Source organism: Aeromonas eucrenophila, assembly GCF_000819865.1.
Taxonomy (GTDB): Bacteria; Pseudomonadota; Gammaproteobacteria; order Enterobacterales; family Aeromonadaceae; genus Aeromonas; species Aeromonas eucrenophila.
On the sequence record NZ_CDDF01000008.1, the window covers coordinates 1 to 55,622 of the forward strand.

Sequence of the window (55,622 nt, forward strand, 5' to 3'; positions counted from 1 at the left end):
TGTGCGAAGGTGGCGGAATTGGTAGACGCGCTAGCTTCAGGTGTTAGTGTCCCACGGATGTGAGGGTTCGAGTCCCTCTCTTCGCACCATCTTTTATGCAAAAGGCCCATAACGCGAGTTATGGGCCTTTTGTTGGGCCTTTTGTTTTTGTCGGCGTCATGGCTATGCTCTTGATAACGCTAGGCCACCGTAGGGACGACCCATGATCCTGGATACCGACATCCACAATTTCTATGAACATCTGGTGCTCAAGGAGATAGAGAAGCAGGGACTGGGGCAGACACTGACCTCTCACCAGCTCGCCGATCTCTGCTGCCTGACCCTGAACCAGCTCCCTTCCCACTACATCCGCCACAACGTCGACATGATCTATTTCACCAGCGATGCCCAGCGCACCGAGATGGAACAGAAGGTGATCGAGTCACTGCGCCTGGCCCACGACAAGATCCAGGCCGTTCCCTCTCGCTGACGACGAGCCGCTCACGACAGCCAGGTCTGCTGCCAGAGCAAGGCCACCACTCCCGTCATGCCGGCCACGGGCAGCAGGATCAACGCCGGCCTCAGCCTGGGTTCCAGCATGACCCAGGCTGCCAGCAAGAAGCTCAGGCTCCAGACGCCATAAGCTTTCTCCTGACCCCAAACCAACACCGCCAGCAGTCCCGCCAGCAACAGGCACCGCACTATCCAGATCATGATGAACATCCCTATCGCACATTTTGATAATAATTATCATTTGTATTTTAGATCTGTGCAATCGAACTTTTCTATGAGTCTTCCCCCTTCGAGGGGCATCGGCCAAACACTCAAAAATAAGTTATGAGATCAACTAATCTGTGAGTTTTTCAATCAAATCTGCCTTTTTACCAAATATGTTGGAATTTCCCCCCCTCGGTTTATGGTAGATTGCGGCTCTTTTTGGGTGAGCCCCTCGGGATATGTGTATCCACAGGACGAGAGGGACTGACCTTGGCGAGCAAGAGTTTAGGAAGTATCTATGCAAAACCAACACAACCACATCCGACTACCGGGCATGTCGCAGGTGCTTGCCTGCCTGGCCATTTTCCTGGCCTTGGCCTTCTCCTTCACCAGCGTGCTCGACCTGCCCATCCAGCTGGCACTGTTCATCGCCTGGTTCGTCATCATGGGGCTCGGCATCCGGCTCGGCCATGACTACAAGTCCCTGGAGCAGGCCGCCGTCGATGGCGTCACCAAGGGGATGGGGGCCATCCTGATACTGATCTCCGTCGGCGCCCTGGTCGGCACCTGGATAGCGGGGGGCATAGTTCCCAGCATCATCTACTTCGGCCTCAAGGTGATACACCCCTCCATCTTCCTGCTGGCGACCCTGGTCATCTGCTCCCTCACCTCGCTGGCGACAGGCACCTCCTGGGGCTCCGCCGCCACCGCCGGCATCGCCATGATGGGCATAGGCCACAGCCTGGGGGTACCCGCGCCCCTGGTAGCGGGGGCCGTGCTCTCCGGCGTCTACTTCGGTGACAAGCTCTCCCCGCTCTCCGATTCCGTGGTGCTGGCCTCCACCATGTCCAACGTCGACGTGGTGGAGCACATCAAGGGCATGCTACCCATCAGCCTGTTCTCCTACGTCATCACCGCTGTTCTGTTCACCCTGGCCGGCATGCAATATTCCGGCAATGTCAGCCTGGAGCAGGTCAATCTGGTGATGGAGGCCCTCGACAAGCAGTTCAACATCACCCCCCTGGCCATAGTCCCCGTGGTGCTGGTGCTGGGCCTGCTGGCCAATCGCAAGCCCGCCTTCCCGGTGATCAGCTTCGGCGCCCTGCTGGGCCTCGTCTGGGCCGTCGCCTTCCAGGGCATGGATCCGGTCAAGGCGATGCACTCTGCCTACAGCCCCTTCCCCATCGTCTCCGGGGTCGACTTCATCGACAATATCCTGGGGCGCGGCGGCATGGAGTCCATGCTGGGGTCGGTGGCCGTCATCATCTTCGGCCTGGGGTTTGGCGGTTTGCTGGAGAAGGTCGGCATCCTGGCCGTCATCGCCAGCGCCTTCGAGAAGCGCATCAACAGCGTCGGCAGCCTGACCAGCCACACCATAGGCACCGCCTTCCTGGCCAACGTGTTCGGGTCGGCCATGTATGTGTCGCTGATCCTGACCCCCAAGATCATGGCCAAGAACTACGACCGGCTGGGGCTGGCACGCAAGAACCTCTCCCGCAATGCCGAATTCGGCGGCACCCTCACCTGCGGCATGGTGCCCTGGAGCGACAACGGCCTCTTCATGGCCGGGGTGCTGGGGGTCGCGACCCTGGATTACCTGCCCTACATGTGGCTCAGCTTCATCTGCATCATAGTGACCATCACCCTCGCCTACCTGGGCAAGGCGGTCAACCGGCTCCCCGTCATCGAGGCGGCCAGCTCCCGCTAAGTATTCAAAAACAATGACAAAGGCGCCTGCGGGCGCCTTTCGTTTGGGCCCTGTTCACGGTTAAGCTGATTGCTCACCCAGTGGCAGGATGCCCAGATGAATTTTACCTTTCGCCAGATCCGCTATTTCGTCGCCGTGGCCGACAGCTTCTCGGTCAGCCGCGCCGCCGCCGAGCTGCACATCTCCCAGTCGGCGGTCACCAGCGCCATCCGCGAGCTGGAGACCGAGCTCGGCGCCGCCCTGTTCGAACGCAATCCGCGCGGCGTCAGCCTCACCGCCCAGGGCCACCAGTTTCTGCTGCACGCCCGTCGCATCCTCGGCGCCATGACGGAGGCCGGGCAGTCCCTCAAGGCGGTGGCGCAGCAGGATCAGGGCCAGCTCACCCTGGGGGTGACCACCCTGGTCGCCGGTTACTACCTGTCGGAGGCGATCGGGCGTTTTCGTCGCGCCTTCCCGGCGGTGCGCATCGAGGTGAAGGAGGACGAACAGCCCTATCTCGAACACCAGATCGTCAACGGCGAGGTGGACGTGGGGATCCTGATGACCAACCGCACCATTCGCCAGGAGGCGTTCGATACCGAGCTGCTGACCCGCTCGCCGCTGCGACTCTGGCTCGCCGCCAACCACCCCCTCTGCGCCGAATCCACCCTCTCCCTCAAGGCGCTCGGCGACGAGCCCATGATCTCCCTCACCGCCGATCAACTGGATCAGATCATCGGCTCCGGCCTGCGCCGTTACGGGATCTCGCCCCGCACAGTGCTGCGCACCGCCTCGGTGGAGGCGGTGCGCAGCCTAGTGGCCAGCCAGCTCGGCGTCGCCCTGCTGCCGGACTTTGCCTATCGCCCCTGGTCCCTGGAGCAGGAGCGGGTCGAGGCGCGCCCCATCAAGGAGCCCATCCCCGCCATCGACATCGGCCTGGTGTGGCGCCGGGGTTCCCGACTGGATTGGACCGCCCGCGAGTTCATCGACATAGTGCGGGATCAGAGTCGGCTGCGGGCCCGTCAGCAGGCCAACCGCTAACGATCCGATGAGCCTGGCGAGCTTGTCCCACGAAAATACAGATTCATATGCACTCGATATCGATTTAACAGATACCAAAGCCATTAAAAATTGAAATTTTCATTACTACCCGCGTCTTCTACGCTCATGGCTGGTTAACAGGATGTTAATTGCCATCGCGACATCGCCATGGCACAAGATCATGCAAGGAGCGCAAGATGAAACTGACCCCCCTGACCCTGGCCCTGATCCCCGCCCTGCTGGCAGGCCAGACCCAGGCCGCCCCGACCGAACTCGGCAAGGGTGAAGGCCAGCTCAACATAGTGGCCTGGGCCGGCTATGTGGAGCGTGGCGAGACCGACAAGAACTACGACTGGGTGACCGGCTTCGAGAAGGAGACCGGCTGCAAGGTCAGCGTCAAGACGGCGGCCACCTCGGACGAGATGGTGGCCCTGATGAACGAGGGGGGCTTCGATCTGGTGACCGCCTCCGGTGACGCCAGCCTGCGCCTCATCGCGGGGGGCAAGGTACAGCCACTCAACCTGGCGCTGATCCCGAGCTATGGCAAGATAGATCCCCGCCTGCAGAATGCCCCCTGGCACACCGTGGATAACAAGCACTACGGCGTACCCTATCAGTGGGGCGGCAACATCCTTATGTACAACACCAAGGTATTCCCCAAGGCCCCCGACTCCTGGAGCGTGGTGTTCGAGGAGCAGAAGCTGCCTGATGGCAAGTCCAACAAGGGACGGGTGCAGGCGTTCGACGGTCCCATCCACATCGCCGATGCCGCCCTCTACCTGATGACCCACCAGCCGGCGCTGGGCATCAAGGATCCTTACGAGCTGAACGAGGATCAGTACAAGGCCTCCCTCGACCTGCTGCGCAAGCAGCGCCAGCTGGTGGGCCGTTACTGGCACGACGCCTTCGTCCAGATCGATGACTTCAAGAACGAGGGGGTGGTCGCCTCCGGCTCCTGGCCTTTCCAGGCCAACACCCTGATCGCCGACAAACAGCCCATCGCCACCACAGTGCCCAAGGAAGGGGTCACCGGCTGGGCCGACACCAGCATGGTGCACAGCGAGGCCAAGAACCTGACCTGTGCCTACAAGTGGCTGGAGCACTCCCTCAACAACAAACTGCAGGGGGACCTTGCCTCCTGGTTTGGCTCAGTGCCCGTGGTGCCCGCCGCCTGTGAGGGCAACGCCCTGTTGGGACCCGAGGGCTGCAAAACCAACGGCATCGACAACTTCGATCGGGTTCACTTCTGGCGCACGCCGGTTTCCCAGTGCAAGAGCCAGGGCACCTGCGTGCCCTACTATCGCTGGGTGTCGGATTACATCGCCATCCTGGGTGGACGCTGATCCCCTTCAGGAAAACCGCGCCTGACACAGCTCTCTTGCGGGCCGGGTGGAGACCCGGCCCTGTTCGATGACAAGGACGTACCATGACAGCAGTACAATTTGACCGGGTCAGCCGCCACTATGGCGAGGTGAAGGCGGTCGACGACATCTCCTTCCAGATCCCTGCCGGCGAGTTCTTTACCCTCTTGGGACCAAGCGGCTCCGGCAAGACCACCTGCCTGCGGATGATCGCCGGCTTCGAATACCCGAGCGCCGGGGAGATCCGCCTGTTCGGTGAGCCCTGCTCCCGAGTGCCGCCCTACGATCGCAACCTCAACACCGTATTCCAGGACTACGCGCTCTTCCCCAACATGGATGTGCGCGACAACATCGGCTACGGCCTGATGCTCAAGGGCGTGCCCAAGGGGGAGCGCTACCGCAAGGTGGACGAGATGCTGGAGCTGGTGCGCCTGCCCGGCGTCGGCAACCGCAAGCCGGGACAGCTCTCCGGCGGCCAGCGCCAGCGCATCGCCATCGCCCGGGCGCTGATCAACCAGCCGCGCATCCTGCTGCTGGACGAGCCGCTGGGAGCGCTGGATCTCAAGCTGCGCGAGCAGATGCAGCTCGAGCTGAAAGCATTGCAGCGCCAACTCGGCATCACCTTCATCTTCGTCACCCACGATCAGCAGGAGGCGCTCTCCATGAGCGACCGCATCTGCATCTTCAATCAGGGCGGGATAGAGCAGATAGCCGCACCGGATACCATCTACGACGCCCCCGCCACCCCCTTCGTCGCGCGCTTCGTCGGCACCGTCAACCTGTTCGAGGGGGAGCAGGCCAGGCGCCTGTGCGGTGACGACAGCCAGATCATGGTGCGCCCGGAGCGGATCCGGCTCGGCGAGGCCGGCAGTCCAGGCTGGTCGGGAGAAATTTGCGAGGTGGAATACCTTGGCGCCTTCGTGCGCTATCGGGTCGATATCGGGGAGCGGCTCGAGATCATCGTCAACCATCCCAACGAGGGGCAGGCCCGTCTGGCCCGTGGCAGCCGAGTCAGCCTCAGCTGGCCCGAGCAGGCCATCCACCGCCTGAACGCCAGCGAACTGGCGGTGCAACCATGAGCCTCCCCCACAGTGCGAGCCTTGCCATGAGCCACACCTACGTTAGCCCGAGATCCAGTCCGCTGCGACGCCTCTCCACCCTGCTCTATGGCCGACCCGGCCTGCTGCTGGGAATACTGCTCGGCCCACCGCTGATCTGGCTCGGCGTCATCTACGTGGGTTCCCTGCTGATGCTGCTCTCCAACGCCTTCTTCGGGCTGGACGAGTTCAGCGGCCAGGTGCGCCACGAGCTGGGACTGCAGAACTTCGTCGCCCTGCTGCGGGCGGAGAACCTCGACGTCATCGGCCGCACCGTCAGCATGTCGCTGCTGGTGACCCTGGCCTGTGCCCTGCTCGGCTTCCCCATCGCCTACTACATGGCGCGCTACACCAGCGGCAAGACCCGGGCCCTGTTCTACGTGGGCATCATGCTGCCGCTCTGGTCCAGCTACCTGGTGCGGGTCTACGCCTGGAAACTGATCTTGGCCAAGGAGGGGGTCATCAGCTGGCTGGCGGACAGCTTGGGGCTGGACTGGCTGCTGGATGGCATCCTCTCCCTGCCGGTGATAGGCGGCCCTTCCCTGTCGTTCTCGCGGCTCGGCACCTTCATCGTGTTCGTCTACGTCTGGCTGCCCTTCATGATCCTGCCGATCCAGGCGGCGGTAGAGCGGATCCCGCGCTCCCTTATCGAGGCCAGCAGCGATCTCGGTGCCACTCCGGCCCAGACCTTCCGCACTCTGATCCTGCCGCTGGCACTGCCGGGGGTAGTAGCGGGCTCCATCTTCACCTTTTCTCTGACCCTTGGGGACTACATCATCCCCGGCATCATAGGCAACTCGACCATGTACATAGGCCAGGTGGTCTACATGCAGCAGGGCACGGCGGGCAACCTGCCATTCGCCGCCGCCTTCTCGCTGGTGCCGATCCTGATCATCGCCGTCTACCTCACCATCGCCAAGCGCTTAGGAGCCTTCGATGCGCTCTAATCCCTCTATCAATCAGGACCATGGCCAGCGACCATCCGGCCTGCTCAAGTACGCCGCCATCGGCGGACTGCTGTTCCTGCATATCCCGATCCTGTTTATATTCCTCTACGCCTTCACCAGCGAGAGCAAGAGCTACCAGTTTCCGCCCCCCGGTCTGACTCTGAAGTGGTTCGAAGTGACGCTAAACAGACCCGATGTGTGGCGCGCCATCCAGCTGTCGCTGGAGGTGGCGGGGCTGGCTACCCTGGCCGCCATGGTGCTCGGCACCCTGGCCGCAGGCGCCATTGCCCGTAGCCGCTTCTTCGGCCAGGAGGTGGTGTCTCTGTTGCTAGTGCTACCCATCGCCCTGCCCGGCATCGTCACCGGCATAGCGCTGCGATCCGCCTACGGCCTGCTGGAGATCCCGTTCAGCTTCTGGACCATCGTCATCGGTCACGCCACCTTCTGCGTGGTGGTGGTCTACAACAACGCCCTGGCGCGCTTTCGCCGCACCAATCAGTCGCTCATCGAGGCCTCCATGGATCTCGGTGCCGACGGCTTCCAGACCCTGCGCTACGTGATCCTGCCCAACCTCGCCACCGCCCTGCTGGCGGGAGGCATGCTGGCCTTCGCCCTGAGCTTCGACGAGGTGATAGTCACCACCTTCACCGCGGGCCAGCAGACCACGCTGCCCATCTGGATGTATCAGGAGCTGATCCGCCCCCGGGACAGACCCGTCACCAACGTGGTGGCCCTCATCATAGTGGCCTTCACCACTATCCCCATTCTGCTTGCCTACTACCTCACCCGCGACAGCCAGGATGTCGCTGGCAGTGGCAAATAACGACTCAACGCCCGTGCAAGGATGCAACATGAAGCTATCTACCCAACTCTTGATCGACGGCCAATTTGTTACCGGAGACGGCCCGGCCGAGCCCATCCTCAACCCGGCCACCGGCGAGCTGCTCACCTCTGTGCCAGAGGCTTCCTTCGAGCAGGTTAACCGGGCGGTGAACGGCGCCCAGCGCGCCTTCACCCAGTGGAGTCGCACCACCCCGGCCCAACGCAGCAATCTGTTGTTGCGCCTCGCCGATGTCATAGAGCGCCATGCCGAGGAGTTCGCGGCCCTCGAATCCCTCAACTGCGGCAAGCCCTATCTGGCGGTGCTGAACGACGAGTTGCCAGCCGTAGTGGACTGCTTCCGCTTCTTCGCCGGTGCGGCCCGCTGCCTGCAAGGGCCGCTGGCGGGGGAGTATATAGAGGGGCATACCAGCATGATCCGCCGGGACCCCATCGGCGTGGTGGGCAGCATAGCGCCCTGGAACTACCCACTGATGATGGCGGCCTGGAAGATGGCGCCTGTGCTCGCCGCCGGCAATACTGTGGTACTCAAGCCCTCCGAGCAGACCCCGCTCACCGCCCTGCGCCTGGCGGAGCTCGCCAGCGAACTCTTCCCCCGCGGCGTCATCAACATCGTCTGCGGCCGTGGCGAGAGCGTGGGGGCACCGCTGGTGGAGCATCCGCTGGTGCGCATGGTGTCCCTGACCGGCGATATCGCCACCGGCCAGAAGATACTGCAGAGCGCCGCCCGCACCATGAAGCGCACTCACCTTGAGCTGGGGGGCAAGGCGCCGGTCATCATCTTCGACGACGCGGATCTGGAGGCCGTGGTGGCGGGCATTCGCACCTTCGGTTTCTACAACGCCGGTCAGGACTGCACCGCCGCCTGCCGCATCTATGCCCAGGGCAAGATCTACGACAAGTTTGTCGCCGCCATGACGGAGGCCGTGGCCTCCATCAAGGTCGGTAGCCAGCGCGAGGAAGGAGTGGAGATGGGACCGCTCATCTCGGACAGACAGCGCAACAGAGTCGCCAGCTTCGTGGAGCGGGCCCAGAGCAGCGGTCACGTGGAGGTGACGGCGGGGGGCAAGATCCGCCCAGGTAACGGCTTCTTCTTCGAGCCGACCCTGATCGTCGGTGCTCGCCAGGAGGATGAAATAGTGCGGCGCGAGGTGTTCGGCCCCGTGGTGTCGGTGACCCGTTTCAATGATGCAGAGCAGGTGGTGCAGTGGGCCAACGACTCGGACTACGGCCTCGCGTCCTCGGTCTGGACCAAGGATCTCGGCCTCGCCAGCAAGGTGGCCAGCCACCTGCAATACGGCTGCACCTGGATCAACACCCACTTCATGCTCTGCTCGGAGATGCCCCACGGCGGCATGAAAATGTCCGGCTACGGCAAGGATCTCTCCCTCTACGCGCTGGAGGACTACACTGTGCCGCGCCACATCATGGTCAAGCTCTGAAAACAACAAGGCTGGCCCTCGGGCCAGCCTTGTTGCATCGGCGATTTACTCTAATTTCCTCTGAATGCCTTCATCCCGCCCCCTCACACCAGACGCCTTTGTTTATGACCATCGCCATAACCAGTGGTGATCCAGGATCAGCAACCCAAACAGCAGCATCAGGTGATAGATGGAGAAGCGAAAGGTACGCATCGCCTGAGCGGGCCGGTCAGAAACCTTCAACAACCAGCCATGCCAGCAGAACCAGAGATTCAGCACCAGGCTGCCGACCAGATAGATGAGACCAGACATGCCGATCAGGTAGGGCAGCAGGCAGATCAGGGTCAGCATCAGCAGATAGAACAGGATGGCTGTCTTGGTAAACTCGATGCCGTGGGTGACGGGCAGCATGGGGATCTTGGCGCCGGCATACTCATCGCGTCTGTGGATCGCCAACGACCAGAAATGCGGGGGCGTCCAGGCGAAGATGATCATCACCAGCAGCCAGGGCTCGGCCGAGAGCTGCCCCGTGATAGAGGTCCAACCAAGCAGCGGTGGCATGGCCCCCGCCAGCCCGCCGATGACGATGTTTTGGGGGGTGGCCCGCTTCAGCAACAGGGTATAGACGACCGCATAGCCAAACAGGCTGGCCAAGGTCAACCAGGCGGTCAGGGGATTCACGCCCCAGTAGAGCAGGGCAAACCCCGACAACGCCAGCCAGAGTGCGAAACACATCGCCGCTCTGGTGGTGATCCGTCCCCTGGCGACCGGTCGCCAGCGCGTTCTGCGCATCAGGGTATCAATATCGCGATCCAGAATATGGTTCATGGCCGCCGCAGCGGCGGCCAGCAAGCCTATGCCCACCAGCCCCAGCACCATGTTATCCAGTGAGGCGATCGTCGGCTCGGCCAGCAACATGCCAACCCAGGCCGTCAGCAACAGCAAAGCCACCACCCTGGGCTTGGTCAGCTGGTAATAATCCCGCAGCAGGAGGGGGTCAAACAGCTGTGACAGCGGCTTGTCGTTCATGACCGGCTCCTGATCGCATTGGGCGATAGCAAGGGAAGGATGGAGAGGTGAGAGATGGCTCGACGCGACAGCACGCAGAGCACCAGCAGATGCGCCGCAACCAGGTTATGGGCGAGGGCGTTGACCAGTGGCAGGGCGAGATGGATGTTCGCCAACCCCAGCACTATCTGGACAAGCAACAAGGCCAGCAACAGGATCCCCAACGACCGTAAAACGGGGCGCAAGGCTGCGCCATGACGGATCAGCCCAAACGCAAAGGTTCCCACCAGCAAGGTGGTCGCCAAAGCCCCCAGGCGATGGGCTATCTGGATCGTCTGGCGCGCCTCCTTGCTGAGCACCCCGAACTCGTAACTGGCATGACCGAGCGGCAGATGAAAGGCCTCCCCCCATTCCAGTTGATCCCGCCAACCGGCCTGACAAACCGGCAACTCGACGCAGGCCATGGCGGCATAGTTGGATGAGGTCCAGCCACCCAGCGCTATCTGGAGCAGCAGAGCACCGCAGGCCAGATTGCCCAGCCAGGGCAGCCTCTGACCACAGACGACGGGCCTATTGGCAGCATCGTTCATCAACTCGACTCGGTAGAGCCACAGCAGGGTCAGCAGCAGGAATCCTCCCAGCAGGTGCATGGTGACTACAAGAGGATGCAGTGCCAGCGTCACAGTCCACATGCCGAGCGCCGCCTGTCCCACCACCAGCATGAGCAGCCCCCCCGAGAGGCGACGCAGTCGCCCGCCCTGGCGCCAACCTAGTACAAACAAAACCACAATCACGGAGCCCAGGGCACCGGCAAAGTAGCGGTGCACCATCTCGCTGCGCGCCTTGTGGGGCTCCAGCGGACTATCCGGATAGCGCAGGGCCGCCTGTTCGGCGTGGGCCGCTTGGGGGATCACCAGGGAGCCATAGCAACCGGGCCAGTCGGGACACCCCAGCCCCGCATCGGTCAAGCGGGTATAGGCGCCGAGCAGGATAACCACCACAGCGAGGGCGATGGCGGCCGAGGCCAGCCTCTTTTGTATGTTCATTCGGCGCCTCGCTGATACTTGAGCAGTTGTTGCAGATCGGAGAGCACTGCCTTGCCAAACAGGGGCCACTTCGCCGTGCTGGTCGGCACCTCGTAGCGCAGTATGGCCAGCCCTTGCGGATCGACCAGCATCAGATCTCCCGCTTGCACCTCAGGACTCAGATCGGATGGCGGCGTATCGGCCAGTTGCACCAGCTCCAGTTTGTTCAGGTTGCGGCCAAGCGCGCTCTGGATCCGCTGCATCAGTACAGGTACTTGCTGGCACTGCACCTCACAGTCGCTGGCCTCCAGATAGACCAGCCGCCATCTGGCCTGACTCACCGGGAGTGGTTGCAACAGATAGGTGTCCCGGCTAAGCCACTGCCCCTTGTTGCGAATGCCTGGTTCGTACCAGCCCTGTCGCAGGGTCAGCGCCGCCAGGATCACCGGCAGCAGGATCACCAGCGCGAAGGCGACAGGCACCTTCCATTTAGCCCATCTGTTCATGAAGAAGACCTCCTTGTCAGCACCAGTCCGCCCACCAGCACCACCAGCGCCAACCCGAGCCACTGCAGCGCATAGGCCCTGTGTTTCTCGGGCGGCATGACGTTCTGTTGGTAGTGGTAGATAAAGGGGGAATGCTGTTGATAAAAGACGGCATCGGCGAGCGGCAGTCCGATGACCTGACGGATGGCATCAGCTCTGACGGACTGCAACCGGTTCGGATAGGGGCCAGCCTCGATGTTTTGGCCCAGCAAGATGCCTCCGGGCCTGATCCGCAACAAGCCATCGAGCATCAAGGTCTGTGGGATCACGGGTTGCGGCAGTTGCTCCCGGCTAGCAGATGCGGGCAGCCAACCCAGATTGACCAGCAGCAAGGGATGCTGCGGCAAGGCAGCATCACCGCTGGCTCGGACCGGAATGATCACGTCATAGCCGATTTCCCCCGCCACTATCTGGTTGTCCAGCAACCAGACATAAGGGGATACCCATTGAACCTGCCCTCGCAGTGACTTGCCGTCGAGTGCCTCAGGTGAGCGCCAATCGAGCTGCGCCAGCGTCAGGGGAGCCACCTGCCGGGCCACCGCCATCTGCTCTAGCCAGGCTTCCTTCTCTGCCGCCCGTTGCCACTGCCAGAGCGCCAGCTTGCACAAAGCTGCCGTCACAACCAGAGTCAATATCGGTACTATCCAGCGTCTGTAGCGGAAGGGTCGTTGCTTGTGCCATGTCGCCATTTCACGCATATAACGGGGGCCCTAACATGTTGATCAAGATAGTGCTGGTGCTCATGCTGCTGCTCATTATCGGGCAGCTGTTTCATGCACTCTGGTTGATGATGACCACTGGACAAACCCAGAAGATGTCTGCCCCTCTGGGGCGCCGCGTGTTCTTCTCCCTGCTGGTGATCGCCATCCTGCTGATCTCCCTCGCGATGGGCTGGCTGGAGCCCAATCCACGCCCCTATTAAGGACGGGAGCCCGTTTAAAGAAGACCTCAGAGCAGGTAGACAAAGACAAAGAGACAGAGCCAGACCACGTCGACGAAGTGCCAATACCAGGCGGCCGCCTGGAAGGCGAAGTGGCGATCGGCAGTAAAATGATTTTTCAACACGATACGCAGCCATATGATGCCGAGGAACAGGGTGCCCAATGTGACGTGCAGACCATGGAATCCGGTCAGGATGAAGAAGGTGTTGCCATAAATGCCCGAGTCAAACCGCAGACCCAGCTCCCGGTAGGCATGCATGTATTCGTAGCCTTGCAACCACAAGAAGGCCAGCCCGAGCAATACGGTGGCAAGCAGCATCCACTTGAGGCGAGCACGCTGACTGTTTTCCAGTCCCGTATGAGCAAACAGCAGTGTCACCGAGGAGCTGAGCAGGATCAGAGTATTGATAAGCGGGATCCCATGCCACGGCATCGCCTGGGTTGTTGTGCCTCCTGGGGTCTTCAGCATGGGCCAGTGGGCCGAGAAATCCGGCCACAACAGTTGCGCCGTCATCGCCTTGTTGCCGGCGCCATCCAGCCAAGGCATGGCCAGTTGCCGCGCATAGAAAAGCACCCCGAAAAACGCCAGGAAGAACATGACCTCGGAGAAGATGAACCAGGCCATTCCCTGCCGGAAGGATCTGTCCATCTGGGCGCTGTATAGCCCCGTCATGGACTCGTGGATGATGTGGCGGAACCAGCCAAACAGCATGAAGACCAGCAAGGCGACGCCGGCCATCATCAGATAACGGCCGACCCCCTCTTGCTTGCTGGCGACCTCATTGACCAAGTGACCCGCCCCGAAAGCCAGCAGAAACAACGCTACGGCCCCCATGATCGGCCAGCGACTCTGTTCAGGGACGTAATAACTCTGGTTCACCTTGGCCATGATTATTTCCTCTGCGCAAGAGCCGGCGTCGGCTTGGACTGAGTGACGTCATAGAGTGAATAGGAGAGCGTGATGGTGTTGATGTCATCAGGCAGATCGGGGTCGATATAAAACTTGAGTGGCATCAACTTGCTCTCCCCCGCCTTTAACTCCTGGCGGTTAAAGCAGAAACATTCCACCTTCTTCAGATAGGTGGCGGCGGGGCCGGGAGAGACAGAAGGAACGGCCTGGCCAATCATGCTGTGATCGGTTGGATTGAACACCCGATAGTTGACCTGCTTCATTTCACCCGGCCGCACCGACAGGCGCTGTGTCTCCTGGGTGAATTGCCACGGCATCTGGGTATCGGCATGTGCCAGAAACTCGATCTGGATGGTGCGTTTATCGTCCACCACCGCACGCTCAGCCGTCGCCGGTTGCTCGGCCGTCTTGCCATTGAGGCCGGTGATCCTGCAAAAGACGTCGTACAAGGGCACCAGCGCGAAGGCGAACCCGAACATGGCGAGGATGATCAATGCCAGCTTGCGCAGCAGAGGGCCGTGATTGACTTGAGTCATATGACCTCCTCACTTCACCTGCGGCGGGGTCTTGAAGCTGTGATAAGGAGGCGGAGAGGGAAGAGTCCACTCCAGCCCTTCTGACCCCTCCCACACCTGGGCACTCGCCTGCTTGCCTCCCCTGATACACCGGATCACACCCCAGACGAACAGCAGTTGCGACAAGCCGAAGGCAAAGCCGCCGATGCTGATGAACATATTGAAATCGGCAAATTGCAGAGCGTAATCCGGGATACGACGAGGCATGCCCGCCAAGCCGACGAGGTGCATGGGGAAGAACAGCATGTTCACCGAGATGAGTGAGCACCAGAAATGCCACTGCCCCAACCGCTCGTCATACATGTGCCCCGTCCATTTCGGCAACCAGTAATAAGCGGCCGCCAGGATGGAGAATACGGCGCCGGTGACCAGCACATAATGGAAATGGGCTACCACAAAATAGGTGTCATGATATTGAAAGTCGGCCGGCGTCATGGCGAGCATCAACCCTGAAAAACCGCCGATGGTAAACAGGGTAATAAAAGCGATGGCGAATAACATGGGGGTTTCGAAAGTCAGAGAACCCCGCCACATGGTGGCAATCCAGTTAAAGACTTTCACCCCGGTCGGCACCGCGATCAGCATGGTGGTGTACATAAAAAACAATTCGGCTACCACCGGCAACCCTGTGGTGAACATGTGGTGAGCCCAGACCATGAAAGACAATAAGGCGATGCTGCTGGTGGCATAAACCATGGAGCGATAGCCAAACAGTTTCTTGCGGGAGAAGGTCGGAATGATGCTGGAGACGATGCCAAAGGCAGGCAATATCATGATGTACACTTCCGGGTGACCAAAGAACCAGAAAATATGCTGGAACATCACAGGATCGCCACCGCCCGCCGCATCGAAGAAACTGGTACCGAAATATTTATCCGTCAACACCATGGTCACCGCCGCCGCCAACACCGGCATGACAGCAATGAGCAAGAAGGCGGTGATAAGCCAGGTCCAGACAAATAACGGCATCTTCATCCAGTCCATGCCCGGTGCCCGTAAATTGAAGATGGTGACGATGACGTTGATGGCCCCCATGATGGAGGAAATGCCCATGATATGGATGGAGAATACGAACAGCGCCGTGCTGTTGCCGCTGTATTTGGTCGACAGGGGCGCATAGAAGGTCCAGCCCGAGCTCGGGCCACCGCCATCCATGAACAGGCTCGACAACAGGATCAGGAAGGCAAATGGCAGTATCCAGAAGCTCCAGTTGTTCATTCTGGGCAATGCCATGTCAGGGGCCCCAATCATCATCGGGATCAACCAGTTAGCCAGGCCGGTGAAGGCGGGCATCACGGCACCAAAGACCATGATGAGGCCGTGTACCGTGGTCATCTGGTTGAAGAACAGGGGCTCAACCAGTTGCAACCCGGGCTGGAATAGCTCGGCCCGGATCACCATGGCCATGGTGCCGCCGGTGAAAAACATGGTCAGTGCGAACAGCAGGTAGAGGGTGCCGATATCTTTGTGATTCGTGGTGTACAACCAGCGTCTCAGGCCCGTTGCGGGTCGGTGGGAGTGGTCTGCGTGCAAGGTATCCGTGATTCCATCACTCATGCCGACTCCTATTTTTCCTGATTCATAAGGGACTGCACTTCTGCAGCCTGAATGACATCACCGGTGTTGTTGCCCCAGGCGTTGCGCTCATAGGTCACCACGGCGGCGAGTTCCTGCGCCGTGAGCTGCTTGCCAAAGGGCTGCATCGCCGTCCCACTCTTGCCGTGCATCACCAGATTCAGGTGCTGGCTCTTGTTCTCGGCAAGGGTGGTGATTTTGCTGCCTTTGAGGGCCGGGAAAATACCGGGCAACCCGGTGCCGGCCGGCTGATGGCAGGCGGCGCAATGACCAAGGAAGACCTTCTCCCCCATTTCCATCGCCTGAGGCAGCGTCATGACGACGCTGGCCAGATCTTGCTGCTGCGTCTTGGCCGCGGCCTGGGTCTCGGCGGTCTTGGCAATCCAGCCATCAAACTCTTCGGCCGTTTTTGCCACCACCACTATGGGCATGAACCCATGATCCTTGCCGCATAGCTCGGCACATTGACCCCGATAGGTGCCGGGTTTGTCTATCTTGGTCCAGGCTTCGTTGATATAGCCGGGGTTTGCATCCTTCTTCACCGCAAAGGCGGGAACCCACCAGGCATGGATGACATCGTCGGATGTCATCAGGAAGCGAATTTTCTTGCCGACGGGTAATACCAGGGGTTGATCGACTTCCCGCAAATAATGCTCACCCTTGGGTGCCTCGCCCGATATTTGTTTTTTATCTGTCGCTAGCAAGGAATAAAACTCGACGGGATGTTCCAGATATTTGTAATGCCATTTCCATTGCGACCCCGTAATTAGCACTGTCAGGTCGGCTTTCGAAGTATCTTCCATCTTCAACAGGGTCGAAGTGGCCGGTACCGCCATCGCCACCAATATCAGCACGGGAATGGCCGTCCATAACAATTCGATGCGGAGACTTTCGTGGAATTGGGCCGCCTTGGCGCCACGGGATTTGCGATGACGGATGATCGACCAGAGCATGGCACCGAACACCAGCAATCCGATCAGACAGCAGATATAGAAGATCGTCATGTGCAGGTCATAGACCCGCTGACTGATGGCGGTCGCCCCGCGCGTCATATTGAATGTTATTTCGCTGGCAGCAGCGCTACTGCTAGCGAGCCACATTAGCCACAGGCCATGGTTAATTGCATTTTTTCCCACATTGCACTCCCTGTGCACGTTAGAAAAGATGGTTGGCATTAACCACTGACAATGCTAACCATCTGAAAATAATGCATTTATTAAAATCGCACTCACATTCAAGTATTAGTCCATATTCTGAAAAACCCAACATCAGCCTGGCTGACAAGGATTCACTGGCACGGTTTTCTGCACTATTGAGGCAAGCGTGAGCGGCTCGACCTGACCACAGGTACTGCCATATGGCACAGTTCTGAACCACTCACTGACAACCCCCGTCAGGAAGCCGCACCCAGATATTCACAGACGAATAAGGGGCCATTCAGGCCCCTTATTGCTTGATACTACCATCTACAACCACATGCCGGCGGCATCATCACCTGGCTTGATCAGCCTTCCCAAGCCTCTTTGTCCAGCAAGCGAGCCAGCAAGTCTCGCAATGCCTTGATCAGCGCAGGCTTGCCCGCCAGCCGCAGCACTTTCGCCAATTCGCTCCAGGGAGCGTACTGCCAGATGGTGGCGATCAACAGCCGACGCTCGTCAGAGGTCAGTTCATCCAGGTCGGTCACCCGAGTAGCCAGCCAGCGTTGCAGGCTGTACTGGCACAACTCGAACGGCTTGTGATGATGGGCAAAACAATGAAGCTCCTGCCGCTCGTATCCATCCAGCGCTGGCGCCTTGAACGCAGACTCCTCTCTCAGGCATTGCCAGACCAGATCCGTGTCCAGCTCTTTGAGTTCTCCCGCCAGCAGGGTCGGCAACTGACGCACGAAGCATTGTCGCCATTGGGCCAGTTCCGGCTCCAATTCCATTTTCAGCGGTTTTAATAACAGGGCCGCATGGCTGCCGCTAGCCGCATCCCGTTGCAAACCGACGCGCAGCACCGTCAACCCTGCCTTGTGCCAGAAAGGCAGCAGATCGGCGCTTGCAGAGAAGGCGGATCCCAGATAGTCGACACCTTGAGCACGATAATGCGTCTCAAGCTTGCCCAGTAACAGGGAGCCCAATCCATGACGATGTAACGCCGGATGAATGGCGATACGCATCACCCTGGCATAGCTGCGCTCCCCTGCCATGGTGAATCCGGCGTGGGCAAGTAGCGACTGGGGCAGCAGATGGCCGCGAGGGCGTCGTCGCCCGGCCCAGATATCCTGCGCCAGCGCCGGCGCTATGTTGCCCTCGCGCACCACCAACGCCACCCCGAGCAGGCTCTTATCCTGCTCCAGCAGGTGAATATCGAGATCAGGACTCTCCAGCAGGTACCTGAGATCGCTTGGGCTGGTCTGATAGTGGGCCAGCACCAGCAGGCCAAACACCTGATTGAGCTGTGTGTCATCCTCTGCCAGCTCATCTTGTCCAATCTGTCGCCAGCTTGGTGCCGTTAGACATTGCGGTGGCTGAACCTCGGCATCGAGCCCTAGCAGTCGAAACACCAAGGGCTCCAGCGGATCATGACGACTCCAGCGGATGGGTTCGGCCAAGCGCAACTCCTGCCAGCCCGGTGTCTGCCTGTCCAGCACCCGTTTGAAGCGAAGATGGAAGCCCCGTCCCGTCCCCTCATAACCGTGTTCGGTCGTCGCAAAGACGATGCGGCTGTATCGGGCCAGCATGGCCTCCAGTAACGGGGTCGGGATGGCGGCGGCTTCATCTACCAGCAACAGATCCGGTTGCGCACTGCCCTGCACCAACCTGTCTGGCGACAGGTATGACAGTCCGGCCAGCCTTTCCGGGTTATCCGCCAACGCGGCAGCCGCATGGGCAAAAAGCGTGGCGACGGTGGCCTGAGAGGGTGCCGTCACCACTATTTGCAAGGCGGGATCCTGCTGCAACAAGTCGGCAGCGGCCAGACCGAGCAACGCGCTCTTGCCACGGCCACGATCCGCGCTGAGCACCAGAGGGCGCCGGCGATGACCATGCAACACCTTGTGGATGGCTGGCAGGGCATGAGACTGATCGCGGCTCAGTGGTAGACCCGTCCCCAGAGGCTGCCAGGGCTCCTCGATCGGTGAGGGCAAGCCGGTGGATGAGGGCAAAGAGAGCGCAGGATCCCCCTCCAGCAAGCGTACCAATCGGGCAATAAAGCCGTGGCCCGCCCGATCAACGTCCTCCGGCTGGGCAACCAGTCGCAGTCTGTCCGGATCCAGATAAGTGGGCCATTGCGCTCGCGGCGGAGTCAGCAGCAGCAGTAGACCACCGGCGCGCAGGGTACCGGCCAGTGCGCCGAAGGCATCGGGATGAAAGCCACTGAAGGCGTTGAACACGAGCGTGTCGCACTCCTGGCCGAGGCGCTGCAGAGCCTTGGCGGCGGGCAGAGGCGCGTACTGAGCGGGGCCATTGCCCAGCCAGAAGACAGCCTCTCCAAGCAAGGGCTCGGCACGGGCAATACAATCGGCCTCATCACCGTCCAGCCAGATCAGACGCCGCTCACCGTTATGGGCAAGATACAGGCGCAGCGCACTCTGCTCGACAGTGGTCATGAGGCGCTATGATCGCCGGCTCTGGTACGGGGTTCGAACATCCCCTCCCCCATCTGATCGATGAAGGTGTGAGCCTTCTGCACCATGAAACGCTCGGCGTCCGCTGGATTCACGAACAGGTCTGAGCGGATGAAGCGATGAGTCAGCAAGACACCGTCCACCTCTTTGGTGATGTGGCCTGCCAGCCTGTATTGCCCTCCCTCTGCCATAGGTTCCGGGTAGATGAGGTAGCCTGCATATTCGGTGGGTGTCACCTCGACGACTGGGGATGGTTGCCCCTTGAACAGGGCACTGAGCAGTTTCTTGAGCATGATGATTTCCTCTCTGATAGCCGCATTGTCCCCAAGGGGTGAATAGCTGGCAAGCAAGGGATCTTATTACCAATCGTTATTTGCACTGCAAACCATTCTCATTTAGATTTCATCTCATTCCAGTATGAGGTCAGTATTATGTACGTGTGTTTGTGCCGCGGCATCACAGATACCCAGATCCGCAAAGCGGTACAGGCAGGCAAGACAGAGTTCAGGCAGCTGAAGCAGTCACTGGAAGTCGGTGCCCAATGTGGCAAATGTGTGCGCATGACCATGGAGATCATCGCCACCGAACTCGACAAGATTGAATCGGATCAGGCTCCACTTTATTACGAAGTGGCCTGATACCCCTCTTCTCCGCATTCTGATCCGTCAGCCGGATCTCCATGTGTTCAGGCGAGTGAAATCGTCTGCCCTCTTATTGTCATCTTTCTGGACTAAGCTCTAGGGATCGATGCCTCAGGCTCACATAGCCGCGGCACGAACATAAGGAGTAATGTCGATGAAAGGAGATCCCAAAATCATTGCCCACCTCAACAAGGTGCTGGCCAATGAGTTGGTTGCCATCAACCAATACTTCCTGCACGCCCGCATCTACGATGACTGGGGCCTCAAGGGGCTCGGGCACAAGGAATATCATGAGTCCATCGATGAGATGAAACATGCCGATGAACTGGTCAAGCGGGTGCTGTTTCTGGAAGGACTGCCCAACTTGCAGGATCTGGGCAAGTTACGCATCGGTGAGACGGTAGAGGAGATGCTGCGCTGCGATCTTTCGTTGGAAATGGATGCCATTCCCGACCTGAAAGTGGCCATCACCTATGCCGAATCCGTCCATGATTACGTCAGCCGCGACCTGTTCCAGGAGATCTTGGAGGACGAGGAAGAACACGTGGACTGGCTGGAGACCCAGCTCGATCTCATCGAACGCATCGGTTTGGAAAACTATCAGCAATCCCAGCTGCATTCGGCATCATCCTGAATAGTTATGCCGTGAGCCTCCTCCTTCCCAACCCGCTCCGGCGGGTTTTTTCATCTTTGAACGCATAGCTTTTCATCAGGCTTATCCATATGAAATTCAACGCTATTTTTGTTAAGTGAGTCGCAAAAGGCGGTTGTCTGACGGTGCACTATTGGAGCCCCTTAATGGGACTCATAATAACAAGGCATTAAAGGACTAAACCATGCACTTCTCACTCGACAAGGTGGCGCTGGGTTGCGCCATCGCCCTCTCCCTCACCGCCTGCAACGATAACAGCTCCAAGGCACCGGCGGATCCCGTCGCCACCAAGGCGACCCTGATGCACACCATGGACGAAGCCCTGCGCGAGAGCCAGGCGCTGGATCCCTACGGCTTCGCCATCGATGAACAGAGCATCGCCAAGCGCAAGGCGCTCGACGGCTCCCTGCTCAAGCGGCTGGATGCCCTGGACGCGAGCGTGCTGAGCGAACGGGATCGGCTGTTCTACGACATGATCCGCTGGGATCTGCGGATCAATCTGGAAGGTTACGGCCTGCCCCAATCTCAGATCCCCATCCATCACTTCCGCAACCGGGTGGTGGATCTGGCCGATGAGGTCGGGGCCACGCCTGCCAGCGGCAGGGCGGCACGCACCGTCGACGGTGGCTTCGACTACTTCGCCCAGAGCTCGGCCGAGCGGGTGGCACCGGGGGATGCCAGCTGGCGACGGGATCTCGACCGCACGGCCGCAGCCCCGGCGCAGGCCGCCAAGGCTCGGGCAGCCACGGCACCGCTGGCCTGGTATCAGGAGCACCTGAGCTGGCTCAAGGCCTATGACGCCTATCTGGCCGAGGTGAAGCATCAGTTCGAACTCGGCAGCGCCCGGGGCAATACCCTGCCGGATGAGCTGGTGGATCGGCTGCTGGCCCAGCTCAATAGCAAGCTGGATGGTGAGGCGATTGCGGGCTCCTACCTCGGCTGGCAGCAGTTGCCCGGCGAGGCTGACGAGGCGCTGCGCACCGACTACAAGGCCGTGCTGGACAGCATCAATGGCCGCTATCTGGCGCTGCGAGACTATCTGGATTACCAGCATGGCGGTGCCTACGGGGTGCGTCTGGGCAGCGGCGAGTGTGATGACGGCTTCTGCGGCATGACGGATGGTCGCGACTGGTATCGCTGGCTGCTGAAGAAGCACACCACCACCGAGATGACACCGGAAGAGGTGCACGAGCTGGGGCTGACCGAGGTGACCCGGATCTTCGGCGCCATGGTCAAGGTGTGCCACACCGTCGGCAAGTGCGACAGCGAGGACGTGGCCCAGAGCAAGCAAAGCGGCCAGATCTACGCCTTCTTCCGCTACCTCAACGAACCGGGCTTCTTCTACCAGAACCCGCTGGCGGCCTGGTCCGCCGGTCTGAACCCTGACAACGCGGCCGGAGCCGCTCTGAGCGCGCCCCAGCAGCAGGCGCTGGCCGAGCATGAGCGGGCACTGCGGGAGTACAACGCCTTCAAGAGCAAGGCGGCGCAGGTGCTGCCCGACTTCTTCGATGCCGAGCGCACCATTCCCAAGCTGGATTACGACGTCGTGCCGGTCGCCTATGAGGATGCCCCCTACGGCGGTGTCGCCTGGTATCAGGATGGCAACCCCCAGACCGGTCGCAAGGGCCAGTTCTTCCTCAACACCTACTACCCCTATGGCCTGCAGAGCTGGAACATCAGCACCTTGCTGGCCCACGAGGGGGCGCCCGGCCACCACTTCCAGATCACCATAGCCCAGGAGCTGGCGGCCAAGGATCCCGACTTCCCGCAATACGTGGCGAACGCCTCCTATACCGCCTATGCGGAGGGCTGGGCGCTCTACACAGAGTATCTGGCGGATCACGACATGGGCCTCTATCAGGGGCGCGGTCTCTACGACCCTGCGGTGGGGGATGTGAAGGTCGAGGGCTCCCCTGCCTTCAACAACCAGCTGCAGTACTTCGGGCGCCTCAACGAGGAGATGCTCAGGGCCATGCGGCTGGTGGTGGATACCGGCATCCACTGGTATGGCTGGAGCCACGACAGGGCCGTCGGCTACATGCAAGAGAACTCGGCGCTGGGGGCGGGAGACATCAGCTCCGAGGTGCCGCGCTACATGGCCTATACCGGCCAGGCTACCTCCTACAAGGCGGGTCAGCTGGCCCTGATCCGGATGCGGGAGTCCGCCGAGCAGGCCCTGGGCGGTAGTTTCGATCTCAAGGCCTTCCACCACCAGGTGCTGGAATACGGCATGCTGCCCATCTCGGTGCTGGAGCAGAAGAACCGGCAGTGGATAGAAGAGTCGAAGTGATCACAGATACGGCGCCCGGCAAGGCAGCGGGCGCCGCTTTCGATTAGGATACGGCTCAATTACCTTCACATTGCTACGGAAGACCTCCATGGAACTGATTGCACGTGAGATGGCACCCCACAAGCGGGTAGCCCTGGTGGCTCACGACAACATGAAAACCCCCTTGCTGAACTGGGTGCTGCGCCGCAAGGAGGAGCTCAAGCTCCACCACCTCTATGCGACCGGCACCACGGGCACCCTGCTCGGCAAACAGGCGCAGTTGCCCATCACCTGCCTGTTCTCGGGCCCCATGGGTGGCGACCAGCAGCTCGGCGCCCTGATCGCCGAGGGCAAGATCGATGTGATGATCTTCTTCTGGGATCCCCTCAATGCCGCGGCCCACGATCCGGACGTAAAGGCATTGCTGCGTCTGGCGGCGGTGTGGAATATTCCGGTCGCCACCAACGAGGCGACCGCGGACTTCATCATGGACAGCCCGCACATGCAGCGCGCCTTCAGCATACAGGTGCCGGACTACGCCGGTTACCTCAAGGCGCGCACCGAGTAACCAACGCCAGACAGCAAAAAGCCGGACAATGTCCGGCTTTTTTTATGTCAGGCTGACGACAGGCTTAACGTTGCAGGCTCTTCTGGGCGAACTTGGGCCTGGCGTTCATGATCTGCTCCACCTGCTCGTCACTCATCTTGCCCCGGGACAACCCCAGCACCTTGTAGGTGAGCAGCGGCCGGGCCGACAGCGCTATCATCAGCGCGCGGATCTGGTTCTCGTCTTCTTTCTCCCGCACCGGCTTGCCATAGGCGTAGGTCAGTACGCCGGCGTCCATCAGGTTTTTGACGGCAGGCTCGGTGATCGGCAGGTTTATGACGCTTTTGCGCTGCAGCACGAACTCGCGCAGTACCGCCTTCTCGTTGAAGTCGAGGAAGCCGATCATCTGGGCCAGCTGACCCTGTTGACGGCGGGACTGCCACTCGTCACAGGCCCATTCCCAGAAGATCAGGAAGGCCTGACTGCAGAAGTAGGAGATGGCGATCAGCATGCCGACCCCGAGCCAGGCGGCGTGGGTCGTGGCCCACTGGCTGACCGCCCCCTTCATCAGGCCGGCCGGGAACAGCAGAATGATGCTGCAGCAGAGCAGCAGCCAGACCATGAGCCAGTTGAGGCGGTTCAGCTGATAGAAATGTTGGATCCACCGTTTCATCGTTCATCCTTCCCAGAGCATTGTGGACAGTAGACAACTCAAAGCAATCGTTGTGCCAAGGCGAAGATCTCCGGGAAAAGATCGGGATCCTCATCGTGAAGTCTGTCTGCTGGCGCTGGATGGAGGTTACATCCCCTTACAACTTGTTGAGTGGATGAGCGCCAATTTGCCTTGTGAGGGGCTGCCCAACTTGGTAAAAAGCCCGCACTGTCATTGGGGAGTAGCAACCCGCCCGTGATCCGGGCAGGGCTCATGTCAACATTCTTGGATCTGCCGATCCATGGCATGGGCGGCGATAGCATCTATCGCTCTGCAAGACCTTTGGCCTCGATATGCACGCCAGCCGGGTGAGCCGTATCGGGTCCATCGGTTGTTCTGCTCGCCCGGCGGTTGCACACCATGCTGATTACCCTGCTGTTATTCCTGCTCTCTGCCGTCACCATCTATCTCGCCTGCGAATATTTCGTCAACGGTATCGAATGGACAGGCCATCACTTCAAGGTCTCCCAGACCGCCACCGGCTCCCTGCTGGCGGCCCTCGGCACGGCCTTGCCCGAATGCATCGTCACCCTGACCGCCCTGCTGATGGGGGATGCCCCCGTCCAGCAACAGATCGGGATAGGCGCCGCCCTCGGCGGCCCTCTGGTGCTCTCCACCATCGGCTACTCTGCCGTCGGCCTGACCCTGCTGCTGTACATGAGCCCTGAGCACAGGGTCATGGAGGACGAGGTGCAACGCGCCATAGGCCGGGATCAGCGCTGGTTTGTCGGCATCTTCCTGGTGGCGGTGGCCCTCGGCATGGTGACTTTCACCGGCAAAGCCTGGCTGGCCCCGCTGTTCGTGCTGATCTACCTGGTCTATGTGCGCCGCGAGCTGCAGCAGACCGACAGCCACGAGGTCGAGCTGCCCGAGCCCCTCAAGCTGGCCCCCGGGGCCGGGATCCCGCCGCTTCGCAAGGTATTGCTGCAAACCCTGGTGGCGCTGGTGGTGGTGGCGCTGGCGGCTCAGCTGTTCGTCCATCAGCTGGAGAGCATGGGCGAGCTGCTTGGCCTCTCTCCCGTGCTGGCTGCCCTGCTGCTGAGCCCGGTGGCGACCGAGATGCCGGAGCTGATGAACGTGCTGATCTGGGTGCGCCAGGGCAAGCATCGGCTGGCACTGGCCAACATCTCTGGCGCCATGATGATCCAGGGCACCATTCCCAAGGCATTCTGTCTGCTGTTTACCCCCTGGTTGCTCGACCGCACCATGATGGTCTCCTCCCTGGTGACCCTGCTGGCGGTGCTGATGCTGTGGTGGGGCTTTCGCCGTGGGCGGATGACGGCGGGCAAGCTGGCCTGGGTGGGGCTGGTGTACCTCGGTTTCGGCGGCTGGCTGATGCTGGCCTGAGGGGCCGGCAAGACGCAATGGAAAAGGGCAGGATCCGATCCTGCCCTTTGTTTTCATGACGTGATGTCAGTTGGGCCTAGCCCCGGGATCAGAACTCCTGGAACCAGCGCTGGATCTGCTTGGGATCCTTGCTCTGGGTCAGGGAGAGCATCAACAGGATGCGCGCCTTCTGCGGGTTCAGGGTGCCGGCGGCCACGAAGCCGTACTTGGCGTCGTCGATCTCGGCGTCCAGGGTGGTGGCACCGGTCGGCACGCGGGCGGAGCGCACCACCCGGATGCCATCCTCGCTCGCCTTGGCCAGGGTATCGAACAAGGTATGGTAGAGGTTGCCGTTGCCCACCCCGGCGCTGACGATGCCGTCAAACTTGGCATCGACCAGGGCCTTGGCCGGCAGATCGCTGGCGTTGGCATAGTTGTAGACGATGCCGACCTGGGGCAGCTTGTCGAGCTTGCTCACGTCGAACGGGGTCTTGCTGGTGTGCAGGCGGGCCGGGCTGCGCTGGTAGTCTATCTTGCCGTTGTGGATATAGCCGAGCGGGCCGAAGTTCGGGGCGGCGAAGGTCTGCACCCCTGTGGTGTTGGTCTTGGTGACGTCGCGGGCATCCAGCACTGTGTCGTTCATGGCGACCATGACGCCACGGCCCTTGGAGCTGGGATCGGAGGCGGTGACCACGGCGTTGTAGAGGTTCAGCGGGCCGTCGGCACTCATGGCGGTGGAGGGACGCATGGCGCCGACCAGCACTACCGGCTTGTCACTCTTGACGGTGAGGTTCAGGAAGTAGGCGGTCTCTTCCATGGTGTCGGTGCCGTGGGTGATGACGATGCCATCCACGTCATCCTTGGCCAGCAGCTCGTTGACCCGCTTGGCGAGCTTGAGCCACACCTCGTCGTTCATGTCCTGGGAGCCTATCTTGACCACCTGCTCCCCCTGCACCTCGGCCACGTTCTTCATCTCGGGCACGGCGGCGATCAGGGTCTCGATGGCCACCTTGCCGGCCTCGTAGTTGGACTGGGTTGCAGACTGCCCCGCCCCGGCAATGGTGCCGCCGGTCGCCAGTATGTGCACGCTGGGCAGCGCCATGGCCAGGGGGGAGAGGGTCATGCCGAGTACGGTGGCGAGCAGGGTCTTGCGGATAGGGAGGGTCATGCTGCAATCCTTCTGGGTGGTTGATTGCAGCATTTTTATTCTTTTTAAACCGAATTTAAGTGATCACTCTCACCATTAAAAACAAGCAAACAGAATATTAGTCTGTTTTTTACCTCTATGGTGTTAGTTCACTCTACCGAGAAGCCCTTGGCCTCGATCAGGGCGACGATCTCGGCCTTGCTCAGCTCGCTCTCGACCACGGCCTTGCGGCTGTCGAAGTCGACGCTGGCCTGTGTGACGGCGCTCTGGGCCAGCAGCGCCTTCTGCAGGCTGGCGGCGCAGCCACCACAAGACATGCCGGATACGGTGAGTTCGATAGTCATGATTGCTCTCCTCTGTGGGTGTTTTCTCAGCCTAAAGCTGCCGCCAGCGGCAAGGTCAAGCCTCAGCGCGCCACCACGGATTCACGTACGATGAGGCGACCGTGAAACTTCAGCTGCTCATCGGCGGGAAGCAGGCTCTGGGCCAGCTGCGCCTGCAGCAGACGCACGCACTCCTGCGCCAACCGCTCGCTCGGGTATTCGATGCAGGTGAGGGGCGGCGTCAGCTGATCCGCCAGCGGGGATCCCTCCAGGCTGATGACGGAGACATCCTGGGGGATGTTGAGGTTGAATTCCCGCAGCAGCCGCATGGCTTCGGCGGCCAGGGTATCGTGCTGCACCACCAGCGCGGTGAACGGCAAATAGCGGTTGAGCAGGCCGAGCAGGGCCTGCTGGTTGCCGGTGCCATCGATCACCAGCTGGCCGTTGTAGGGCAGCGACTGCTGCTGCAGCGCCTGCTGGTAACCCTGAATGGCATGCTTCCCGGCCGGGGAGTGTTTGTCGTCGAGCATCAACACCAGCTGACGGTGCCCCTTGCCGAGCAGGAAGCGGCAGGCACTCTCGGTAGCGAAGGTCAGGTCATAGCAGAGGTTGAGGTTGTCCGAGTCGCTGACACCGTCGAGCTGGATCAGCCTGTCATCCGCCTGCAGTGCCTGCTTGGCACCGATCACCAGCACCCCATCGCAGCGCCCCCCCAGCAACTCGTCGACCGCTTGCTGCTGTTGGGCCAACCCTTCGGCGAAACGCACCAGCATGCTCTTGCCGGCCCCGGTGAGGAAGCCGTCGATCAGGGGCAACATGCTGGCAAGGTGTCCCCCCAACTGGGGAGAGAGGATGACGCCGATGCAATCGGTCGCCTGGGTGGCGAGGGAGCGGGCGGTCGCATTGGGACGAAAATTTAGCTGCTCCGCCGCCTGCAGCACGGCCAGCCGGCTCTCCTCACGCACTCCGCGAGAGCCGCTCAGGACGCGGGAAACGGTGGCTTTGGATACATTCGCGAGACGCGATACGTCGGTAATATTGGCCATGGCTTCATCAACGGTAACCGGTTAACAGGTTTCCATCCTAGCACAAGCCGATGCCGGCCGGTAAGGGTTGCCTCGTTGCGCCAATGGAAAAGGGGAGCCCGGGCTCCCCTCTGTCATGCAGGCTTTCAACTCAGAAGAAGTACTTGAAGCGCACGCGGCCGCCGTAACGGTCGATATTGTCCACCTCGCTGCTGTCGACATTCAGCTGCGACCAGTAGGCCCCCAGATAGATGTCGAAGTTGTTCAGATCCAGCACATTGGGGATCTTGTAGGAGGCGTAAACGGTGTTGATGGTGTGCTTGCCGATCATCTTGCTGAAGTCGGCGCTGTTGTTGTTCAGGTTGGCGCTGCTGATGTCGTTGATGGCGTAGATGTAACCCAGACCGGCGTTGTGCCAGATGAGGTTGGCACCGAGGGTGGTATCGGTTTCATCTTCGGCATCCATGCGGGCCGCGTTGGCGTTGATGACCAGGGCATCCTGGGTCCAGCTGGTGGTGATGCCGTAGCCCATGCGATCGGATACGGAGACATCGTCACTGGTCACGATGGCGTCGTTGATCACGTTGCCCTCGGCGCCCAGCGCAACCTTCAGATTCTCCCCCTTCCAGGCGACGACCGGACGCACCATGATGGAGTCCTTGGCCTTGGTCAGCGCATAGCCATGGTACTGCTGACCGGCGAACAGGTTGGTGCGATCCCCGATCAGGGTGGAGAGCTCCAGATACCAGTTACCCGTCTCTTTGTTGAGCAGCAGCTGACCGCCCTTGCTGGCCCGGCCGCGGCCTTCCTTCAGCATGTAGACGTAGCCGTTGCCATCGGAGTAGAGATCGTTGGCGCTGTCGCCAGAGTGCTCGACGAAGATGTCCTGACCCAGCGGGAACATGTCATAGGCCTCGAAGCGACCGACCTTCATGCCCCAGTTGCTGCGCTGACCGAAGCCCAGGTAGGCATCATCGGCACCGGCGCCACCGTTGGTGCCTATGGTGGGCTGGATCTGGATCTGGCCGTAGCGACCATCCTCCAACTCCCTTACCCCCTGGAAGTTCAGCAGCAGGCGGCCGTCCTCGTCCCAGCGGTCGCTGCGGGTCTCGCTGGTCTGACCCAGCACGTTGCCACGGGTGGTGTTGGAGGCGTTGAGGTTGATCTCCGCATCGCCCCCCAGGCTCAGGCGCCCAAAGTCCGTGTTGGTCTCCACCACGGCATTGGCCATGAAAGGAGTGCTCAGGGCCAGGATGGCGATCAGCTGGGCGGACAGGTTCGTCAGTTTCATTATTATCATTCCTTGAGTTTTATGATTTTGATATATAAGCGTTTATTTATTTGTCTCTCCGAAGAGAGGGCAAATTCGGGCATGCCTTTCCCCCATCGCTGGGCAATGTGAGGCAAGGAACATGGGTGGTGCGGGGTGGGCAGGGCCCCGCGTGCTAACTCAGGGCGGGCATCGACGCCTTCCCCTTCGGGCGGGGATCAGAGGGCCCATGTCGCGACTCCTTCGCTGCAACTGGGCAACCAGGCGGCCCCCCGCACCCCGCTGCTGTCCCCATAGCGGGCGGGCAGCAGTCGGGTGATGCAGCGATCCGAGAACAGATAAGGCTCCAGCGCCGCGGGCAGCTCCCGATAGAGGGCATCGAGGTTGGAGAGGCCGCCGCCAAACACGATGACATCCGGATCCAGCACGTTGATCAGGCTGGCCACGCTGCGACCGAGGGCACCGATGAAGTGCAGGTAGTGGGCGTGCGCCTCGGGGTTGCCCAGGGCCGCCGCCGCCATGATCTCCGGGGTGCTCATGCTCACCCCGTGGGCCTGGTTGAAGCGGGTGCTGAAACCGGTACCGGAGACGAACCGCTCTATGCAGTTGTCGCGGCCGCAGTAACAGGGCTGAGCCGGGCCATCCAGCGCCGGATCGTAGCCGGGCAAGGGGTTGTGGCCCCACTCCCCAGTGATGGCGTTGGGGCCGACCATGAGCTGACGGTTGACCACCAGTCCCCCGCCGCAGCCGGTGCCGAGTATGATACCGAACACCAGTCGCCCCGCCTCTCCGGCCCCGTCGACGGCCTCCGACAGGGTGAAGCAGTCGGCGTCATTGGCGATGGCAACCGACTGACCCAGCACCCGCATCAGATCGCCCTTGAGGTCCTGGCCGTTGAGAAACAGGCAGTTGGCATTCTTGATGCGACCGGTCTGCGGGCTGACCGCGCCGGGCAAGCCGATGCCGATGCTGAAGGGGCGATCCAGCTCCTGGCGTATGCCCTCCACCAGCTGGGTGATGGCGGCCAGGAAGTCGGCGTAGCCGCTGGTCGGGGTCGGGATGCGCTTGCGCAGCAGGCTGACGCCTTCATCATCGAGCAGCTGTGCCTCTATCTTGGTGCCCCCGATGTCGAGTCCGAGTCGCAACATGATGGTGTCCCTCAGGCGGCCAGCTTGCGGTGCAGCTCGATGAGCTCGGTGACCAGCTCCCGGGCGAGCATGGCGGTCATCAGGTGATCCTGGGCGTGTACCAGGATCAACTTGACCGGGATCTTGCCCTCCCCCTCATCCGCCTCGATCAGCCGGGTCTGCACGGCATGGGCGGCATTGGCGGCCTCGGCGGCCTGGCGCAGCAGATCGTCTGCCTCGGTAAACTGGCCGGCCCTGGCCTGGCGCAGCGCCTCGAAGCAGAGGCTGCGGCTCATGCCGGCGTTGATGATGAGACCCATGACAGTCTCTTCCAGATCGAACATACACACTCCTTGGTGATAGCACCGGCCCCGGGCCGGCGCGCTCTCTATACGGGTCTGACGGAATAATCAGTCAAAGCCATTCTCGCGGGCGGCGGTGGCGAACCACTGACCGCTCTTCTTGATGCGCCGGGTCTGGCTCTCCAGCTCCAGCTCGATGAAGCCGTAGCGATTCTTGTAGGCATTGCTCCAGGACCAGTTGTCGATGAAGGTCCAGAGGTGATAGCCCCGGCACTGGCAGCCCTCTTCCAGCGCCTTGTGCAGCCAGATGAGGTGATCCCGGATGAAGCCGATGCGGTAGTCATCCTGGATCTGGCCATCCTCGCCCTTGAACTTGGCCTCCCCCTCGACCCCCATGCCGTTCTCCGAGATGTAGCTCGGGATGTTGCCGTAGTGGTCGCGCAGGTTGGTGAGGATGTCGTAGACCCCCTGCTCGTAGATCTCCCAGCCCCGGTGCGGGTTCATCTTGCGACCCGGCATCTCGTAGTAATCGAAGAACCACTCCGGCATGAAGGGGCTGGCGGGGTTGACCGCGTTGCTGCGCGCCTTGATCCGGCGCGGCTGGTAGTAGTTGACCCCCAGCAGGTCTATCTTGCCCGCCGCCAGCAGGGCCTTGTCCCCCGGTTCGCAGGCCGGCAGCTGGTCATACTCCTCGAGCAGCGCCACCAGCTCGGCCGGGTATTCCCCCTTGACCGCCGGATCCAGGAAGCTGCGGTTGAACATCAGATCGGCGATGTTGGCCGCCTTCAGATCCGCCGGATGTTGCGAGCGCGGATAGGAGGGAGTGAGGTTCAAGATGATACCGATCTGGCCATCCTGGCCGAGCAGGCGGTAACGCTGCACCGCCGTGGCGTGCGCCAGCATGGTGTGGTAGGCCACGGTGGCGGCGCGGCGAAAATCCACCACGTTCGGATAGTGGAAGTCGTAGAGGTAGCCCCCCTCCACCGGCACGATCGGCTCGTTGAAGGTGAACCAGTGCTTGACCTTGTGACCGAACAACCGGAAGCAGGTCTCGGCGAACTCGGCGTAGGCGGCGACCACTTCCCGGCTCTCCCAGCCCCCCAGTTCCTGCATGCTCATGGGCATGTCGAAGTGGAACAGGCAGATGAAGGGCTCTATCCCCTCGGCCTTGAGCTCATCGAGCATGGCGTCATAGAAGGCGACGGCCTCCGGGTTCGGCTCTCCCCGTCCCGCCGGGATCAGCCGTGACCAGGCGATGGAGGTGCGAAAACTGTTATGGCCAAGCTGGCGCAGCAGGCGGATGTCGTCGCGAAAATGCTCATAGAAACCGGACGTCTGCGCCGGCCCAACCTGCTGGTGGAAGCGATTGGGGGACTGCTCGAACCAGTGATCCCAGATGGTAGGCGCCTTGCCCCCTTGCTGGCTGGCACCCTCCGCCTGGGCGGCGGACGAGGCACTGCCCCACCAGAACTGTTCAGGAAAACGGTATTGCATCTGTTGTTACTCCAGGCTTGAAAAGAGAGGCCGCCAGGCGGCCCCGGCAGGCAATCAACGGCTGGCGGCCGCCGCCAGCGGACGCGCTTCCACGCGGTCGGCTTGCTCTTCCTGTTTGAGCAGGGTGCGCTCATAGGCTTTCAGGAAGGGGTAGTACATGGCCGCGGCGGAGCACATGCACAGCAGGCTCAGCACCATGGGGCTGATGGCCCAGTTGGCGGCCCAGGAGGCACCGATGGGGCCGGGTGTGGTCCAGGGGGTGAGGGAAACCACCCGCTCGACCAGGCCGAAGTCCAGGGCAAACCAGGCCAGGGTGGCGTTGATCATGGGCACCAGGATGAAGGGCAGGAAGAAGACAGGGTTCATGACGATGGGGGCACCGAACAGGATGGGTTCGTTGATGTTGAACAGGCCCGGCACCACGCCCATCTTGCCGATGGATCTCAGGTGCGCCGCCTTGCTGCGCAGCAGCAGGAAGGCCAGCGGCAGGGTGGAGCCGACGCCGCCGATCAGCAGGTAGTGATCCCAGAAACCCTGCAGGAAGATGTGGGGCAGTGCCTCACCCGCCGCCATGGCGGCCTGGTTGTTGGCCAGGTTGGCCATCCAGAACGGGTTCATGATGCCGGTGACGATCAGGGCGCCGTGGATCCCGGCGAACCAGAGGATCTGGCACACCAATACCGCCAGCAGCATGGCAGGCAGGGAATCGGAGGCAGCCACCAGCGGCTTGACCAGGGACATGATGGCCTCAGGCAAGATCATGCCGGTGGTGTTTTCCAGCAACAGGTTGAGGGGGTGCAGGGTCAGGATGATCACCAGCACCGGGATCAGCACCTCGAAGGATCGCGCGACGCCGGTCGGCACCTGGGGCGGCAGCTTGATGGTGATGTTGTTGCGCTTGAGGAAGGCATAGACCTCGGCCGCATAGATGGCGGTGATCAGGGCCGTGAAGATCCCCTGGCCGGAGAAGTACTGCATGGAGATGGCGCCATCCTTGACCGGCGCGGCCACCAGCATGAAGGACATCAGGCAGAGCAGACCCGTGGTGACCGGATCCAGCCCATTCTGGCGGGCCAAGCTGGCCCCTATCCCCACCGAGATGAACAGGGTCATCAGCCCCATGCTCAGCTGGAACGGCAACAGCAACTGGGGTTGATAAGTCGCCGAGAAGTCAAGCCAGGCGCGGGCGAAGCCCCACTGGGTCTGGGGTGAGAAAGGGGGGAAGATGAACACCAGCATGAAGCTGCCGACGATCATGAAGGGCAAGGCGGCGATGAAGCCATCACGGATTGCCTGCACATATTTTTGCTGGCCAATCCGCCCGGCCAGGGGGCTGACCCGGTTTTCTATGGTACTGACAAAGCGTTCGTAAAGGGTGTTCATGAAGGTTTCCTTGTGACTTTCACTGGTTGGAGTCTGCTCATCAGCCGATCAGGGTGAGGGCGTGGTCGAGGACCTTGTCACCCCGTTGCATGCCGTAATCCATCATGTTGATGGTGTCGACCGGTACGCCGTGGGCGGCTGCCCGCTGCTGCAACTCGGCCTGCATGTATTTGACCTGGGGCCCCAGCAGCACGACCTGGTAGTGCGGCATCTGCAGATCGAACTCTGCCGCCCCGAAGGCCTGTATCTCTGCGCTCAATCCCCGCTTGTCCGCTTCCTCTTTCATCTTCTTGACCAGCAGACTGGTGGACATGCCAGAGGAGCAGCACAACATGATCTTTTTCATTTCCCGATTCTCCAGACGTTCGTAACGGACGGGGCATTCTTGATCGAACGGATTTAAATTGGAAACCGGTTTCCATAACTCATCCGTCGATGTGTGAGCGAGATCGGTAATTTCCGGTCCGGAGCGGCTGGAAGTGTGAGCGAAGTAATGAAATGGCAAAATGGTCGCGGATATTACGGAAACGGAGCAGCAAAATCGTCAGAATGGAGCCAAAGCCCCGGGATGACAGGGGATGAAAAGCGAAAAGGGACGGAAAATAGAGTGATGAACCTGCAATGGATGGCAATGCTGGTCGGCATGATTGAGCAGCGCATGGTACCGTTTGCCAATTGGCTGACCCGCAGTCGCCATGTGCTCTCGTTACGGGATGGTTTTCAGTTGGCCATGCCCTTCGTCATCGTCGGCAGCCTGCTGGTGCCCATACTGTTTCCCCCCATCTCCCCCGACACTCCGCACGCCTTCGGGCAGTGGCTGCACTGGCTGGCGCGGGAGCTGCACCCCTTTCTGTTTCCGGTCTATTCCCACACCCTGGGGCTGGTGGCGCTGATCATCGCCTTTGGCTCGGCCTCCAGCCTCGCCAAGGCCTATGAGATGCCGGAGCGGCTGTGCGGCCTGGGGGGCTGCATGGCGTTTCTGATGCTGATCGACTTCCGCTCGCTGCAACCCGGGGTGTTTGGCTATCTGGGGGGCGCCGGGATCTTCACGGCCCTGCTGATGGCGTTCTATTCGGTGGAGGTGACCCGCTTCTTCTATCGCCGCGGCTGGTATATCAAGATGCCGGAGGAGGTGCCGGTGATGACGAGGCGGGGCTTTCAGCTGATAGTGCCGCTGCTGTTCACCATGCTGTCCCTGAGCCTGTTGCGGCTCTGGCTGCAGCAGCAGTTCGGCATCAGCCTGCCGGATTTCATGGCCTCCCTGTTCCGTCCCCTGATAGTGGGGGCCGACACCCTGCCCGCCCTGCTGATCACCCTGCTCATCGCCCACCTGCTCTGGTTCATGGGGATCCACGGCGCCCTGATAGTGACAGGCCTGCTGTCACCCTTCTGGATGGCCGGGGTGAGTGCCAACCAGGCGGCGCTGATGGCAGGAGAGCCCCTGCCCCACATCTTCTTGCAGGGCTTCTGGGACTATTACCTGCTGATCGGGGGCATAGGCACCACCTTGCCGCTGGTGTTCATGGCCATGCGCAGCCGCTGCCACTCCATCCAGTCGGTGGGCAAGCTGGGCTTCATTCCCTCCATGTTCAACATCAACGAGCCCCTGCTGTTCGGCTTTCCCATCATAATGAACCCGCTGTTTTTCCTGCCCTTTATCGGCGTGCCGCTGATCAACGCGGTGATCGCCTGGCAGCTGACCCAGTGGGGTTTCCTCGACCGGTTCATCGCCCTGCTGCCCTGGTCCATGCCCTCTCCCCTCGGCGCGGCCTGGGCGGCGAACGGCAGCTGGAACAACGGCTTGATGAGCCTGGTCTGCATCCTCAACGGTTATGTGCTCTACCGCCCCTTCTTCCTCGCCCACGAGAAGATGGTGCTGGAGCAGGAACGCGAGCGGCTGGGCTGACGGGTTATCCCATCAGCCCGAGTTAGTTTATCGGGGCGGCTCTCAGGCCGATGTTCAGCTGTGAGTGCAAGGCAGTAACGATTACGACGGCAAACAGGTTGGCACCTGGCTAGCCCATTAACCCGAGGTAGTTCATCAGGGCGGCCCCCAAGCTGGTACTCACCAGAGAGCCCAAGGTGGTGGTGGCGATAATGTTCGCGGCCAACACGCTGTCGCCGCCCATGGCGCGGGTCATCACATAGCTGGCAGCCGCCGTCGGGGTGGAGCTGATGAGAAACAGTATGCCGAGGGCCTGGGTGCTGAAACCGAGCGCCCAGGCTCCCGTCACCAGCAGCACTGGGATGCAGAACAGGCGGTTGGCGGTGGCCCAGCCGGTCAGGGTGGCGCCGCCGCGCAGGGCCTTGAGGTTGAGGCTGGCACCGGTGCAGAGCAGGGCCAGCGGCAGCGTCATATTGGCAAAATAGTTGCCGGTGTTGATGACCAGCGACGGCAGCTCTATGCCGAGCAGACCGAACGGCAGCGCCGAGAGGATGGCGATGATGAGGGGGTTTTTGACTATCCCCTTCAGGATGGGCTTGATCCCCCGCCCGCCCCCCAGGCTGCGGGTGAGGGTGATGACAGCGAGTATGTTGTAGAGCACGGTCACCGCCCCGACCAGCAGGGCCGCGGCGCCTATCCCCTCGGGCCCATAGGCATTTTGCACATAGGCCAGCCCCATGATCCCCATGTTGCCGCGAAAGCTGCCCTGCACGAAGATGCCGCGCAGTTTCTGCTCGCTGATGAAGCGGGCAGCCAACAGCTCGAGCACCAGGAAGCCTGCCAAAGTGCCCAGCAGGCCGTAGAGGATGAGCCAGGGGCTCGGCATGGTGGAGAAATCGGTGCGCACCATGCTCAGAAACAGCAGGGCTGGCAGGGTGACCTGGAACACCAGGCGGGAGGCGGACTCAACGAAGCTGTCCGGCAACAGGCCGAGACGCTTGAGCCAGATGCCGAGCAGCAGCACCATGCAGATGGGGCCTGTGATGGAGAGGGAGAAGTGCAGACTTGCCAACAGATCCATGATGCGCGTCCTGTGCGATGCGAGCGGCAGGCCGCCAGCCGGAATGGAGAGGCCATTCTAGCGTCATGGGCTTGTATTCACAGGGGTTAATCACAACAATGTGGGCAATTCCCTGCCTGAGCACCCGATATGGAAAAGAAACTGACCATCCTCGACATCGCCCGCCTCTCTGGCGTCGGCAAGTCGACCGTCTCCCGGGTACTCAACCAGGATCCCAAGGTCAAACCCCAGACCCGGGAACGGGTGGAGCAGGTCATCGCCGAGCACGGCTTCGTGCCGAGCAAGTCGGCCAGAGCCATGCGCAGCCAGAGCCAGCAGGTGGTGGGCATCATAGTCTCCCGGCTCGACTCGAGCTCGGAGAATCAGGCGGTGCGCGGCATGCTGGAGACCCTCTACCGCCATGGCTACGACGCCGTGCTGATGGAGAGCAAGTTCTCCCCCGCCAAGGTGCACGAGCACCTGGCCGTGCTGGAGCGGCGGGGGGTGGACGGCATCATACTGTTCGCCTTCAACGATCTCGACTATGCCGCCATGGCGCCACTCAAGGAGAAGCTGGTGCTGATGGCGCGGGAGCATCCGGGTTTCTCCTCGGTCTGCTTCGACGACGCCGGCGCCGTGCACACCATGCTGACCCAGCTGGAGCGACGCGGTGCCAGCGACATCGCCTATCTGGGAGTCGATACATCGGATCTCACCACAGGCCAGCGCCGGCTCGACGCCTATCTGGCCCACTGCACCGCACGGGGGCTGAAAGCGCGCAGCGCGCTCGGGGACCTCAGCCTGCAGAGCGGCTATCGGCTGGCGGCCGAGCTGCTCACCCCAGGCACCCAGGCGCTGGTCTGCGCCAGCGATACCCTCGCCATGGGGGCAGCCAAATACCTGCAAGAACAAGGGCGTAGCGAGGTGCTGGTGACCGGCCTTGGCAACAACCCCCTGCTAACCTTCCTCTTCCCCAACGCCCTCAGCCTGGATCTCGGTTACAAAGGTGCCGGCGAACAGGCCGCCCGCCAGTTGCTCGGCCAGATCGAGCAAAACCTATCGCCGCAGGCCACCATAGCCCCCTGCCAGCTGCTGTGAGCCCCATCACTGCGCATTGAGCAAAATTCACCCGTTTTGTGATATCCACCACGAAATGGGAACGTTCCCATTTTGATCGAGAAGAATTGGTAGCATGCTAAATAGGAACTATACCGAGAATGCTCGGGTCGGCAGATTGGCCCCAAAGAGCGATGCATACCAAACTCACTGGAGTCACAGAGGGAAGACTCATGTCCAAGATCAACGCACAACATCTGGCCCAGCTCATCGACAAGATCGGCGGCAAGGAGAACATCGCCACCGTCAGTCACTGCCTGACCCGACTGCGCTTCGTGCTCAATGACCCGGCCAAGGCCGACAGCAAAGCCATCGAGAAGATCCCTTCGGTCAAGGGAAGCTTCACCCAGGGCGGCCAGTTCCAGGTGGTCATCGGCACCGAGGTGGAGTATTGGTACAAGGCGCTGACCAGCGAGATCGGCGTCAGCGGGGCCAGCAAGGACGCCGCCAAGAATGCCGCTCGCCAGAACATGAACCCGCTGGAGCGCGCCATCTCCCACATGGCGGAGATCTTCGTCCCCCTGCTGCCCGCCATCATCACCGGTGGTCTGATCCTGGGTTTCCGCAACGTCATCGGCGACATCAAGATGTTCGACGATGGTACCCATACCCTGGTCGAGATCAGCGCATTCTGGGCGGGGGTCCACTCCTTCCTCTGGTTGCTGGGTGAGGCCATCTTCCACTTCCTGCCGGTCGGCGTCTGCTGGTCCACCGTGAAGAAGATGGGGGGTTCCGAGATCCTGGGGATAGTGCTGGGGATCACTCTGGTGTCGCCGCAGTTGATGAATGCCTATGGCATCGGTGGCTCTATACCCGAGGTATGGGACTTCGGACTCTTTACCATCCAGAAGGTCGGCTACCAGGCCCAGGTTATTCCCTCCATCCTCGCGGGTGTGGTGTTGGCCTGGCTCGAAACCAACCTCAAGCGCATCATCCCGGCCTACCTCTACATGGTCATAGTGCCGTTTGTTGCCCTGTTGGTGACGGTGGTGCTGGCCCACACCCTGATAGGCCCGTTCGGTCGCTGGATTGGTGAAGGTGTAGGCTATGCTGCCCGAGCCGCCATGACAGGTTCCTTCGCTCCTATTGGCTCCGCTATTTTCGGCTTCCTCTATGGTCCTCTGGTCATCACCGGCATCCATCACACGACGAACGCCGTGGATCTGCAGTTGATGAAGGACATCGGTGGCACCCCGATCTGGCCGCTGATCGCACTGTCCAACATCGCCCAGGCATCTGCTGTGGTGGGTATCATACTGATCAGCCGCAAGGCAAATGAGCGTGAAATCTCGGTGCCCGCTGCCATCTCCGCCTACCTCGGCGTGACCGAGCCGGCCATGTACGGCATCAACCTCAAGTACAAGTTCCCCATGCTGTGCGCCATGATCGGCTCGAGCTGCGCGGCCCTCATCTGTGGCTTCGCTCATGTGATGTCAAACGGCATAGGGGTGGGCGGCCTGCCGGGCATCCTCACCATCAAGCCCGAGTTCTGGGGTGTCTACGCCATCGCCATGCTGGTGGCCATCGTCGTCCCCATCGCGCTGACCATGCTGCTCTACAAGCGTCATCAAGCGACCGGCAAGTTGGCCGTGGATGAGGCCTGATCCGGCACATCGATAACAACAGCACGGCGCAGCCCCAGGGCTGCGCCGTTTACATTTCAAGTCTATTCATACGCAACACGAGGAATGACTCATGAGCCAGACTCCTTGGTGGCAAAGCGCCACGATTTACCAGATCTACCCCAAGAGCTTTCAAGACTCCGGCGCCCGCGGCACCGGCGATCTCAAGGGGATCATGGCCCGCCTCGACTATCTCAAGACCCTGGGGGTCGATGCCCTCTGGCTGACCCCTGTCTATGTGTCCCCCCAAGTCGACAACGGCTACGACATCGCCGACTACCTGAATATCGACCCCGCCTACGGCACCATGGCGGACTTCGAAGCCCTGCTGGCGGCGGCCCATGAGCGCGGCATCCGCATCGTGATGGACATCGTCGTCAACCACACCTCCACCGAACACGCCTGGTTCAAGTCCGCCCTCGGGAATAAAAACAGCCCCTACCGCGACTACTACATCTGGAAGGATCCGGTGGATGGCGGCGTCCCGAACAACTGGATCTCCAAGTTTGGCGGCAGCGCCTGGGAGCTGGATGCGGCGACCGGCCAGTACTATCTGCACCTGTTCGCCCGCGAGCAGGCGGATCTGAACTGGGAGAACCCGGCGGTGAGGGCGGAAGTGAAGAAGGTGATCCACTTCTGGGCGAAGAAGGGGGTCGACGGCTTCCGCCTCGACGTCATCAACCTCATCTCCAAGGATCAGGCCTTCCCGAACGACGACAGGGGCGATGGCCGCCGTTTCTATACCGACGGGCCGCGCATCCACGAGTTCCTGCAGGACATCAGCCGCGACGTGTTCGCCCCGGTGGGCGCCATGACGGTGGGGGAGATGTCCTCCACCTCGCTGGAAAACTGCCAGCGCTATGGCGCCCTCGATGGCTCCGAGCTCTCCATGGTGTTCAACTTCCATCACCTCAAGGTCGACTACCCGAATGGCGACAAGTGGACCAAGGCGCCGTTCGATTTCCTCGAACTCAAGCGCATCTTCGACCACTGGCAGAGCGGCATGCACGGCAAGGCCTGGTCGGCGCTGTTCTGGTGCAACCACGATCAGCCGCGCATCGTCTCGCGCTTCGGCGACGAGGGCGAGCACAGGGTCGTTGCCGCCAAGATGCTGGCCAGCACCCTGCACGGCCTGCAGGGTACTCCCTACATCTATCAGGGGGAGGAGATCGGCATGACCAATCCGGGCTATGCCAGCATCGACGACTACCAGGATGTGGAGAGCCGCAACATCTTCACCATCAAACAAGCCGAAGGCATGAGCGAGGCCGAGATCCTCGCCATCCTGGCCGCCAAGTCGCGGGACAACTCCCGCACTCCCATGCAGTGGAGTGCGGCCCCCAACGCCGGTTTCACCACCGGCACCCCCTGGCTCAAGCCCGCCGCCAACTACCCGGCCATCAACGCCGAGGACGCGCTTGCGGACACCAACTCCGTGTTCTGGCACTACCGGGATCTGATCCAACTTCGCAAGGCGCACCCCGTCTTCACCCAGGGGGATTATCAGGAGCTGCTGCCGGGCCACGACCGCCTCTGGGCCTATGCCCGCTATTGGCAGGGCAAGACGCTGCTGGTGGTGAGCAACTTCTACGGCGAGGCGGTGGACTTTGCCCTGCCCGCGGGCATGCAGGCAGGCAAGGGACACCTGCTGCTCGGCAACTACCAAGACAGCCCGGCGCAGCCGCAATCCTGCACCCTGCGCCCCTATGAATCCCTGATCTGGCTGGTGGAATAGATGACTGAAGCAACGACAAAGGCGGCGACCCGCAAACAGAGCGCCACAGTGCAGAAGAAAGAGCGCGGGGCCGAGTGGCACAAGATGGTGGCGGGCCAACCCTATGATGCGGCTGACCCCGAGCTCAAGGCCGCGCGGGAGCGCTGCCGCGCCCTCTACCACAGCTTCAACACCCAGTGGCAGGAGAAGCCGGAGCGCGATGCCCTGCTGCAAGCATTGCTCGGTAGCCGTGGCGACGCCTGCGCCATCAACCCGCCGTTTTTCTGCGACTACGGCGCCAACATCCATCTGGGGGAAAACTTCTACGCCAACGTCAACTGCACCATCCTCGACGTGTGCGAGGTGCATATCGGCGACAACGTGCTGCTGGCACCCGGGGTGCAGATCTACACCGCCGCCCACCCGGTGGCGGTGGCCCCGCGCGTGGCCGGAGTCGAGTTTGGCAAGCCGGTGCGCATCGGCAACAACGTCTGGATTGGCGGTAGCACCGTCATCTGCCCCGGCGTCACCATAGGGGACAACAGTGTGATCGGCGCAGGCTCAGTGGTGACCAGGGACATTCCGGCCAACGTGGTCGCCGTCGGCAACCCCTGCAAGGTATTGCGATCCATGACCGCCGAGGAACTGGCAGGCATGCAGCAGATGAATCAGCCATAAAATGGTTGGATATAAGAATAAAAGAAGGCGCCATTGCGGCGCCTTTGTTGTTTCTGCTAATCAGTCCGAATGGAGCAGTGATCCCCGTGGCCTAGGTAAACACCGGACCAAAGCCCGATCCCCACAAAATGGCCGTGGTGGCCAGCACGCAGACCAGCAGCACCAGGCCGACCGTGACCACAGAACTCGCATAGATGAAGCCCTGCTCCTTGGGGATGTGCATCAGGATGGGCACCCCTATATAGAGCAGATAGACAGAATAGCTGAGCCCGATGAGGCCGATGAGCATGACGAACCAGAGGTGCGGGAAGAAGGCGGAGAAGCCGACCATGAACAGCGGGGTCGAGGTATAGGCCGCGAGCTCCAGCGCCGTCGTGTAGCTGGGGTCCGAGCCGAAGGTATGACCCATCCAGTGCACCAGATAAGAGAGGGCGAACACGCCGACGACGAGGGCGAGATACATGGCCACCGACAACACGAAGGCGCTGTTGGCGGTCAGGGTGATGGGCTCGCCAACGCCTATGCTCCAGCCGATGTGTACGGCGGAGTAGTAGGCGCAGACGGATGGGATAAGGGCCACTATCAGGATATGAGTCAGACTGTTTCTAAAACTGTCGTGCCTCTCGTCTATGGTATGCCATTCGGTGTGAGGATGGGCATACAATCCCCATAAGTGATTCAATATCATAGCGTTATTCCTTCTCAGCTTGAATTGTGGATCTTCCTGTACCGCTCTCGCTCCTCTGTCTGCTCTCTTCTGTCTGTTCTCTTGCATCGCCCGGCAGGCCATCCATCGCCTCCGGCTGATAGCTTTAAATAAAGTCGCACCAGACCCCATGCGTCAAGGCAGGGAGTGGGAAGCGCAGAAACAACAAAGCCCGGCATGATGGCCGGGCTTTGGAACCAATGTCGTACGCTGGGCTTGATTACCCCAAGGTGGAATCAAGCGTCCATTACCTTCTTCGAGTCAGGGCTGTGCCCCACTCGCCCCAGGGTCGCCGCCTTGCGGACAACAGCAGAGTCGGCGCCCCCATCAATATTGCTTGGTCTTCGAGGCAAAGCCCGCCAGGAAGAGACCGGTCAGAAACATGCCGCTAAAGGCCTCTATGGCCGACAACAGCTGCAGCGGCGACGAGGTCTGGGAGATATCCCCATAGCCGAGAGTCACGAAGGTCACGATGCTGAAGTAGAGGGAGCGACCGAGATGGCCATGGGTGACCGACTCCGGCGCCAGAAAATAGGTCAGGGTCGCCAGCAGAATCACCCCCATGGACATCAGCAGGCTTCTGATCGGCCGCTCGCCAAAGCCCCAGGTGATGAAGCTGATGAACTTGGAGCCACACTTGAGATAGCACAGCAGGGAGAGCAGGCCTTTTCGCAAGATGCCGCCCCGCAGCCAGCGCTCCTTGAACAGCTCCCGTGGACTCGCCAGCGACTTCATCTCGTGCAGCTTCTCTTTGTAGTAGCACTCACCGGCATCGACGGTATCCCCCACGCTGGAGAAGATACGCTTGGCATTGCGATACAGCTTGCTGGCCTCGCTGTGATCGATCCGGCCATTTTCGTTATAGACGACCTGCACCTTGTCCAGGTTGGTGTGCTCCATGGTGGCATCGAAGCTCTTGGCGCTCACATGGAAGTTCTGCAACACGGCTCTGGAAGAGTGAAATCGTATCTCCTCGCACTCTATGGTGAAGTCCTGGAACACCCCGTCCTCCAGCGCCAGCTCCCGCTTCTTGGCCCAGGCCCTGTGATCCCACAGCAGGGAATCGAACAGATCCAGACCAATCACGCCGCCGTTTATCCGCACTCCCTTGGCCGAGCAGTGCCACAGATAGACCTTGGAGTTGTTGATGGCGCCGTCCAGGGAGAGCTCGTCGAGACAGGTGAAATCGAGCAAACGGCCGGAGATGATGGGGCTTTTGAGCTCGATGCCACCGATGTTGAGCAGCCGATGCTTGCCGAGCACCTGTGCCTCCCCCTTGTTGTTTTCGGAGACCGACAGCAGGCTCTGCACCCGCTTGGCGGCTTCCTTCCCATACTTGCCGCTCAGCCACATGAGGTAAGGCTCGAAGCGCGATTCTGAGCGGATGAGCCCGCTCTTGCGCAGGGACTCCAGCGCGCTCGACGCTGTCTCGTACAACCTTGTCTTGTCATCGCTCATGTAGACGCAGAGGCTGAGCACGCAGCGCGAACTGATGAAGCGGGCGATCCCTATCTGGAAGATCACCTGCTTGTCGACCTTTTGCTCGGCCATCCAGTCGTCGAAATGGGGCAACGACGTCACCAGCAGCTCCCAGATATGCGGGTAGTCATTCTCCCGGCGCCATGCATTGAACTGCTCGGGGGAGAGCTGCCAAAGCTCGGTTGCATTCATACATTACCTCGATAGCAAATAGGTCCTGCCAGGCAGCATCAGAAAGAGAGGGTCATGGGTCTGAAGCCTTGGCCTGTTGGCTGGCCTGATGCTGGGGGAAGTGGCACTGTGGACGTCCGTCACGCCACCATACTAGGCGAGAAGCATAAGCTAAGTCACTGACAGGGAATATATAAAAGGGAAAGGCACGACAGTTTGGCGTAAAAAGGACGGGGAATGAACATCAGGTGAAATACCTGGTGACCAAGGCCATACCGTTCACTTGGGTAACCCAGTCTGGGCAAGTGCCATCACAGCCCCTGTGTCCAGCTCGGGTCAGGCAGGCGGAAAAGCAAGAGGGGATGCCTTGGCATCCCCTCTTCATATCAGCTAAGCGACGTCAGCTTACTGCTGCACTTCCTGTACGCCGGAGACGCGGACTTCGACGCGACGATCCGGTGCCAGGCAGGCGATCAGCTCATTCTTGCCCTTGACGCCGTCACACTGGGTGCCGGTCACCGGGTCGGCTTCGCCACGACCTTCGATGGCGATCTTGCTGGTTGCCAGACCCTTGCTGACCAGGAAGTCGGCGACGGTGCGAGCGCGAGCCTCGGACAGCTGCTGGTTGTAAGCCTCTGAACCGATACGGTCGCTGTAGCCAACTACGACGGCGCTACCATCTTTGGGCTGGAATTCAACGATTTGCTTATACAGGCCATCCAGAGCCTCGACACCCTCCGCCTTCAGATCGGCCTTGCCAAAGGCAAACAGCACGTCGGAATTCAGGGTGAAGTTCTTCTCCACGATCACGGGAGCCGGGGCTTCTTCAACCACAGGGGCGGCAACCGGGGCCACGTAGGAGGTGCGGAACGGGTGGTATACCGCTTCCAGAGTTGCAACGCTCTGGTTGGATTTGTACTGCTCGCCGGTGGCAGTCGTCAGATCGGCCACGTCCCACATGTAGCGGTAGCGTGCCTGCAGATCCAGCGCATCGTTCAGCTTGTAGGTCAGACCCACGCCTGCCATCGGGGAAACACGGGTATCGCTGCTATCCAGACCGTCGGTATGACCCCAGTAGGCGCCAGCTTCACCGAACAGGGAGAAATCCTCGCCCACCGGCAGACGGGCGATACCGGACAGGGTCGCGCCCTGGGTTTCGTAACGCTCGCCATCGGCACTACCACGACCCGCATACTGATAGCCCAGCTCGGCACCGAAGTTTTCGTTGAAGTTGTAACCCATGAAGAGGTTGGCGGCAGCCGCATCTTCGGTACCATCTTCGACGGCGGCATTGTTCAGACCGTTGAAGTGGGCCGCACCAATACCGGCACCGAAATAGATGTCGTCGGTTGCTTGAGCCGCGGTGCTCGCCAGTGCCAGTGCAATGCATGCTGTTTTCAGTCTGAAGTTCATCGTATAGCCTCGTAAATGCTAGTTGTGGGCAAGCGCAGCCCTCGTTATGTATGGGGACATTGTACGGGCGAAAACTTGTACGGGAGCTTAAGCGGCGAGAGGATTTACTGGCTGAATTAAAAAGGGATTGTACTGCAGAAACCTGATTTCGCTATCTCATCATTCTATATTTGGTGCCCAAAAATAGAATTTAGCCGTTGACACACTGACTGTACAAGTCCTGCTCTGCGTCGAGATAAAGCACACTAACCTAAACATGAGCAAATTGCCCTGTGTTTATTTCAGTCGATCATGAAATTTTTTGACGCGGATCCAAAAACCTATTGCCAGCCTTTGGTACCTATTGACAATAGCTAAAAACATTGCCAAAAGCACCTCAGCAACACTGAATAAAATTTGGTTAGAAACGACTACCTTGCATATCCTTATCAAGGCTCAGTGATTTTCATAAAAATAAAAGCAAAGAGTATCTATCAATATTTTTTATGACAAACACGGCAGAGTATGTTTCGTTAAGGTCCTGTACATGTTTTTCGAAGTTTAGAGCAGTATCCTTTGGCCGGCAGTGGAAAATGCATCAATCGAAATTTGTTGATGATGAAACAAATTTATTTAGGCAAAATGGAATTAGAAAATGAATAAATTGCTACTGACTACCACGTTGTTACTCTTGTCAAATATGACGTCTGCTTCTTCTGAGAACTGGTCTGGTTTCTATATAGGAGCAAACCTTGGACATGGATGGGGCTCCAATCATGACCAGGGAAATACTGACGCCACCAAAGAAACAATATCGGGCTTTACTGGCGGAATTCAGGCTGGCCACAACTGGCAACTCGAAAACAACATTGTCATTGGTGTCGAAGCTGGGTTATCGCTTAACGATATTGATGGAGAGTGGAAAGACAGCGATAACAATGAGTTCAGTCCATACAGTGGTAAAGATGAAATAGAACAGTCAGGTTCTCTGAACGTGAAATTGGGCTACGCTGTTGATAATTTCCTACCTTACATCACAACGGGTGTAACCGTCGCAAAAACGACGCACTCACTTAGCTGTGACAAATCATCGGTCAGCATCACGAATGGTTGTCAAGTCTCAGAGTTCAGCACCAGCGCCTCCGATATCAGGGCTGGAGCAAATATCGGCGCGGGGGTCCTATATAAGTTTGATGATAACCTTTCGGCCGGGGTTGAATATATTTACACCAATTTAGGAAGCAGTACTGTTAGCCTGCAAGATCCTAATTACCCGGATGCTAGCGAGCGTCGCATGAGAACAAAATTTAGTACCGTAACAGCAAGGATAAACTATCATTTCTAACTGTTTCAGTATTCTGCTATCTCTATAACTCGGGTCGCAAGAGCAAGTTAGTAGCGCCTGATATACCATCTGTTCGCCATTGCGTTTCAGCTACTGTATCAGGCGCAGCTCCGTACAAAGTGTTAAAGATATCTACATGCCCCCTGCTTTACCAAAGAGGATATGTAGATGGGTATTATCCAGCACCTGACGGAGAATACTCTTGTCCAAAGTCGCTTCGGTGCATGGACATATGCTGACAAGGGAGTAGGTTCAGTTGCTAAACGAGGTATTCAGGAATGAGCGTATCGCTTTGCTGGGCGCGGTTCTCGAAACGAGAATCTCCTATTTAGACTGGAATACCCCAGACCAACGGCCAACTATACTCGGTCATTCGTCATATCAGTACCATTCATCTCATTTCCCACACGTCCTCTCGCTTCTCTGGCCATGCGTCGGTCCAACCATAACCCACGCGGCCAGTCTCAAAGACTGAAACTGCCGACGGCCTACAATTGCGCCATCTTTCTTTCTGGTGCCTGTACCCCAGAGATAACTTCGCCGCGTAGACCGAATATGCGCCGGGGTGGATTATGAGTTGGCTGGTGGGTTATTCAAATGAAAAAGAGCGCCGCAGTGCCCTTGATACCTTTCTGACAAACAAGCCGATCAGCCAGTCAGATCCCTGATGGTCTGGGTCGGACCATTGGTCTGCACCGACTGGATACCGTTCTGGGCCGACGCCTTGCTGGCATACATCTGGCTGGAACCGATGACCTGATGGTTTCTGGCTTTCAACGTGAAGTGATACTGGCCGTTGGTCGCCTCTTTCAGATCGTATTGCCCCGCCTCGGGACAATTCGTCTGCACCGACTGGATACCGTTCTGGGCCGCCGCCTTGCTGGTATACATCTCACTATTGAGGATCACCTGATCGTTGCCAGCCTTGAGTACAAAATAGAACTGGTCGTTCTTGGCCAGTTTCAGTTCATAGCTTCCCATTGCCCTCTCCTCACCATCAGTGGTTACGCCTAATCAGGCTAGTCTGCTTTCCACCAGCGACGATGACAAGGAGTGAGAAACATAAAAAAAGACCCTTGTCTTGCGACAAGGGTCTCTTGAATGGCTCCTCCTACTGGACTTGAACCAGTGACATACGGATTAACAGTCCGCCGTTCTACCGACTGAACTAAGGAGGAATTGTACTTTGGATGCAAGATATCGCTATCTCATCATCCTTAATTGGTGCCCAGAGACGGAATCGAACCGCCGACACGGGGATTTTCAATCCCCTGCTCTACCGACTGAGCTATCTGGGCAAATGGTGCCGGCTACCGGAATCGAACTGGTGACCTACTGATTACAAGTCAGTTGCTCTACCTACTGAGCTAAGCCGGCACACTTTAAACCACTGTGCATGAACACATTTTCACTTCATGGCACCAAAACTTGGTGCCCAGAGACGGAATCGAACCGCCGACACGGGGATTTTCAATCCCCTGCTCTACCGACTGAGCTATCTGGGCGTGGGCGCTATTAAACGGATTTTAGGGCGGGTGGTCAACGGGAAATTTCACTTTCCGTCTCGTTCGTCTCTTTTTTGCGCAGCATCGCCCGTTTTTATCACTTCCGCAGGTGAAGCCACCTCCCGACGGCCCCAGAGTCGAGATTCCTCTCCCTTCAACAGGCGGGTGATGTTCTCGTGATGGCGGATCAGAATGAGGCAGGAGAGCAAGGAGACCGGCAGGGTGTATTCCGGTTTGAGCAGGTAGGTGAAGAGCGGGGTCAGCAGTACGGTGACGATGGAGGCCAGCGACGAATAGCCGCTCACCAGCAGCACCAGCAGCCAGGTGGCGATCGCCGCGCCCCCCATGGCAAAACCGATGGGCAGCATGGTACCCAGTGCCGTGGCGACGCCCTTGCCACCCCGGAAGTGAAAGAAGATGGGATACATGTGACCGAGACAGGCCGCCACGCCGATGAAGCCGAGGTAGATGGGCTTGATCTGCAGATACCAGGCGAGGTAGACGGGCGCCGTGCCCTTGAGCACATCGAGCAGCAGCACGACCAGCGCCGCCATCCGCCCGCCGAGGCGCAGCACATTGGTCGCCCCCGGGTTGTGGGAGCCATGATCGCGAGGATCCGGCAGCCCCCTGATGCGGGAGACCAGCACGGCACTGGACAGCGAGCCGCCCAGATAGGCCAGAATAATCATCAAAATCGTCAGGGCCGTCATCTTGGTCGTTTTTACCACGATATGAATGGGGTATGATGCGGGCCACATTCTCTGGCTTGGGGTTGCCCAACAGCGTGTCGCCCAAACCGACCGTCAGCAGCAATCTGCTGGCCAGACCTGCATCCCTGCGCTGTTCTCACAGCCCATCAAGAGTAAAGAAGAAGTACTGTCATGGACAAGGTGTTTATTCGCGGACTCGAGGTTTTGGCCACCATAGGGGTATATGAGTGGGAGAAAGGCATTCGCCAGAAGCTCTGTTTCGATCTCGAGATGGGCTTTGACAACCGCCCCGCCGCCGCAACCGACGATATCAAGCTGGCATTGGATTATGCCACCCTCTCACGCAAGATCGGTGATCACGCCGCCGGCACCATAGTCGAGCTGGTCGAGACCATGGCCGAGCAGGTTGCCGCCCTGGTGCTGGCCGATGAGCGGGTGCAGTGGGTCAGGGTCGTGCTGACCAAACCGGGCGCCGTGCCCAACGCCGCCGGCGTCGGCGTCGAGATCCTGCGCCACCGCACCCCGGCCGCGAGTGCCCAGTGATGGGCATCCGCACCGATGACGATCAGGGCGGTGACAGCATGACCCGCATCTACATCAGCCTGGGCTCCAACATCGAACGGGAGCGCCACATCCGGGCCGGGCTCGATGCCCTGCAGGCCGAATTCGGCGAGCTTGAGGTCTCTCGGGTGTTCGAGAGCGAGGCGGTGGGCTTTGCCGGCCGCCCCTTCTACAACCTGGTGGTGGGTGCCGACACCAAGCTACCGCTGGCGACCCTGTGCCAGCGCCTGCGGGCCGTGGAGTTCGCCCATGGCCGCGAGCCGGACGCCAAGAAGTTCGCCCCGCGCACCCTGGATCTGGATCTGCTGCTCTATGGGGATCTGGTCTGCGAGGATCCGGTGGCACTGCCTCGCGGCGAGATCCTCAGCAACGCCTTCGTGCTCTGGCCGCTGGCCGAGCTGGCCCCCAGCCTGCGCCATCCCACCGATGGCCGCACCCTGGGGGAGTTGTGGCACTGCTACGACAAGGCATCCCAGCGACTCTGCCCCATACCCTTCCACTGGGTGGCGTGCGAGTTGCAGCCTCACTGAAGCCCAAGGGCACCTCGCGGTGCCCTTGGGCTTATCGGCCATCAGAAAGAGTGATTGGGCCCAAGCCCCGGCGACTGGCAGCATGGCTCTGACACAGGAGAGCACCATGCCACTCGATACCATTCATGACTTCAACTGCCAGCTGCTGAGCACTCTGCCCCACCAGCGCTATCAACACGAACCCATCCTGGATTACGCCACCGACGAGCGGGTCAAGGCACGCCTCGGCTGGCAGGCGGAATTCAGCAAGACCCTGTTCCTCAAGTTCAAGGATGGCCGCTTCGCCCTGCTGCTGACCCACAGGGACGGGCGGCTGGATAACAAGGCGGTCAAGGCCAGCCTGGGGGCCAAGCCCTCCATCTGCACACCACAGGAGATGCAGGCCGAGATCGGCTGCCTGCCGGGGGCCGTCTGCCCCTTCCTGCCCCGTGCCGACATCCCGCTGCTGGTGGACTCCGCCTTGCTGGCCCACCACGCCTTCACCTGGACCCCGGGCCACCCGGAGCAGACCTTCCTGCTGGCGACCGAGCACCTGACCACCCTGCTGGCGGCCCTGCCCTGCCAGGTCAGCTACCTGCCCGTGGCGCAGGCCTGATCACTGCTTTTCATCTGACCGAACGGGGCCGCGAGGCCCCGCTCACCCCTGCTCCTTCCTAGCCAGCTGGGCGAAGATCAGCGCCGCCAGCATGGACATCAGGCCGATGCAGAGATAGGTCAGGTGGAAGCCACCCAGCCACTGCTCACTGCCCTGTGCCGGCTGCCCGGCGGAGAATAGCCCGAGCAGGCTGGCGGCGATGGCCACCCCCAGGCTCATGGAGAGCTGCATCACCACCGACAGCAGGCCGTTGCCGCTGCTGGCATGGTCGGCGCTCAAGTCCTGCAGCGTCAGGGTGTTCATGGCGGAGAATTGCAGCGAGTTGATGGCGCCGAACAGCATCAGCCAGGCCAGCAGCAGCCAGTGCGGCACCTGGTTGTCGATGAGGGAGAAGCTGGCGATCAGCACCCCCAGCGCCAGGGTGTTGACGATCAGGATGCGACGATAACCCACCTTGGGGATCAGCTTGTTGACCAGGGTCTTGGTCAGCATGGCGCCGATCACCGTGGGGATCATGGTCATGCCCGCCTTGCTCGGCGAGAAGCCCAGCCCCAGCTGCAGGAACAGCGGGGTGAGGAAGGGCATGGCGCCGCTGCCGAGGCGGGCAAACAGGTTGCCCCAGATGCCGATGGCAAAGGTCGAGGTCTGGAACAGCGCCAGGCTGAACAGCGGCTGCTCGGTGTTGGCCGCATAGAGCCAGTAACTCGCCATGGCCGCCAGGCCAAACAGCACCGCAAACAGCGCCCAACCGGTGGAGATGCTGTGCTCACCCAGCCCCTGCAGGCCGACCGAGACCAGCACCATGCCGGCGCTGAACAGCACAAAGCCCTGCCAGTCGAAGCGGGCGGTATGCTGGCGCAGATCCGGCATGAAACTCCAGCTGGCGATGAAACCTATCACCCCCACCGGCAGGTTGATGAGGAACACCCAGTGCCAGCTCGCCACCTCCACCAGCCAGCCCCCCAGCGCCGGGCCGAGCAACGGCCCCAGCAAACCCGGGATGGTGACGAAGGACATCACCCGCAGCAGCTCATGCTTGCTGTAGACCCGCAGCACGGCGAGGCGCCCTATGGGCATCAACAAAGCTCCGCCCACCCCTTGCAGCACCCGGGCGGCGACCAGCATGGGCAGGCTGTTGGCCGCGGCACAGGCCAGGGAACCCAGAGTGAACAGCAGTATGGCCGCCAGATAGACGCGGCGGGTGCCGAATCTGTCCGCCAGCCAGCCGGAGGCGGGGATGAGCAGCGCCACCGTCAGCATGTAGGCGATGATCACCGACTGCATCTGCAGCGGGCTCTCCCCCAACGCCGCGGCCATGCTGGGCAGGGCGGTGTTGAGTATGGTGCCATCGAGTGTCTGCATGAAGAAGCCGACCGCGGTCAGCAGGGGCAGCCACTTGCGTTGGGCAGGGGTAACCAGGTGCGAGTGTTCGGGCATGGGCAGCAACCTCTCCTTGTTGTCTTGACCTAAAAAGAGATCCGCACTCGCTTTTTGAAAACGGGGCGGGTCACATCAGGATATCAGGCATCCGGCTGGCCGAGCATGGCTCTGAGCTGCGCTTCGAGCGTGGGCTCAGGTGCCTTTAGAGTCTCGATGAACAGGGTCTCGATCCCGGCCTTGTCCCGGCTCTTGACGATAAACACCAGCCTGGACTGGGCCCGCCCTTCCGGCCACTCCCCCAGGGTCTGCAGCGGATAGAGCTGGCCGTGGACGCCGTGGATCACCACCGGCTGGCTCTCCCCCTCCAGCAGCAGTATCCCCTTGAGCCGCAGCAGGGCATCACCGTATTGGGCCTGCACCGCATCGATCGCCGCCAGCAGCCGGGAGGGTTTCAGTGGCTCGCCGATGCGCAGGGAGAAGCTCTCGATGTTGCCGTGCTCGAAGTGGGTCGGGGTGGCGGTGCCCACCCTGGCCGCGGCCGGCGTCATCCTCGGCTGCAGTGGCGAGGCCAGCCCCTGCTTCGGGGATTCAGTGCGCAGCCAGGCCAGCAGCTGGCGCACATCGCGCCCCGCCGCCTCGTTGTAGGCGCCGAGCTTCTCCAGCACGGTCGGCGACAGCTCGCCATTGCACACCCGCTGGATGGGCGCCGCCGGGTTGAGCAGTGCCAGCTGGGCTTCCACCCGCGCCAGCACCTCGGCCTCCACCAGGTCGCCCTTGCTCACCACCAGCAGATCCGCCAGCGCCACCTGCTTGACCGCCTCGTACTGCTGGCCGAGCTGCTGCTCGATATGACCGGCATCCACCACGGTGACTGTGCCATCGAAGCGGTAACGCTGGGCGATGAAGCCCTCCTCCTTCAGGGTGAACAGCACGGGGGCCGGATCCGCCAGCCCGGTGGTCTCTATGATGAGCCGCTTGAAGGGTTTGATCTTGCGCTGGATGGCCTTCATAAACAGCCCCTGCAGCGCCTCCACCAAGGAGCCCTGCACCGAGCAACAGATACAGCCGGAATCGAGCAGCATCACCTGCTCGTCCACCTGCTGCACCAGATGATGATCCAGCCCCACAGAGCCGAACTCGTTGATCAGCACGGCGCATTCGCCGAGCTCGGGCTGCTTGACCCAGTGGTTGAGCAAGGTGGTCTTGCCGCTGCCGAGGAAGCCGGTCAGCAGGGTCACGGGGATTCTGGTGTCTTGCATATCGGTCATGATGGCTCCTTAGCGGTTGGCAAACAGATCGGCGAGCCAGCGGTTTTCGAATCGGCCGTGGGGGTCGAGCTCTGCCTTGAGGGCCAGGAAGTCGTGCCAGCGCGGCAGCAGGGCCGGGAAGTCGTAGAGATCCATCGCCAGGTGCTTGCCGAAGTGGGGAATGCCGCCGAGCGGCACCAGCAGTTGTTGCAGCTCGCGCATCTGCTCCATGGAGCCATTGACGAAGGTGCCATCCGCCGCCAGATAGACCAGGAAGCCGACCCAGCACACCGACTGGTCATAGGCCGCGCTGAGCCAGGCCTCGGAGGGGCCGGTGCAACGCAGGATGAAGGGGTAGTGCAGCACGCCGGGGTTGGCCTGCTGCCAGCGTTGCAGGATCTCCAGCGCCTCGGCCATGCGGTGCAGCGGCACCGCCACCTCGCAGTTGATCTGGGGCGCCGGTATCCCCTTGCAGAGGATCTGGTAGACGTTGCCCACGAGATCCGAGGCATCCTTGAAGCGGCGCACCGTCTCGAAATGCTCCCCCGCCAGTGCCTCGTCCTTGGTGTCCTTGGCCATCTTCTGCAGGGTGGCGTCTATGGTGGCATTCATGCGGGCGTCGATGTCCCCCTCCAGCAGCAGCGGCTCGCTGCCCGCGGCGCGGTAGCGATCGACCTCCTCATCACTGGCGGGATCCACCAGCCAGATGTGGCTCTCGCCGGTCCAGGCGAACCACCAGCTCTTCACGAAGCCGTGCTCGCGGTTGAGCCGCTCGTTGTGCTCCAGCAGGAAGGGGTAGTCGGTGGTGAACTTGGTGCAGCGCATGATGCGGTTTGGCACGGTGCGCAGGGTGACGTCGAGCAGGATGCCGAGCATCCCCATGCCCATCACGAAGGCGCCGAAGCGCGGGTCGGTGCGATCAACCCGGATGAGGTCGCCATTGGCCAGCATGAGGGTCATGGCCTCCACCGCATCGCACAGGGCGGACTGGTGCAGCCCCTGGCCGTGGGTGCCGGTGCTGAGCGCGCCCCCCAGGGTCTGGATGCCGATGACCCCCGGCGAGGCGGGCAGCATCCGCTCCATGGCGATGAGATCCCCATAGACGGTATCGAGCGGCGTCCCCGCCTGATAGGTGACGCTCTCCTCCGTCTTGCTGAGCTGGCCGCGCAGATGATGCAAGTCCACCAGCAGCGCCTGGCTGCCCTCGGCATAGACGCTGTGAATGGGTTCGAAGGAGAGCCCTGAGCCGATCAGCCGCAGCTTGCGCTCGGGATGTTCACGCAGCAGGCGTTGCAGCTGGTCGCGGCTGGTCGGGCGCCACACCTGCTCCAGCGCACCGAGGGGGTTGGTCCTGGACCAGTTGAACAGCACCTCTCGATTGCCAATCGCCTTGATGCTGTGAAATGCCTGGAACCTGACCGTCATACCGCGCCTCATCTGACTTCAAAATGAGCGTCAATTCTACCGAAAAGTGAGCCGCAAGGCATGAAAAACAAGCCCCTACAGTCGAGGGGGTGGATAACGAAGGCCTGACCCATGCAAAGCGGGGATGCTGGCGGCCATCGCAAGACCCAAGCGCGATCAGCTGGCGAGCGACATGGCCCGGCTGGCCGCCTCCGCCCGCAGCACAGCACAAAACTGCCGGAGCGGCACCGGGCGACCGAACAGATAGCCCTGCAGGTAGGTCACCTTGCCCTTGAGATAATTCGCCTGCTGGCGGGTCTCGACCCCTTCGGCGATCAGGGTCAGTCCGAGCCGGTGGCCGAGATCGATCACGTTGGCGACTATGTGCTCGGACAGGGATTCGGTGCCGATCCGGCCGATGAAGGATTGATCGATCTTGAGGTAGTCCACATTGAATTGCTGCAGATAGACCAGGCTGGAGTGGCCGGTGCCGAAGTCATCCATGGCCAACCTGACCCCCATCTCGTTCAGTTGCCTGAACAGCGAGAGGGTATGGGGATCCGCCACCAGCAGCTCGCGCTCGGTCAGCTCGAGCACCAGCACCACCTTGCCCGGCTCGAAGCGGGCGAGAAACTCGCGGCACTCCCTCAGCAGAATGTAGTCACGGCAATGGGCCGCGCTGATGTTGAAGCTGATGTGAAAACCTTCGGGCAGACGCCGCTGTTCGGCGGCCAGCCGCTGACCCACCTCCGCCATGATGAGGCTGGTCATGGGCACGATCAGGCCGCTGACCTCCGCCTGGGGGATGAACAGGTCCGGGCGGATCAGGCCCGCGTTCGGATGCTGCCAGCGCATCAGCACCTCGGCCCCCATGATCCGCTCGCCATCGGTCGACACCAGGGGCTGCAGGAAGGGGACAAATTCCCGCGCCTGCAAGGCGCGCGCCAGCTCGTTGGCCGGGGAGCGGGGACGACTCAGCAGCCACCACATGAGCAGGGCAAAGCCGATGCAGATCCCCATCAGCA

At 60.7% G+C, this 55,622-nt stretch carries 54 protein-coding genes, 5 tRNA genes and 1 riboswitch (1 of these 60 running past the window's edge); of the genes, 24 read left to right on the forward strand and 35 right to left on the reverse strand.

All coding sequences use genetic code 11. The features are described from left to right. Positions 1-3 precede the first annotated feature (3 nt). Together BN1124_RS09000 and BN1124_RS09005 are read left to right on the forward strand one after the other, a co-directional pair. A tRNA-Leu gene (locus tag BN1124_RS09000) sits at positions 4-89 on the forward strand. A 113-nt stretch (positions 90-202) separates the two neighbouring features. Beyond that, positions 203-469 (forward strand): late competence development ComFB family protein, encoded by a 267-nt coding sequence (locus tag BN1124_RS09005; RefSeq protein ID WP_042641155.1) that lies wholly within the window; start codon positions 203-205, stop codon positions 467-469. Positions 470-480: 11 nt separating this feature from the next. On the opposite strand, the gene BN1124_RS09010 is transcribed toward BN1124_RS09005, so the two are convergent. Next, complete coding sequence (locus BN1124_RS09010) at positions 481-693, reverse strand: hypothetical protein (RefSeq protein ID WP_042641434.1); 213 nt, start codon at positions 691-693, stop codon at positions 481-483. Between the two features lie 301 nt (positions 694-994). Here BN1124_RS09010 and nhaC point away from each other — a divergent pair, with 301 nt between their 5' ends. From nhaC to BN1124_RS09045, 7 genes are all read left to right on the forward strand, one after another. After that, positions 995-2,404, forward strand: coding sequence for a Na+/H+ antiporter NhaC (gene nhaC, locus BN1124_RS09015; RefSeq protein ID WP_042641156.1), 1,410 nt, complete (start codon positions 995-997; stop codon positions 2,402-2,404). A 96-nt stretch (positions 2,405-2,500) separates the two neighbouring features. Then, on the forward strand, positions 2,501-3,424 hold the full coding sequence (locus BN1124_RS09020; protein ID WP_042641158.1) for a LysR family transcriptional regulator: 924 nt from the start codon (positions 2,501-2,503) through the stop codon (positions 3,422-3,424). A 197-nt stretch (positions 3,425-3,621) separates the two neighbouring features. Beyond that, positions 3,622-4,767 carry an ABC transporter substrate-binding protein gene (locus BN1124_RS09025; protein WP_042641160.1) on the forward strand — a complete coding sequence of 382 codons (1,146 nt, stop codon included), beginning with the start codon at positions 3,622-3,624 and terminating at the stop codon, positions 4,765-4,767. Between the two features lie 83 nt (positions 4,768-4,850). Continuing rightward, the gene (locus BN1124_RS09030) at positions 4,851-5,864 is read left to right on the forward strand and encodes an ABC transporter ATP-binding protein (protein ID WP_042641162.1); all 1,014 of its coding nucleotides are present in this window, start codon (positions 4,851-4,853) and stop codon (positions 5,862-5,864) included. Then, complete coding sequence (locus BN1124_RS09035) at positions 5,861-6,829, forward strand: ABC transporter permease (protein WP_042641164.1); 969 nt, start codon at positions 5,861-5,863, stop codon at positions 6,827-6,829. The genes BN1124_RS09030 and BN1124_RS09035 overlap by 4 nt, the downstream gene beginning before the upstream one ends. Further along, the gene (locus BN1124_RS09040) at positions 6,819-7,652 is read left to right on the forward strand and encodes an ABC transporter permease (RefSeq protein ID WP_042641166.1); all 834 of its coding nucleotides are present in this window, start codon (positions 6,819-6,821) and stop codon (positions 7,650-7,652) included. The genes BN1124_RS09035 and BN1124_RS09040 overlap by 11 nt, the downstream gene beginning before the upstream one ends. Before the next feature lie 28 nt (positions 7,653-7,680). Further along, a complete protein-coding gene (locus BN1124_RS09045; RefSeq protein ID WP_042641168.1) occupies positions 7,681-9,111 on the forward strand; it encodes a gamma-aminobutyraldehyde dehydrogenase in 1,431 nt (476 codons plus the stop codon). Positions 9,112-9,213: 102 nt separating this feature from the next. Here BN1124_RS09045 and cyoE read toward each other — a convergent pair whose 3' ends face one another. Genes cyoE through BN1124_RS09065 form a run of 4 tightly spaced genes read right to left on the reverse strand, consistent with a single transcriptional unit; the run spans position 9,214 to position 12,288 of the window. Beyond that, complete coding sequence (gene cyoE / locus BN1124_RS09050; RefSeq protein WP_042641170.1) at positions 9,214-10,119, reverse strand: heme o synthase; 906 nt, start codon at positions 10,117-10,119, stop codon at positions 9,214-9,216. Beyond that, positions 10,116-11,144: a COX15/CtaA family protein gene (locus BN1124_RS09055; protein WP_042641173.1), complete on the reverse strand. Its 1,029-nt coding sequence runs from the start codon at positions 11,142-11,144 to the stop codon at positions 10,116-10,118. Before BN1124_RS09055 ends, cyoE begins: the two co-directional genes overlap by 4 nt. Further along, a complete protein-coding gene (locus BN1124_RS09060) occupies positions 11,141-11,629 on the reverse strand; it encodes a hypothetical protein (RefSeq protein WP_042641175.1) in 489 nt (162 codons plus the stop codon). Before BN1124_RS09060 ends, BN1124_RS09055 begins: the two co-directional genes overlap by 4 nt. Further along, complete coding sequence (locus BN1124_RS09065; protein WP_231553622.1) at positions 11,626-12,288, reverse strand: SURF1 family protein; 663 nt, start codon at positions 12,286-12,288, stop codon at positions 11,626-11,628. The genes BN1124_RS09060 and BN1124_RS09065 overlap by 4 nt, the downstream gene beginning before the upstream one ends. Positions 12,289-12,383: 95 nt before the next feature. Here BN1124_RS09065 and BN1124_RS09070 point away from each other — a divergent pair, with 95 nt between their 5' ends. Next, positions 12,384-12,590, forward strand: coding sequence for a DUF2909 family protein (locus BN1124_RS09070; RefSeq protein ID WP_042641177.1), 207 nt, complete (start codon positions 12,384-12,386; stop codon positions 12,588-12,590). A 26-nt stretch (positions 12,591-12,616) separates the two neighbouring features. Here the strand turns inward: BN1124_RS09070 and BN1124_RS09075 are convergent, their stop codons facing one another. From BN1124_RS09075 to BN1124_RS09100, 6 genes are all read right to left on the reverse strand, one after another. Beyond that, positions 12,617-13,498 carry a cytochrome c oxidase subunit 3 gene (locus BN1124_RS09075; RefSeq protein WP_042641179.1) on the reverse strand — a complete coding sequence of 294 codons (882 nt, stop codon included), beginning with the start codon at positions 13,496-13,498 and terminating at the stop codon, positions 12,617-12,619. 2 nt (positions 13,499-13,500) lie between these two features. Next, the gene (locus BN1124_RS09080; protein WP_042641181.1) at positions 13,501-14,055 is read right to left on the reverse strand and encodes a cytochrome c oxidase assembly protein; all 555 of its coding nucleotides are present in this window, start codon (positions 14,053-14,055) and stop codon (positions 13,501-13,503) included. Positions 14,056-14,064: 9 nt separating this feature from the next. Then, positions 14,065-15,651, reverse strand: a complete 1,587-nt coding sequence (gene ctaD / locus BN1124_RS09085) for a cytochrome c oxidase subunit I (RefSeq protein ID WP_042641183.1) — start codon at positions 15,649-15,651, stop codon at positions 14,065-14,067. Between the two features lie 8 nt (positions 15,652-15,659). Continuing rightward, the gene (coxB, locus tag BN1124_RS09090; RefSeq protein ID WP_331415501.1) at positions 15,660-16,805 is read right to left on the reverse strand and encodes a cytochrome c oxidase subunit II; all 1,146 of its coding nucleotides are present in this window, start codon (positions 16,803-16,805) and stop codon (positions 15,660-15,662) included. Positions 16,806-17,173: 368 nt separating this feature from the next. Continuing rightward, positions 17,174-19,261: a tRNA(Met) cytidine acetyltransferase TmcA gene (locus BN1124_RS09095; RefSeq protein WP_042641185.1), complete on the reverse strand. Its 2,088-nt coding sequence runs from the start codon at positions 19,259-19,261 to the stop codon at positions 17,174-17,176. Continuing rightward, positions 19,258-19,572, reverse strand: coding sequence for an HlyU family transcriptional regulator (locus tag BN1124_RS09100; RefSeq protein ID WP_042641187.1), 315 nt, complete (start codon positions 19,570-19,572; stop codon positions 19,258-19,260). The genes BN1124_RS09095 and BN1124_RS09100 overlap by 4 nt, the downstream gene beginning before the upstream one ends. Positions 19,573-19,710: 138 nt before the next feature. Here BN1124_RS09100 and BN1124_RS09105 point away from each other — a divergent pair, with 138 nt between their 5' ends. The 4 genes from BN1124_RS09105 to BN1124_RS09120 all read left to right on the forward strand — a co-directional run bounded on the left by BN1124_RS09105 (position 19,711) and on the right by BN1124_RS09120 (position 23,409). Continuing rightward, on the forward strand, positions 19,711-19,917 hold the full coding sequence (locus BN1124_RS09105; protein ID WP_042641189.1) for a bacterioferritin-associated ferredoxin: 207 nt from the start codon (positions 19,711-19,713) through the stop codon (positions 19,915-19,917). Positions 19,918-20,074: 157 nt separating this feature from the next. After that, on the forward strand, positions 20,075-20,554 hold the full coding sequence (gene bfr, locus BN1124_RS09110) for a bacterioferritin (protein WP_042641191.1): 480 nt from the start codon (positions 20,075-20,077) through the stop codon (positions 20,552-20,554). Positions 20,555-20,756: 202 nt separating this feature from the next. Further along, positions 20,757-22,862, forward strand: a complete 2,106-nt coding sequence (locus tag BN1124_RS09115; protein ID WP_042641193.1) for a DUF885 domain-containing protein — start codon at positions 20,757-20,759, stop codon at positions 22,860-22,862. Between the two features lie 88 nt (positions 22,863-22,950). Continuing rightward, a complete protein-coding gene (locus tag BN1124_RS09120) occupies positions 22,951-23,409 on the forward strand; it encodes a methylglyoxal synthase (RefSeq protein WP_033129472.1) in 459 nt (152 codons plus the stop codon). A 64-nt stretch (positions 23,410-23,473) separates the two neighbouring features. On the opposite strand, the gene BN1124_RS09125 is transcribed toward BN1124_RS09120, so the two are convergent. After that, positions 23,474-24,061, reverse strand: coding sequence for a superinfection exclusion B family protein (locus tag BN1124_RS09125; RefSeq protein ID WP_042641196.1), 588 nt, complete (start codon positions 24,059-24,061; stop codon positions 23,474-23,476). Positions 24,062-24,264: 203 nt separating this feature from the next. Continuing rightward, positions 24,265-24,372, forward strand: a riboswitch (yybP-ykoY riboswitch). Positions 24,373-24,460: 88 nt separating this feature from the next. On the opposite strand from BN1124_RS09125, the gene BN1124_RS09130 reads away from it, so the two are divergent. Further along, entirely contained in the window at positions 24,461-25,447 is a 987-nt protein-coding gene (locus BN1124_RS09130) for a sodium:calcium antiporter (RefSeq protein ID WP_042641197.1), read from the forward strand. Between the two features lie 88 nt (positions 25,448-25,535). On the opposite strand, the gene ansB is transcribed toward BN1124_RS09130, so the two are convergent. The 9 genes from ansB to BN1124_RS09175 all read right to left on the reverse strand — a co-directional run bounded on the left by ansB (position 25,536) and on the right by BN1124_RS09175 (position 33,843). Further along, positions 25,536-26,594 (reverse strand): L-asparaginase 2, encoded by a 1,059-nt coding sequence (gene ansB / locus BN1124_RS09135; RefSeq protein ID WP_042641440.1) that lies wholly within the window; start codon positions 26,592-26,594, stop codon positions 25,536-25,538. A 128-nt stretch (positions 26,595-26,722) separates the two neighbouring features. Further along, entirely contained in the window at positions 26,723-26,917 is a 195-nt protein-coding gene (locus BN1124_RS09140) for a heavy-metal-associated domain-containing protein (RefSeq protein WP_033129475.1), read from the reverse strand. 62 nt (positions 26,918-26,979) lie between these two features. Next, positions 26,980-27,942 carry a LacI family DNA-binding transcriptional regulator gene (locus BN1124_RS09145; protein ID WP_033129476.1) on the reverse strand — a complete coding sequence of 321 codons (963 nt, stop codon included), beginning with the start codon at positions 27,940-27,942 and terminating at the stop codon, positions 26,980-26,982. Between the two features lie 130 nt (positions 27,943-28,072). Continuing rightward, positions 28,073-29,212, reverse strand: coding sequence for a carbohydrate porin (locus BN1124_RS09150; RefSeq protein ID WP_042641199.1), 1,140 nt, complete (start codon positions 29,210-29,212; stop codon positions 28,073-28,075). Between the two features lie 197 nt (positions 29,213-29,409). Beyond that, positions 29,410-30,339 (reverse strand): ROK family protein, encoded by a 930-nt coding sequence (locus BN1124_RS09155; protein WP_042641201.1) that lies wholly within the window; start codon positions 30,337-30,339, stop codon positions 29,410-29,412. 11 nt (positions 30,340-30,350) lie between these two features. After that, a complete protein-coding gene (gene chbA / locus BN1124_RS09160) occupies positions 30,351-30,662 on the reverse strand; it encodes a PTS N,N'-diacetylchitobiose transporter subunit IIA (protein ID WP_042641204.1) in 312 nt (103 codons plus the stop codon). A gap of 66 nt (positions 30,663-30,728) precedes the next feature. Beyond that, positions 30,729-32,114 carry a glycoside hydrolase family 1 protein gene (locus tag BN1124_RS09165; protein ID WP_042641207.1) on the reverse strand — a complete coding sequence of 462 codons (1,386 nt, stop codon included), beginning with the start codon at positions 32,112-32,114 and terminating at the stop codon, positions 30,729-30,731. A gap of 54 nt (positions 32,115-32,168) precedes the next feature. Beyond that, on the reverse strand, positions 32,169-33,497 hold the full coding sequence (locus tag BN1124_RS09170) for a PTS sugar transporter subunit IIC (RefSeq protein ID WP_042641208.1): 1,329 nt from the start codon (positions 33,495-33,497) through the stop codon (positions 32,169-32,171). Positions 33,498-33,537: 40 nt separating this feature from the next. Beyond that, positions 33,538-33,843 (reverse strand): PTS sugar transporter subunit IIB, encoded by a 306-nt coding sequence (locus BN1124_RS09175; RefSeq protein WP_033129482.1) that lies wholly within the window; start codon positions 33,841-33,843, stop codon positions 33,538-33,540. 264 nt (positions 33,844-34,107) lie between these two features. Between BN1124_RS09175 and BN1124_RS09180 the strand changes: the two genes are divergently transcribed. Further along, entirely contained in the window at positions 34,108-35,403 is a 1,296-nt protein-coding gene (locus BN1124_RS09180) for a PTS sugar transporter subunit IIC (RefSeq protein ID WP_033129483.1), read from the forward strand. Between the two features lie 109 nt (positions 35,404-35,512). Here the strand turns inward: BN1124_RS09180 and BN1124_RS09185 are convergent, their stop codons facing one another. After that, a complete protein-coding gene (locus BN1124_RS09185; RefSeq protein WP_042641209.1) occupies positions 35,513-36,463 on the reverse strand; it encodes an AEC family transporter in 951 nt (316 codons plus the stop codon). A gap of 129 nt (positions 36,464-36,592) precedes the next feature. Here BN1124_RS09185 and treR point away from each other — a divergent pair, with 129 nt between their 5' ends. The 4 genes from treR (at position 36,593) to BN1124_RS09205 (ending at position 41,572) form a co-directional block, all read left to right on the forward strand. After that, complete coding sequence (gene treR / locus BN1124_RS09190; RefSeq protein WP_042641211.1) at positions 36,593-37,540, forward strand: trehalose operon repressor TreR; 948 nt, start codon at positions 36,593-36,595, stop codon at positions 37,538-37,540. A 191-nt stretch (positions 37,541-37,731) separates the two neighbouring features. Continuing rightward, a complete protein-coding gene (gene treB / locus BN1124_RS09195) occupies positions 37,732-39,162 on the forward strand; it encodes a PTS trehalose transporter subunit IIBC (RefSeq protein WP_042641212.1) in 1,431 nt (476 codons plus the stop codon). A 91-nt stretch (positions 39,163-39,253) separates the two neighbouring features. Further along, positions 39,254-40,915: an alpha,alpha-phosphotrehalase gene (treC, locus tag BN1124_RS09200; RefSeq protein WP_042641214.1), complete on the forward strand. Its 1,662-nt coding sequence runs from the start codon at positions 39,254-39,256 to the stop codon at positions 40,913-40,915. Further along, on the forward strand, positions 40,916-41,572 hold the full coding sequence (locus tag BN1124_RS09205; RefSeq protein ID WP_156128229.1) for a sugar O-acetyltransferase: 657 nt from the start codon (positions 40,916-40,918) through the stop codon (positions 41,570-41,572). A gap of 91 nt (positions 41,573-41,663) precedes the next feature. On the opposite strand, the gene BN1124_RS09210 is transcribed toward BN1124_RS09205, so the two are convergent. The 3 genes from BN1124_RS09210 to ompA all read right to left on the reverse strand — a co-directional run bounded on the left by BN1124_RS09210 (position 41,664) and on the right by ompA (position 45,341). Further along, positions 41,664-42,260 (reverse strand): Yip1 family protein, encoded by a 597-nt coding sequence (locus BN1124_RS09210; RefSeq protein ID WP_042641216.1) that lies wholly within the window; start codon positions 42,258-42,260, stop codon positions 41,664-41,666. A gap of 345 nt (positions 42,261-42,605) precedes the next feature. Beyond that, the gene (locus BN1124_RS09215; protein ID WP_042641218.1) at positions 42,606-43,949 is read right to left on the reverse strand and encodes a potassium channel family protein; all 1,344 of its coding nucleotides are present in this window, start codon (positions 43,947-43,949) and stop codon (positions 42,606-42,608) included. 384 nt (positions 43,950-44,333) lie between these two features. After that, positions 44,334-45,341, reverse strand: a complete 1,008-nt coding sequence (ompA, locus tag BN1124_RS09220; protein WP_042641220.1) for a porin OmpA — start codon at positions 45,339-45,341, stop codon at positions 44,334-44,336. Positions 45,342-45,975: 634 nt separating this feature from the next. Here ompA and BN1124_RS20850 point away from each other — a divergent pair. Then, positions 45,976-46,665, forward strand: coding sequence for an outer membrane protein (locus tag BN1124_RS20850; protein WP_082041527.1), 690 nt, complete (start codon positions 45,976-45,978; stop codon positions 46,663-46,665). 648 nt (positions 46,666-47,313) lie between these two features. Here the strand turns inward: BN1124_RS20850 and BN1124_RS09225 are convergent. The 6 genes from BN1124_RS09225 to plsY form a co-directional block, all read right to left on the reverse strand. Then, on the reverse strand, positions 47,314-47,646 hold the full coding sequence (locus BN1124_RS09225; RefSeq protein ID WP_042641222.1) for a YegP family protein: 333 nt from the start codon (positions 47,644-47,646) through the stop codon (positions 47,314-47,316). Between the two features lie 121 nt (positions 47,647-47,767). Beyond that, positions 47,768-47,843 (reverse strand) — tRNA-Asn (locus tag BN1124_RS09230). Between the two features lie 44 nt (positions 47,844-47,887). Further along, positions 47,888-47,963, reverse strand: a tRNA-Phe gene (locus BN1124_RS09235). Positions 47,964-47,966: 3 nt separating this feature from the next. Further along, positions 47,967-48,042 (reverse strand) — tRNA-Thr (locus BN1124_RS09240). Positions 48,043-48,094: 52 nt separating this feature from the next. Beyond that, positions 48,095-48,170, reverse strand: a tRNA-Phe gene (locus BN1124_RS09245). Positions 48,171-48,217: 47 nt separating this feature from the next. Next, positions 48,218-48,880 (reverse strand): glycerol-3-phosphate 1-O-acyltransferase PlsY, encoded by a 663-nt coding sequence (gene plsY, locus BN1124_RS09250; RefSeq protein ID WP_042641224.1) that lies wholly within the window; start codon positions 48,878-48,880, stop codon positions 48,218-48,220. A 171-nt stretch (positions 48,881-49,051) separates the two neighbouring features. On the opposite strand from plsY, the gene folB reads away from it, so the two are divergent. The 3 genes from folB to BN1124_RS09265 all read left to right on the forward strand — a co-directional run bounded on the left by folB (position 49,052) and on the right by BN1124_RS09265 (position 50,566). Further along, on the forward strand, positions 49,052-49,423 hold the full coding sequence (gene folB, locus BN1124_RS09255) for a dihydroneopterin aldolase (RefSeq protein ID WP_042641226.1): 372 nt from the start codon (positions 49,052-49,054) through the stop codon (positions 49,421-49,423). 38 nt (positions 49,424-49,461) lie between these two features. Beyond that, positions 49,462-49,971: a 2-amino-4-hydroxy-6-hydroxymethyldihydropteridine diphosphokinase gene (gene folK, locus BN1124_RS09260; RefSeq protein WP_042641445.1), complete on the forward strand. Its 510-nt coding sequence runs from the start codon at positions 49,462-49,464 to the stop codon at positions 49,969-49,971. Between the two features lie 106 nt (positions 49,972-50,077). Beyond that, positions 50,078-50,566: a YbaK/EbsC family protein gene (locus BN1124_RS09265; RefSeq protein WP_042641447.1), complete on the forward strand. Its 489-nt coding sequence runs from the start codon at positions 50,078-50,080 to the stop codon at positions 50,564-50,566. A gap of 42 nt (positions 50,567-50,608) precedes the next feature. Here the strand turns inward: BN1124_RS09265 and mdtD are convergent, their stop codons facing one another. The 4 genes from mdtD to BN1124_RS09285 all read right to left on the reverse strand — a co-directional run. Further along, a complete protein-coding gene (gene mdtD / locus BN1124_RS09270; RefSeq protein WP_042641449.1) occupies positions 50,609-52,003 on the reverse strand; it encodes a multidrug transporter subunit MdtD in 1,395 nt (464 codons plus the stop codon). 83 nt (positions 52,004-52,086) lie between these two features. Continuing rightward, the gene (locus BN1124_RS09275; protein ID WP_042641228.1) at positions 52,087-53,214 is read right to left on the reverse strand and encodes a CobW family GTP-binding protein; all 1,128 of its coding nucleotides are present in this window, start codon (positions 53,212-53,214) and stop codon (positions 52,087-52,089) included. Positions 53,215-53,223: 9 nt separating this feature from the next. Then, complete coding sequence (locus BN1124_RS09280) at positions 53,224-54,618, reverse strand: D-arabinono-1,4-lactone oxidase (RefSeq protein WP_042641230.1); 1,395 nt, start codon at positions 54,616-54,618, stop codon at positions 53,224-53,226. A gap of 156 nt (positions 54,619-54,774) precedes the next feature. Next, positions 54,775-55,622, reverse strand: partial view of an EAL domain-containing protein gene (locus BN1124_RS09285; protein WP_042641232.1) — the 3' portion only. The gene runs 718 nt beyond the window's last position; 848 of the gene's 1,566 nt are visible here — the last part of the coding sequence; the start codon falls outside the window, past its right edge; its stop codon occupies positions 54,775-54,777.

What these genes read in the sequence shown, in the direction of transcription:
- BN1124_RS09005 (WP_042641155.1), top strand. Translation starts at nt 203, where the DNA reads ATGATCCTGGATACCGACATCCACAATTTCTATGAACATCTGGTGCTC.
- BN1124_RS09010 (WP_042641434.1), bottom strand. Translation starts at nt 693, where the DNA reads ATGATCTGGATAGTGCGGTGCCTGTTGCTGGCGGGACTGCTGGCGGTG.
- nhaC (WP_042641156.1), top strand. Translation starts at nt 995, where the DNA reads ATGCAAAACCAACACAACCACATCCGACTACCGGGCATGTCGCAGGTG.
- BN1124_RS09020 (WP_042641158.1), top strand. Translation starts at nt 2,501, where the DNA reads ATGAATTTTACCTTTCGCCAGATCCGCTATTTCGTCGCCGTGGCCGAC.
- BN1124_RS09025 (WP_042641160.1), top strand. Translation starts at nt 3,622, where the DNA reads ATGAAACTGACCCCCCTGACCCTGGCCCTGATCCCCGCCCTGCTGGCA.
- BN1124_RS09030 (WP_042641162.1), top strand. Translation starts at nt 4,851, where the DNA reads ATGACAGCAGTACAATTTGACCGGGTCAGCCGCCACTATGGCGAGGTG.
- BN1124_RS09035 (WP_042641164.1), top strand. Translation starts at nt 5,861, where the DNA reads ATGAGCCTCCCCCACAGTGCGAGCCTTGCCATGAGCCACACCTACGTT.
- BN1124_RS09040 (WP_042641166.1), top strand. Translation starts at nt 6,819, where the DNA reads ATGCGCTCTAATCCCTCTATCAATCAGGACCATGGCCAGCGACCATCC.
- BN1124_RS09045 (WP_042641168.1), top strand. Translation starts at nt 7,681, where the DNA reads ATGAAGCTATCTACCCAACTCTTGATCGACGGCCAATTTGTTACCGGA.
- cyoE (WP_042641170.1), bottom strand. Translation starts at nt 10,119, where the DNA reads ATGAACGACAAGCCGCTGTCACAGCTGTTTGACCCCCTCCTGCTGCGG.
- BN1124_RS09055 (WP_042641173.1), bottom strand. Translation starts at nt 11,144, where the DNA reads ATGAACATACAAAAGAGGCTGGCCTCGGCCGCCATCGCCCTCGCTGTG.
- BN1124_RS09060 (WP_042641175.1), bottom strand. Translation starts at nt 11,629, where the DNA reads ATGAACAGATGGGCTAAATGGAAGGTGCCTGTCGCCTTCGCGCTGGTG.
- BN1124_RS09070 (WP_042641177.1), top strand. Translation starts at nt 12,384, where the DNA reads ATGTTGATCAAGATAGTGCTGGTGCTCATGCTGCTGCTCATTATCGGG.
- BN1124_RS09075 (WP_042641179.1), bottom strand. Translation starts at nt 13,498, where the DNA reads ATGGCCAAGGTGAACCAGAGTTATTACGTCCCTGAACAGAGTCGCTGG.
- BN1124_RS09080 (WP_042641181.1), bottom strand. Translation starts at nt 14,055, where the DNA reads ATGACTCAAGTCAATCACGGCCCTCTGCTGCGCAAGCTGGCATTGATC.
- ctaD (WP_042641183.1), bottom strand. Translation starts at nt 15,651, where the DNA reads ATGAGTGATGGAATCACGGATACCTTGCACGCAGACCACTCCCACCGA.
- BN1124_RS09095 (WP_042641185.1), bottom strand. Translation starts at nt 19,261, where the DNA reads ATGACCACTGTCGAGCAGAGTGCGCTGCGCCTGTATCTTGCCCATAAC.
- BN1124_RS09100 (WP_042641187.1), bottom strand. Translation starts at nt 19,572, where the DNA reads ATGCTCAAGAAACTGCTCAGTGCCCTGTTCAAGGGGCAACCATCCCCA.
- BN1124_RS09105 (WP_042641189.1), top strand. Translation starts at nt 19,711, where the DNA reads ATGTACGTGTGTTTGTGCCGCGGCATCACAGATACCCAGATCCGCAAA.
- bfr (WP_042641191.1), top strand. Translation starts at nt 20,075, where the DNA reads ATGAAAGGAGATCCCAAAATCATTGCCCACCTCAACAAGGTGCTGGCC.
- BN1124_RS09115 (WP_042641193.1), top strand. Translation starts at nt 20,757, where the DNA reads ATGCACTTCTCACTCGACAAGGTGGCGCTGGGTTGCGCCATCGCCCTC.
- BN1124_RS09120 (WP_033129472.1), top strand. Translation starts at nt 22,951, where the DNA reads ATGGAACTGATTGCACGTGAGATGGCACCCCACAAGCGGGTAGCCCTG.
- BN1124_RS09125 (WP_042641196.1), bottom strand. Translation starts at nt 24,061, where the DNA reads ATGAAACGGTGGATCCAACATTTCTATCAGCTGAACCGCCTCAACTGG.
- BN1124_RS09130 (WP_042641197.1), top strand. Translation starts at nt 24,461, where the DNA reads ATGCTGATTACCCTGCTGTTATTCCTGCTCTCTGCCGTCACCATCTAT.
- ansB (WP_042641440.1), bottom strand. Translation starts at nt 26,594, where the DNA reads ATGACCCTCCCTATCCGCAAGACCCTGCTCGCCACCGTACTCGGCATG.
- BN1124_RS09140 (WP_033129475.1), bottom strand. Translation starts at nt 26,917, where the DNA reads ATGACTATCGAACTCACCGTATCCGGCATGTCTTGTGGTGGCTGCGCC.
- BN1124_RS09145 (WP_033129476.1), bottom strand. Translation starts at nt 27,942, where the DNA reads ATGGCCAATATTACCGACGTATCGCGTCTCGCGAATGTATCCAAAGCC.
- BN1124_RS09150 (WP_042641199.1), bottom strand. Translation starts at nt 29,212, where the DNA reads ATGAAACTGACGAACCTGTCCGCCCAGCTGATCGCCATCCTGGCCCTG.
- BN1124_RS09155 (WP_042641201.1), bottom strand. Translation starts at nt 30,339, where the DNA reads ATGTTGCGACTCGGACTCGACATCGGGGGCACCAAGATAGAGGCACAG.
- chbA (WP_042641204.1), bottom strand. Translation starts at nt 30,662, where the DNA reads ATGTTCGATCTGGAAGAGACTGTCATGGGTCTCATCATCAACGCCGGC.
- BN1124_RS09165 (WP_042641207.1), bottom strand. Translation starts at nt 32,114, where the DNA reads ATGCAATACCGTTTTCCTGAACAGTTCTGGTGGGGCAGTGCCTCGTCC.
- BN1124_RS09170 (WP_042641208.1), bottom strand. Translation starts at nt 33,497, where the DNA reads ATGAACACCCTTTACGAACGCTTTGTCAGTACCATAGAAAACCGGGTC.
- BN1124_RS09175 (WP_033129482.1), bottom strand. Translation starts at nt 33,843, where the DNA reads ATGAAAAAGATCATGTTGTGCTGCTCCTCTGGCATGTCCACCAGTCTG.
- BN1124_RS09180 (WP_033129483.1), top strand. Translation starts at nt 34,108, where the DNA reads ATGAACCTGCAATGGATGGCAATGCTGGTCGGCATGATTGAGCAGCGC.
- BN1124_RS09185 (WP_042641209.1), bottom strand. Translation starts at nt 36,463, where the DNA reads ATGGATCTGTTGGCAAGTCTGCACTTCTCCCTCTCCATCACAGGCCCC.
- treR (WP_042641211.1), top strand. Translation starts at nt 36,593, where the DNA reads ATGGAAAAGAAACTGACCATCCTCGACATCGCCCGCCTCTCTGGCGTC.
- treB (WP_042641212.1), top strand. Translation starts at nt 37,732, where the DNA reads ATGTCCAAGATCAACGCACAACATCTGGCCCAGCTCATCGACAAGATC.
- treC (WP_042641214.1), top strand. Translation starts at nt 39,254, where the DNA reads ATGAGCCAGACTCCTTGGTGGCAAAGCGCCACGATTTACCAGATCTAC.
- BN1124_RS09205 (WP_156128229.1), top strand. Translation starts at nt 40,916, where the DNA reads ATGACTGAAGCAACGACAAAGGCGGCGACCCGCAAACAGAGCGCCACA.
- BN1124_RS09210 (WP_042641216.1), bottom strand. Translation starts at nt 42,260, where the DNA reads ATGATATTGAATCACTTATGGGGATTGTATGCCCATCCTCACACCGAA.
- BN1124_RS09215 (WP_042641218.1), bottom strand. Translation starts at nt 43,949, where the DNA reads ATGAATGCAACCGAGCTTTGGCAGCTCTCCCCCGAGCAGTTCAATGCA.
- ompA (WP_042641220.1), bottom strand. Translation starts at nt 45,341, where the DNA reads ATGAACTTCAGACTGAAAACAGCATGCATTGCACTGGCACTGGCGAGC.
- BN1124_RS20850 (WP_082041527.1), top strand. Translation starts at nt 45,976, where the DNA reads ATGAATAAATTGCTACTGACTACCACGTTGTTACTCTTGTCAAATATG.
- BN1124_RS09225 (WP_042641222.1), bottom strand. Translation starts at nt 47,646, where the DNA reads ATGGGAAGCTATGAACTGAAACTGGCCAAGAACGACCAGTTCTATTTT.
- plsY (WP_042641224.1), bottom strand. Translation starts at nt 48,880, where the DNA reads ATGACGGCCCTGACGATTTTGATGATTATTCTGGCCTATCTGGGCGGC.
- folB (WP_042641226.1), top strand. Translation starts at nt 49,052, where the DNA reads ATGGACAAGGTGTTTATTCGCGGACTCGAGGTTTTGGCCACCATAGGG.
- folK (WP_042641445.1), top strand. Translation starts at nt 49,462, where the DNA reads ATGACCCGCATCTACATCAGCCTGGGCTCCAACATCGAACGGGAGCGC.
- BN1124_RS09265 (WP_042641447.1), top strand. Translation starts at nt 50,078, where the DNA reads ATGCCACTCGATACCATTCATGACTTCAACTGCCAGCTGCTGAGCACT.
- mdtD (WP_042641449.1), bottom strand. Translation starts at nt 52,003, where the DNA reads ATGCCCGAACACTCGCACCTGGTTACCCCTGCCCAACGCAAGTGGCTG.
- BN1124_RS09275 (WP_042641228.1), bottom strand. Translation starts at nt 53,214, where the DNA reads ATGACCGATATGCAAGACACCAGAATCCCCGTGACCCTGCTGACCGGC.
- BN1124_RS09280 (WP_042641230.1), bottom strand. Translation starts at nt 54,618, where the DNA reads ATGACGGTCAGGTTCCAGGCATTTCACAGCATCAAGGCGATTGGCAAT.